Source organism: Amphritea atlantica (genome assembly GCF_018860855.1).
In the GTDB taxonomy this organism is placed as follows: Bacteria; Pseudomonadota; Gammaproteobacteria; order Pseudomonadales; family Balneatricaceae; genus Amphritea; species Amphritea atlantica_A.
The window spans coordinates 1-56,731 of the sequence record NZ_JAHKQE010000002.1 but is presented as its reverse complement, the minus strand read 5'-3'; the positions used below and the strand labels follow the sequence as shown (position 1 = coordinate 56,731).

Sequence of the window (56,731 nt, the reverse complement as noted above, 5' to 3'; positions counted from 1 at the left end):
AGGAGCCGCTACCATCGGTTGGATCCATCTGCCGCCAGAGCGATTGCAGGAGTCCCTGATAGGTAATAACGTCGGGGTTATAGTAAACCTGTACCGCTTCTGTATGACCTGTAGAGCCGGACGACACCTCTTGATAGCTTGGGTCTGCTTTTGAACCACCGGTATAGCCGGAGATCGCATCTTTGACGCCGGGGAGTTTTTCAAATCCGGCTTCGGTACACCAGAAACATCCACCGGCAAAGGTCGCTACTTTAAGCCCTTGTTGTTGAAGGTCTGCAGGTACAATCTTATCGGGTGCGGCGGTAACGCTGAGCACGGTAATACCCGCTAGGGCTGTGAGTAAAATGGCTATCTTTGTTTTCATCGGTTATCTCCGCATGAGTCACTGTATAGCAAACATAATACGCGTAGGGGGTGAAACCAACCTGAAAAGGGCAAAGATAGATAGCACCGCTGTTTTTCAGAAAAATATTCTCTAACGGTTTCTAGGAATAACGCGGATAAAGGGCGTTTTTATTAGGCGAGAGTCGTATGGATGAGGCTTGTGAAAGGGCGGGATGAAGGACTATAGTATTGATGTTAACGAGGCAAGTTTGTGGGCGATCCTCTAGGGATTTTCCGCCGAGAATAAATTGGATTTATTGCCTCTCCCTTATTGTCAGTCCGGATTTTAATGGTGCTTGGATGCCTTATACTAATGAGAATATCATTCTGAATGAATTCCCCCCACTTGAGCAGGACAGTATTATTCAGGTGAGTGATGCCGGGGGCTGTTTTAAGTACATTTCCCGTTTTTTTGGTATTGACGGTAAAGTCATCATCACTCGCCTGCCTTCGGTGACGCAGTTATCCAAAAGCGGTATGGGTTCTGACGAATTGACCTACAGAGATACCTTCACCAATCGGCGTAAGCTGGTGATGCGTATTATTTCTAATGGCCATATTTATGCTTTTGAATCTGAGGTGATTGATCTGTTTCTGCAAGGTGGGCGTCTGTTGATGACCAGCTATCCAGATAAGATCCAATCCCGTAGTTTACGTAAAGAACCGCGGTACCCTTGCGCGATTCCCGCCGAATTAGTGGTAGGGGAGGCGGCCGTTAACGGTATTGTTATTAACTTCAGTACAGGTGGTGGTTTATTAAAACTGGCCGATGGAGAGGATTTTCAGATTCTCCAAGAGGCACGCACTGAGCAGACCGAGTGTCAGCTTAAACTGCAACTGCCATTCGATGAAAAGCCATCGGTGGTGCACTCCAAAGTGAAGTCGCTATCTCCTTCGGAGCAGCAGGCGGGCTTGGCGTTTACCAGTGATAATGAGGTTATCAGTCGCTATATTCACGCCTTAAATCTTGAATCGATCGGCGATTATTTTTAATGCTGTTAGATCATCATCGTTAGCCGTTTTTACTCAGTACCACCTGTGTTTCACCCTCTTGTCTCACGCTGCCTATCGCACAGGCTTCGGTATAACCGGCCGCCTGTAGCTCATCGATCAGTTTGTCTGCTTGATCAGGGCTAACCGCCGCGAGTAAGCCGCCGGCGGTTTGTGGGTCAAATAACAGTTCGATTATCGTATCAGTATTAAAATCATCTAGGTTGGAAATTAAATCTTCAAATTTTCTGTTTTGTGGATGCAGTGAGCTGAATAGCCCCGCTCGTAGGCAAGCTAAGGCACCGTCCATCACCGGTAGATTATCTAACCATAGGCGTACACTCAGGTTTGATCCCTCTAGCATCTCAGAAAGGTGTCCGAGCAGGCCAAAGCCGGTAATGTCTGTGCAGGCGTGGGCCCCCGCTGCAGAGAGAATCTGGCTGGCGCGGTAGTTAGACTGCAACATATGTTGTAACGCCTGACTGATCCAGCGTCCTTTCGCTTGGCTGCGCATATCGCTAGCAAAGAGAGTGCCGGTGCCGAGAGGCTTCGTTACAATTAATCGGTCACCCGGTTGGATACCCTGTTTGGTGAGTAGTTGCTGCCGATCCGCTAGGCCATTGATGGTAAAGCCTAGGGTCAGTTCGGTGCCTTCAGAGGTATGTCCACCAATTAAGCCAATATTACAGTCAGTGAACACTTTGCTGGCACCGAGTAATAGGTGGCGTAAGCGCTGCTCGACAATCTCATCGCTGGCGTGGGGAATGCTGACAATCGCCTGAGCGCTATGGGGCGTCGCACCCATGGCGAAAATATCCCCCAATGCATGATTTGCGGCAATCTGGCCAAACAGAAAATCATCGTTCACCAGTTGGCGAAAGCTATCAACGGATTGCACCAAGAGTTTATCGGCGGGCACATCGATGACGGCTGCATCGTCGGGGCGGTTAAGACCAATCTCTATAGGGGCTGTTGGACGGGGAAGCTGTTTTAGTACCCGGTTAAGGATGCTATGTCCTACTTTAGCGCCACAGCCGCCACAACGCATATCGGGGTTTTCTATTTTCAGCGTCGCACCGGGTGTTTGATCTGGCAGTTCAGTTAAGTCGCTGAAACGGCGCATAAAGGTTTGATCTATATTGTCTTTCCAGCGCCAGACCCAAGCACCGGCGAAACTAAATGGGCCGCGAGAGGCAACGGCATAGCGATCACCGGTGCTGATGAGACTGAGAAACTGTTTTTGCGGTTTATAGCGGGTGAGCGGCTGCCCAGAGAGTGCTGACTGAATATTTCGCAGTAATGGGGCTCCCTGCCGAACGGCGAAAACCCCCGCTTTAGGGCGAGGATAGTTGATCATATCGGCGATATCACCGCAGGCAAAAATATCGGGATGGGAGACCGATTGTAGATAGTCATTGACCCGAATACAGCCATTGTCGTCGCATTCAAGTCCCGCTTTAGCGGGCCAATCTGCCCCGCGGGCCGTCGTTGCCCAAAGAATTTCATCCAGCGGGATGCTCTCTCCTGCAGCGTTGATCACTCGGCCTTGCTTGACTTTAGTTACTCTAAAGCCCGTATGCACCTTGATATTCCGAGCTTTTAATACGTCGATATAGCGACGTTGTACCCGCTTATTCTGGGCCGAGAGTATCTGTTGTGGGCCACAGATAATATGGAAATGTAGATGGCTGGTACGGCGTTGTTGCTTACCGAGCATTTTCTGTAGTTTATATTGCATGGCCAGCAGTACTTCCACTGCACTGGCGCCTCCACCGACAGTACCGATGTGAATCTCCTGGCGGTCATCCCCTTGCATGATGCGGTCTTGTAGATCATCCCAGTAGTCGAGTAGTTGTTTAACGGGTTTCACCCCAACAGTGAACTCACTGGCGCCGGGAATGGTGCTTAGGGCGGGGGTCGAACCGGTATCGATGCTCAGCAGATCATAACTAAAATCTGGATGGTTGAGGCATTGTACGGTGCGGTTGACGGGATCAATGCCGGTAACTGAGTCTTCAATAAAATCGATGCCGGCATAACGGCAAAAACGCCCAAGGTCTATATGCACCTGATCAAAGCTGTAATGTCCGGCAATTAATCCCGGCAGCATGCCCGAGTAGGGGGTCTGAACTAGGTTGGATATTAGGGTGATACGTACGCCCGTGGGTTTATCCATCGCCATCATCAGCAGAGCGATGGCGTGTGCATGTCCTCCTCCGATAAAGATTAGGTGTTTATTGGCGGGGGTAGGGTCCAGTTGCATGGGGTACTCGGTCTAATGTGAATGTTGGCTATATAGTAGCGAATAAATGACCGGAGATAAGAAAAAAATACCGGGCGTGTGTGCCCGGTGAATATTAACAAGAGCCTGACAATGCCAGCGGTAATTCGTGATGAGTGTGAAAGAGAAGCACTCATAGCAAAAATTGAATTACAGACGGATTATCAATACGCATAAGAAAGGCGGGAGGGCTGGCCAAATCAGCCTTCCCGCCGTAGACAGATTACCGGTGAGGTGAGAGCAACCTGTCTGTTCTTACGAGCGAGATTGATGTTAATGCAAATGAGAATGCTTATCAATAAGTTTTTGTTATTTTGTTGCATATAAACTAACCCGCCTCTGAAACACTAGCGTTAATGGGCTATTGAGCTGCTTTCTAAGTGGCTATGCAAAGGTTTTCCCATAGGATATCCACAGAATAAGGGGATAACATGATGGTGTGGATGGTTTGTCCCCGTTTAGGGGGTTAAGGCCTCGTGATTGGCGCAGAGGCATAGGGTTTCGGTGAATAAAAGCCATTTATAGCGGTAGCTATGAATCATAGGAGCAAGATAAGGGGCGACAGGAAGTATTTTTCCAAGATCTGTGGGTATGTTCGAGGGGGTTATACAACAGTACTCACAGGGATATAAACAGCTTTGAGTGGATATCATGGGAGGAATGAGGTTATTCACAGGCCAATAGGTTGAATTGACCCCGAATAATCATCTTAATTTGTATTCGGCCATCATAGTAGGTTGATAGTCGTGATAAATCGGCCTGTTTAAACTGCTAGCAGTTAAGCGAGCTTTTTCAGCAGGGCGACCCCCTGTTTATAACCCAACCCGCCGTTGCCATGTACGGCACCGAGTGAGTGGGTAGGACTCGCTAGTAGCTGTTGGTGCATCTCGATGAGTCCATTGAGTGCGGGATTGTTCCATGGGCCTTTGGCTAGGTTCATGCCGCCGGTAATGGTGATTAGGTGTTGCTCGAGAAATGCCGGTAGCTGCGTTAAGTTATCTACGAGTCCGCTGACCAGCAAGAAGGCGATCGGTACAACGGGGTAGCAGGTGTAGACCTCTAGTAAGGCGAGCCCGTCACGAAATTGCTGAGCAAAGTCTATATCAGCTTGCTGGCAGGCTGATTGATAGGCGCTTTTAAGATGCTCATAGCTGACGATCTGTTCGATATATTCTTGTCCATCCCCCCGCAGACAGCCTAGTCCGACGGCTGCGACCTCTATGGCGTGAGGGGTATTGAGTGCTTCGGCGGTCGCAGGGTTGCCGATCAGTAAGCGGCCACTAAAGTCGATTAGCGGGTTAGCGCAATCGACGCCACGAAACAGTGGTGTAATCAGTTTATACCAGCGCTCATCCGGTAGTTGGTCCGTTGCTGCTCCTGTTATCAGGCTTTGAAAACGGCGTTTATAGTTTTCAAATAGATCATCGGCAAGTTGTCGAAACTGCTCGGCGTCACTGTTGTGCCGCAGGATAAACTGTTCTGCCAGTTCGTTATAGGCTTGTGTCAGCGGATAGTCATTACCGTAGACGGCCATCAGATCGAGTCGTTCTTGGCGATCATAGCCACTGCGCAAGTTATCAGTGCCGCTGATCACGACGGCATCGGTCGCACCGCTGTTAATGAGCCGTTTAGCGTCCGCTAGCGCTTCAATGGGTCCGCAGCCGCTGCGGTAATGATTAGGGAGTAGTTCGCTGTGCCAAGGGGTGCTGAGAGGATCGATCACCAGCTCAGTTAAGCGGAGTCCCTGCTGTTTTAGGGTGGCTTCTTGGGCTAAACAGTGCTGTAACGAGCCGTGGTTATCGACAGTTTTAGCGGAGGCAATAATCAGGGCCTGAGTCATAGTGTTATGTCCTTGGAGAAAGGCACTAGTTTATCAGGGTTTTCCTGTATATGGTAAGGGGCTGCACCGAAAGCGCAGACCCTTATGGCATCGGGTTATGGCGGGGTTATTTCGTGAGGAGGCGGATGCCGTTCTCTTCGATAGCGATTTTCCGTTCTTTATATAGACGACCGATCGATAATTTAAAGGCTTTTTTACTACAGCTGAACAGTCGTTTGATCTCTTCCGGTGAGGTTTTATCATTCGCTGCAATAAAGCCGTCATGGTCTTCTAACAGGTGCAGAATACGCTTGCCGAGATCATCGGTTTTACCATAACCCAGTTGTTGTAGGCTTAGATTGATCTTGCCATCGGGGCGCACCAGCTTGATAAAGCCTTTCATCCGTTGGCCGTAGCGTACCGGTTTGAACACATCATCATCGTATATTACGCCCCAGTGCTGGCCATTAATGATCGCTTTATAGCCAATATGGGTGTGTTCTTCGATGATCAGGTCGACCTGTTGGCCTTTCTCGTAGTTATGGGGGTAGCTATCGAGAAATTTATTCAGCTTGGTTGAACCGGCGATGCGATCGGTTTCCTGATCCAGATAGAGGTACACGATCTGTTCCTGATCTTTTTCAACCGTTTTTTTCTGCTCGCTAAACGGTACCAGTAGATCTTTGGGAAGACCCCAATCAAAGAATGCGCCGGTACGGTTGAGATCGACAACCTTAAGGCAGGCGAACTCGCCGATCTGCGCTTTAGGCGTTTCAGTGGTGGCGATCAATAGATCATCGGAATCGCGATAGATAAAGACCTCTAACCGGTCACCTGGTTGCGTGTTTTCTGGTACATAGCGTTGAGGTAGCAGAATTTCACCAAGCTCTTCGGCATCAAGATAGACGCCGAACTTAACTTGTTTGACCACTTCCAGATTATTGAACCGGCCGATCATTGCCATGGGGGTTGTGCCTCTAGGTAAAATAAAAACGGAGCCTGATCACTCTGGCTCCGTTACTGAATCAGGTATCGATTTGATTAGGAATGGGTTTCTAGGAACTCAGGGTCCAGTTTCAATTCGTCGTTGCTGTTAACGCCGACGCCACGATGACGAATGTTATCAGCAATCGCTTTAGCTTCGTCCAGTGAGTGCATATGGTAGGTACCGCACTGGTATTCGTTCAGCTCAGGGATCTGATTTTGCTGTTCGACATGCAAGACATCGTCCATCGATTCCAACCAAGCGTTGGCGACTTTTTGCTCTTCAGGTGTGCCGATCAGGCTCATGTAGAAACCGGTGCGGCAGCCCATAGGTGAGATGTCGATAATCTCGACGCCATCACCGTTTAGGTGGTTACGCATAAAACCAGCAAACAGGTGCTCAAGAGTGTGAATGCCTTTTTCGCTGAGTATCTCTTCGTTGGGACGGCAGAAACGCAGATCAAAAACAGTGATGGTGTCGCCATGGGGGGTGGTCATATTCTTAGCAACACGAACCGCTGGCGCATTCATACGGGTGTGATCAACAGTAAAGCTATCTAGCAGAGGCATGTGTAAATCTCTCAGAAATAACAAATAGTATAGTCGAAGATTATCCCAGTATTATGCGGGGAAATTAACCCTTAGTGGTGGATTTCTTTTCAATCGCCCAGCGATCATGATTCCCGTATCCGGTTTAATAACTTTCGTGCTGGAAACCCGAGCCGTTTTTCCAGCTTTTTCGCGCCGTTGAGTAGGGCGCGAGGGTTCGATTCGGGCTTGCCACCTTTAAATGCAAAAGCGATCAGATTGCCGCTGTCGACAGTAGAGCAAAGCCAGTTATCACCGAATAGATCAGATAGTTGCTGATTGGCGCGGGGGTGGTAGCCGTGGCCTTCATCCCACAGATTTAAAACTAATACTCCTTGATCGCTCAACAAGCGGTAACACTGCTCAAGATACTCTTTTTGCAGTTGTTGCTGTTGCATTCCCGTATCACTGAATAGATCGGTAAAGATTAGATCCACTGAGGTGTGGCTTTGGCAGAGATAGTCCATCGCATCAGAGATCGTCACCGTTAACCTCGGGGTGTCCGGTAACTGAAAGTATTCAATCGCGGTGGTCAGCACTTGGGGTCTGAGTTCAGCTACATTGATGTGAAGGTCATCGGCGTAACTCAGCAGGGCATGCACTAATGAACCGCCACCTAGGCCTAACATCAATGCCTGTTGCGGTGCCGGTTGATATAGCAAACCTAACAGCATGACCTGTAAATACTGATATACCGGATATTCCGGACGAGTGCGATCGATACGGCTCTGTTCGCCTCCAGAGCCAAAGCTCATGTAGCGGTAAGGGCCGTCGTCATAGACATAAATCGGGCCATACTCATCAAAATTGCGGGTGATCTCTGTTCCCTGCAGGGTGCTCAAAAAATGATTCTCCAAAAAATCAGGCGTACAGCCACGGGGTTGAAACAATAAAAGGCTTAACTCATCTCTCTCATAGCACTTGTTTCATGCTAACCACTTAGTTGAACGGCACGGTGGCATAAAGTGATCTATTATTTATCGCCTGTCATTAAGGATAAAACCGATAACGAGGGAGATATTTATGGAGCAAAATGAGTTAGTGCTGGCGCATTGTATCGGCTGTGGCTGTGATGATCATCATAGTTGTGACACTGAAGATGGAAAATGCACCTGGGTTATTGTTGATCGGGAGTTAAAAGTCGGTGTGTGTAGTGGTTGTGAAGAGGCTTTAGTCGCTTGGCAGCAGGGAGCAAGAACAGCCGCCGCGGTTCAGGCTCGTATTGGCCATCACTGATCGTTGAACCCGTTTAGAATATCGTTAATCAACAGGTTAGTAGCGGTTTATTGGCGGTGTTTGAATGTTTTTTAGATAAAATAAAGGAGCCGGAGGCTCCTTTATGGTTTGATCAGCAAGATTGTTGCCGATGCTTAACGAATACCCATACGACGGATCGCCTGTGGGGTAAAGTCACTGTGCTTAAAGCGCGCGTTAAAGTCGAAACCGTCGCCCTCTTCATTGGTCAGACTACCCACTAGGTAACGTCCAGATTGCAGGTCATACAGGGCTTCAGCGGTTAGCCAAGGCACTTGTGCGTCCTGATACTGCATCTGATGTGCTTCACCGACACGCCACAGCTGGCCACGGCCATCGTAGTGATCAACAATCGCTGCTTGCCAAGTGTCTTCATCAATATAGAACACCCGTTTAGCGTAGATATGTCGAGCACCTTCTTTCAAGGTTGCTTCCACTTTCCAGACGCGGTGCAGCTCATAGCGGCCGTAATCTGGGTTCATATGGCCCTTTTGTAGAATATCGGTGTATTTCAGTCCACGGTCAGCCAGTTTGTAACTGTTGTAAGGGATGTAGATCTCTTCTTTACCCGCCAGTTTCCAGTCGTATAGATCCGGTGCGCCGTTAAACAGGTCGAGGTTATCGGAGGTCCGCTGTCCATCAGATGCCGTGCCCGGTGCATCATAGGCAATCTGTGGTGCCCGACGAACACGACGCTGCCCTGCGTTATAGATCCACGCCTGACGCGGTTTGGCTATCTGGTTTTGTGCCTCATGTACCAGTAGCACGTTGCCCGTTAAACGGGCAGGTGCCTTAATCTGTTGCACGAAGTAAAAGAGAATATTGTCATCCTGTTCGGTGCGACCCTCTTTGAGGTAGTTAGGCCATGACATCTTCTCGGTGATTTTGACCGGCACGAAGTTACCGTTTTCATGCACGGGTACCTGCACAAAGGTTCGCTCAAGTGCGCCGCCACGGTAGCGTGACATATGGTTCCAGATCGCTTCTAGGCCATTACCCGGAATCGGGAAGGGGATACCTTCCAGAGTATTACTACTCAAGCCGTTGCCGTTGTCGGTCAGTTCTGAATTGACCGCATTATTACGCGCATTCTCATACTGAACCGCCGGCAGTGAGGCACTGCGGTGGGTCGGATAGATGTTCATCCGGAAGGTGTCCGGATATTTGGCAAACATCGCCTGTTGGCCAGGCGTGAGGTGCTGCTGGTACTCGGCGGCATTGGCAGCGGTAATCGTCATGAGCGGTTGTTCGCCTGCATAGGGGTCTTTAAAACGCTCCCCTCCAGCCGGTAAACCACCTTTCCATGCGGGAATAGTGCCGTCCGCATTACCTGCCATCTCACCCCCTAGTGGGGTCAATGTCGTGCCGAGTTTGGCGGCTTCAGCGTCGGAAACTGCTGCGATTGTTTGCAAGCTAAAACTCAAGCCCATTACTGAGCCAAGGATCAGTGCCGTTGATTTAAACGTCATAATAAATTCTCCTATTTTCCTTAACTCTTAGAAAGAGATCGATGCACTGAGAGAAAGAAAATCGCGATCACTAATGGCGTTGTAGTCACCGCCAAAGAAGTTGGTATAGCCCATTTGTACCTGATATTTATTAAGGTAATCGGCAGTTAGGCTAAGTGTAGCTACTTTTTCGTCTTCCCTGAAGGCGGCGCCTGGTTCTGGTCCATTACCTCCAAGGCCATGTTTGAGGCTAAGTTGAGGGGTTAAATTGATACCGGCAAAGGCGTTAGGGTAGTTGAGACTGGCACGGACGACATAGCCATAAGAGTCCTGAGTAACAAAACCATCGGTTTCACCTGCGGCATATCCAAAGGTGCCGTGGCGACCATATTTGAGTGCATTAGCGCCTTCATCGAAGTCGTTAATGTGTGTCCAGCCGAGTTCGCCGATCAACGTTAAACGGCTAGCTCCCATGGTGTTATCAAAAAACTGTAACAGGCTAGTCTGCACCTGAGTGACATCGAACATGGTGTATCCGTGAACATCTCCTCCAACGGCTGAGCTGGCGATTAGGTTGTCTGCTGCTGCATTACCACTACTCATACCTAGCCCTTCAGTTAGGATGGCAGAGACAAGCAGTGGTCCATTAATTTGAACGGGGACATCGATTTTATGCGTTATTTCCCCAGACCAAGCGACCGTACCAACCGTGGTGTTAAAGCTGAGACCTAGCATTTGAGTGTCTTCAGGATACTCAATAAAATATTCAGAGGTAAAGACGCCAGGGACTCCGCCTGCTGTGTATTTTACACCGCTAGAAATGGGTAGTCGGCTATGATAGTTAGCGTAGTAAAGACCAAACTCGGTGCTGTTGAGTTCTTCGGCGTAATATCTAAATGCCAAACCAAACTGTCCATTGTCATCGGCTTCGCGGCGACCGTCGTCATTACGGTTTATAACAAAGAGCCCCCCCGCAGTATCAAAGTAAGCGGCATCTGCTTGTTGAGTCGGCGGAATTAAGGCTGAATTGATACGAATACCATCACAACCTTCAGCACCAAAGTCGTTGTTAGAAAAGTAGGTACCGCAACCATCAATAGCCGTTGCTTCCCATGTTAGTTGATAAAAACCTTCGACACTTAAATTATCGGTGAGCCCCAGCGAGGCAAATGCCATATTGGTTGGTAGCAGGGCTTCTTTAACCTCTACGCCTGCACGGCGTATTGCACTGACATCGATTGGGTTAATTGAGTTCAGACCGCCTTGAATAAAAGTGCTTTCGCCCCAGTTAACAACCTGTCGGCCCAGTCTTACATCTAATGGTTGCTCGTTGACTGAAAATGAGCCAAAGACATAGGCATCGAGAATTTCTGCGCCAGAAAATTTGGCATAGTCATTAAAGCCATCATCACTTAATGAGTCATCGGATGAATAGCCATTGACCGTATTACCATGGGAGCGATTGCCGTTCTCGAGCTCTGTGTCGAACCAGTACTTTCCTCGAACAAATAAGCCAATATTATCTTTGCGTAACTCTAAATCATGGACGCCCTTGAAGACGGTAGAGAATGAGTCGCCTTTTTTAAAGTTAAGGTTCGCGTCATCATAAGAACCAGAACCCGCGCTGGTACCGCCGTTCGCTGTGGATATCAAGCTCTCATCAGCGTCATTTAAGCGCCAACTGGAACCAAGGGATAGCTGGGAGTCAAAGCGTCCTTCTATCTCCCCAAGGTTGAATTCGACCGCCATCGCTGGGCTGGCGAGGGTTGTTGCTAATATTGAGAGGGTGATACTCTGTGCGAGTTTGTTACGCGCAGGTATGGTTTGCCATAAGGCAGGCGTTGATCTCTTTGCCATGTGTTACACCTTTTCGGTAGCTTGTTATTTTTGTTTGTTCAGCCAGACCCGTTTATGCGGGATATTAGCCAGCCTACTAATCAGGTTTATAGTCCTGCGGCTCGCATGATCTGAATAAGGCAGCTTAAATCATCCATCATTCGTGCTTATCTTCTCAATAACAATAGCTGTCATTATCACTGACAAAAAATGTCTCGACTTTTTTTTCGGCTTTTCATGATATAAGTTAAACCAATCGTTTCTATATTTTGTAACATTAAAGAAAGTAAGAGAAAAGAAGAGAAGAAAGATGGAAAAAACCATCACAGTTCCAACCGGTTATGTCCGGTATCTGCTTTCTCAGGTAGAGAAACAGGGCTACAACCTAGATGAGCTTTTGGCCGAAGTCGGCATAGATCCTACTGAAATTGAGCAAAGAACAGAGTTTTCTGCTGTCAAATTCGGTCAACTCTATCAGCGTATTATGTGGACGGCGCAAGACGAATCATTCGGGATGGTCTCGGGCGGACGGGTACCCAATGGTACGTTTCGCATGATGTGCCATGCGATTATTCATTGCTCGACTTTAGAGAAGGCGATCTATCGCAGTAGTGCTTTTTATGAAATCTGCCGAGGCACTAAAGTGAAGCCCTTATTGGTGCGCAAAGGGCGCTATGCAAAGCTTTCTTTTGCACCGGTCAGTTCGGTACCTGCTGAAGAAGTACGGGAGTTATTAGAGAATGAACCTGCTGGCGTCGTTCGGACAGGGTTATCCATGTGGCACCATTTTATCAGTTGGTTGATTGGTTCCCGACTGGATTTGAAAGCGGCGTATTTCACCTTTCCACGGCAGGAGGACAGTTATCATTATGAGACACTGTTTCAGTCGGAGGTTAAATTTGATCAGCATGATAATGCCATCGTGTTCCCCGCTCGTTATTTGGATTATCCCATTATTCAGAATGATGAAAGCCTGAGAGCTTTTCTGCAAACGGCGCCTTATCAGTTAATTGTGATGGTGGATAACGATCAAAGCCTACGTTCTCAAGTTAAGGTAATGCTGGGTAAAGATTTCAGCCGAGAGCTGCCTGGGGCAGAGGAGGTGGCCTTTAAACTGAATATGTCAGTGTCGACCCTGCGTCGTCGATTAGCCGATGAGAACAGTTCTTATCAGAAGATAAAGGATGATTGCCGCAAGAAAGCAGCGATCAATTATATGGACTCGCCCCAGCTATCGATCAATGATGTCGCCGCACTAATGGGCTTTGATGAGCCCTCGGCGTTTTTCCGTTCATTTAAAAAGTGGACCGGCATGACACCGGGTGAATACCGCCGCAGTGAAACCTACGGCGAGAAGTACCGTTTGGGGATGAATTAAGGGACGAGAATCTGAGTTGTGAAAGGGATATGAATATTTTTAGTCAAATATTAACTTTTTCACTTCCAAAGTGTTGACACAAACGCGGAATCCTTTAATATACGGCACCTCGCTGGAGGGGTGGCTGAGTGGTCGAAAGCACTGGTCTTGAAAACCAGCGAGGGTTAATAGCCCTCCCAGGGTTCGAATCCCTGCCCCTCCGCCATAGCGAGAAACGTTGTTCCTCGATAGCTCAGTTGGTAGAGCAGTAGACTGTTAATCTATTGGTCGCTGGTTCGAGTCCAGCTCGAGGAGCCACAACGGGTCGTTAGCTCAGTTGGTAGAGCAGTTGGCTTTTAACCAATTGGTCATAGGTTCGAATCCTATACGACCCACCACTTCTCTTAACAGAGTTGTGGTATGGGGAAAAAAAGAAGTTCGGTGTGGGTCGTTAGCTCAGTTGGTAGAGCAGTTGGCTTTTAACCAATTGGTCATAGGTTCGAATCCTATACGACCCACCACTTCTTAATAAATAGCCACCGCTGGGTGGTTTTTTTATGTTTGAGATTTAGGCGCTTTAATATAAGGCGTATCGCTGGAGGGGTGGCTGAGTGGTCGAAAGCACTGGTCTTGAAAACCAGCGAGGGTTAATAGCCCTCCCAGGGTTCGAATCCCTGCCCCTCCGCCATAGCGATAAATGTTGTTCCTCGATAGCTCAGTTGGTAGAGCAGTAGACTGTTAATCTATTGGTCGCTGGTTCGAGTCCAGCTCGAGGAGCCATAGTGGGTCGTTAGCTCAGTTGGTAGAGCAGTTGGCTTTTAACCAATTGGTCATAGGTTCGAATCCTATACGACCCACCACTCTTTTATAGATGGTATAAATGGCCACCGTTGGGTGGTTTTTTTATGCCCGAAATTTACCTTACCCACAGAGTGAGACTCGCTAGGTTCGAGTCGAGGGAAACAACGCTGGTGTGTGTGATCTCGGGCTGTAAGGCGAAGTTATCCTATACGATCTATTTCATCAGTGGCCACCGTTGGGTGGTTTTTATGTCTAATCTTTCTACTACCTCCAAAGTCATCACCGGTTGTTTGTCTGCCAATAAAGCGCATGATGAAGAGCTGGGTTTTTTTCTGTGTTCCCAACACGCTTCTGTGGTAAAAATGCGGTCTATTCCGGTCTGTTAGTATCGAGTGGTTCATCTCGTTAGCAGATCTTTATGTTGAAGGTATGGTTGGCTGATGAAAGCACGATTAATCACACAGAAAGGCTACGATAAGCTTAAAGCGGAGCTAGATTACTTATGGCGTACAGAGCGGCCAGAGGTTACCCAAAAAGTCACTTGGGCGGCGAGCCTTGGGGATCGTAGTGAAAATGCCGATTATCAATACAATAAGAAGCGCTTGCGGGAGATTGACCGCCGAGTGCGCTATCTGCGCAAATGTATTGATGAACTGGGCATTGTGCATTACGCGCCGGAACAAGAGGGTAAGGTGTTTTTTGGTGCTTGGGTTGAGATTGAGAACGACGACGGCGAGGTGAAGCGTTTTCGCATCGTCGGTTATGATGAGATATTTGAACGTAAGGATTACATCTCCATCGACTCACCGATGGCCAGAGGCCTATTGAAAAAAGAGGTCGGCGATGAGGTCGCCATCAGGACTCCGGCCGGTGAGGCCTATTGGTACATCAATCAGATTGAGTATGTGAAAACCTGATTTTTAAATGGTTGTTGAAAGGTTTACAGGCTAATCAACAATCGATTTAATCCATAACCCCCCACGATCAACGTCACAAACAGAATCGACGCTAGCAACATAGGTTTAGGCCCCGCCTGTTTGATCGTCTCCCAACGGGTTTGTAGGCCGAGTGCGGCCATTGCCAGCGCTAGGCTGAACTGGCTGGCGGTTTTTAATAGGCCCAGTAGTTGCTCGGGGAGCACGATGAAGCTGTTAACGCCGGTGGCAGCGATAAAACCAAATACAAACCATGGGATGATTACCTTGCCTTTACCTGCTTGCCCACTGCTGGCGTTGCTCAGGAATGAACTGAGTAGCAGGATAAAAGGGGCGAGCATCATCACTCGAATCAGCTTAACGACGACCGCTGTTTGTAGGGTCTCAGGGCTGATCGATTCACCCGCTGCAACGGCTTGTGCGACTTCATGCACGGTGCTACCGATATAGATACCAAAAGATTGCTCGGTCATACCCGCAAACTGATAGATCAGTGGATAACTAAACATCGCCAAGGTGCCAAACAGCACCACGGTTGCTACGGCGATGGTGACATGTTGCTGTTTGGGTTTTAATACGGATTCGGTCGCGAGCACCGCTGCTGCACCACAGATCGCACTACCGACAGAGGTTAGAATCGCAACATCTCGGTGAAGTTTAAAAAACTTTATACCGATCCAGGTGCCAAGGCTAAAAATAGTGCAGATCATCAGCGCATCTAATAACAGTGCCTGCCAGCCGACGGCAAAGATCTGCTCTAGACTCAGGCTAAAGCCAAACAGCACAATCCCTGTGCGTAGTAAGCGTTGCTGACAGAACTGACTGACCCGTTGATCATTTTTGCTTTGCCGGTGATCAAAGTGTCCCCATATCATGCCGATTAAAATCGCCAGCGGTAGGGCGCTTAGGCCCAGTTGTGCGATGGGGCCTAAGCTGGCAAGTCCGAGTGCTAATGCGGCAATAAGGGGTAGCAGAATAATACGTGGCATCGTTTTGTTCATCTTTGTGAGTGACGCAGCCATCTTCCAATGTTATTAATGTTTAGTAAAATGGATGTTTTTAACATTAGATATAAGAAAAACCGAACAATGGCGATTTCGTTAAGGCAGTTAAAAATATTTGAGGCCACTGCTCGGCTAGGGCGACTCACGGCGGCGGCAGATGAGCAGGCGCTGAGTCAGTCGGCGGCCAGTCAGGCGTTAAAGGAATTGGAGTCCACGTTGGCTTATCGATTGTTTAATCGCACTGGCCGTGAATTGGAAATCACCGATGTCGGTCAGGAGGTTTTACCTCGGGTGCGAGATATTTTGGCCTATATCGAAAGCCTTAAAACGCCCTATGGTCAGGGTGTCAGTGGGCCATTTAGAGTGGCGGCCAGTGTCACGATTGCCAGCTATCTTTTCCCCCAGATAATGTCAGATTTTTTAACCCTTCATCCTGATGTGGAACCGGACTTACAGATTGCGAATACCCAGCGGGTGCTTGAGCGGCTAGAAAAAGGCCAGGCGCATATCGGCTTGATCGAGGGGCCTGCTTCCCATCATCAACTGCAGACGCTTGCTTGGCGAGAAGATCATCTGCAGGTGTTTTGTAGTCGGACGCACCCATTGGCTCTGGAGGGAAGGTTAACGGTGGCGCAAATGGGACAACAGCGCTGGATTTTAAGGGAGCAGGGGTCTGGGACGCGGGCGGTGTTCGATCGGGCAATGCAGGAGGTGGGTGGTCAGCTGGGTTCGGTGATGGCGCTGAACCGTCAGGAGGCGATTAAGCGCTCGGTTAAGGCAGGGCTCGGCATTGGTTGTCTATCTCAGTTAGCGGTTGCTGATGAGCTTCTCAGGGGCGAGTTGGTGGTGTTACAGACGCCGCTGGCGTTGACCCGACAGATGTCACTGGTGGTGCCGCCTGAATCTCATATTAATCCGTTGGTGAGGGCGTTTATTGAATTTTTGGCTGTGCCGGTGACGCCGCTCTCTGAGGGAGATTCGTTCGCTGAAGGCTAATTGGCTGTTGAGCGCTAATGACGTGGATTAAGTCTACGATAATATTAAAGATTTTCCCGTTTAGGCCGATCTATAACTGACTCTATTTTAATCCTGATATGTGGTTGTTGTTGATGCAGATCGAACGGCTTGAACAGTTAGAACAGCGGATCGAGACTTACACCTCGTCGTTGACCCAAGCGGTCAATGAGGGACGGGGTGCGCAATTCTCTATGCTGTTGAGTCTGATCAATGCTACCGAAGATCAGACGCAGAAAACAAAAACCTCGACCAGCGGCTTTAGTTTACCGGCGGAGCAGCCCGCGACATATCCCGATCCTGACTCACTCTATACCGATGAGGTGGTGAGTCGTTTGAATAGTGCTGTGAGTGAGGATCATCCAGGTGATTTGGCTTATTTATTGAGTCATCTTTCGGTGCAGGCTAACACGCCTAATCGTGTCGCCTCTAGTGGTGATGACTTCGCTCGCATGGGGTTGGCATCGGCAGGGCGTTTGATGATCGATCAGATTGATCGTTCGGGGCAGCAGTTCAGTGCTCAGGCTTAATTTAGACAGAGCACTCGCCAAAAGGGTCTTTTAGGGGTAAATCAGCTCTGCCAGTTAATCTTTTCAACAGTGCCATTGTCTACTTTCCACCATTCATCTGGATCATCTCCCGACGTCCAGCCACTGGCGATACAGCGAATCTGTGTATCTAGTTCGCGGGCGGCTTGTTCGGCGCAGTCGAGATCTTTTATCCACGGGGTTTGATCTGAGTTGAACCAGACACTGGTCCAGGCTTTGCCGGATACTTTTTCGTGAATCATGATCGGCATCTCATGGCCATCAATAAAGCCGATGAAGTGGTGTACCTGGCCCTGCTCAAAGTCTCGTTTTAAGGGGCTGCAGAGGTTCTCCAGCCATTGTCTGATCCGATCCAATGAGCGGTCTTTAATATAGATCTCAATATCGGGGTGGCGTTGGGTATCAGTCATGGTGAGAGTCTGTGTTCTTGTTGGGTTGAATGTCGGTTAACAGAAAGCGAAAAATTCTTAAGATGCTCAGGCTAATATAGCCGAAGGCTGCGATGATTGCGCCGCCAATTGACAGAATAAGCCCAAGAAGAGCAACAATATCTCGCTGCAGACTGTCTGCTAAGAGAAATTGGGCTAGCACTAAGGCGATAAAACCGAGCATAAAGAGGCCGAGTCCGGCCATCAGAATGGCAAGGTTTTGCTTCACATTATCGGCCCGACGTATCAGGCGTAAACGTAGGCGTTGTCTTAGGCTGCGATGGCGCATGCTTTAGATCCGTCTAAAGCGTGCCAGACGAACATCTAGGGTGATTTCTAGCTGTTGCAACTTGGCCAGACGCTCTCGAGCGGTTTGGGTAATGCGCCAACCATGAGGCGTCATCGCTAACAACTGATCTATCTGAGTCGGATTCGGTAGCGTGAATTGATAGCTAATCGTTTCGGTTGTTAGATGCTCAAAGGTGTTGCCCAATACCGATTCGGGGGTAAAGCCCGAGTGGCGTACCTCGTCGTAGATCTGGGTGCGCAATTCGATTAGATGGTCATCACCGGGGTAGGCGATTAGTAGTTCTGCGCCGGGTTTTAGTGTGCGGCTGAACTCTTCTGGCATCAAACGACTGAACAGCACGGTCATCAGATCTAAAGAGGCATCCGCTACTGGCATTCGTGCCCCAGAAGCCACCATCCAGGTGACGGCTTTACTCTGGCTACAGGCCGCTTTTATGGCGTGTTTCGAGATATCCAGCCCCGCTAGCTGGGCGCCACTGGCGTGCAGTTCAAGTTGCTGCTCCATCCGCTGGGTGTAATAACCCTCACCGCAGCCCATATCGAGGATACGGGGTGAGGCGAGTCCTGCCGCACGTTCGGCAAGCCGTGTAGCGATGGTATCGGCCAGTTGTTGATAGTAGCCCAGCGCCAAAAATTGGCGTCTAGCCAACACCATCGCGGCATTATCACCGGGATCTTTAGAGCGTTTCTGATTAGCGAGCAGCAGGTTCCAGTAGCCCTGTTTGGCCGCATCATAGCTGTGTCGTTCGGGGCATTCGAGATGTTTCAAATCGCCCTGTAACGGTTGCAGGCAGACGGGACAGTTAAGATCGAAGCTCATACGGGTTACCGTGCCAACAGCTTAGCGAGAATGTTTTCATACAGCGAAGACAGGGTATCGAGATCCGCTGCCTTCACCCGTTCATTGACCTTGTGAATGGTGGCGTTGATCGGGCCTAACTCAACTACTTGTGCGCCGGTTGGGGCGATAAAGCGTCCATCGGAAGTGCCGCCCGATGTGGATAACTCGGTATCCAAACCAGTGATGGATTGGATAGCTTCAACACAGGCATCTACGAGATCACCGCGATCGGTAATAAATGGGTGGCCACTGAGAGTCCAGTTAATATCAAAATTCAAACCGTAACGGTTAAGAATGGCGTAGGTTCGCTCTTTAATCTGTTCGGCGGTGATTTCGGTAGAGAAGCGCAGATTAAATAGCACATTAATCTCGCCGGGGACTACGTTGGTCGCGCCGGTACCGGCATGAATATTGGAGATCTGGAAGCTCGTAGCCGGGAAAAAGTCATTGCCTTCATCCCATACTTCGCTGGCCAGCTCATGTAGCGCAGGGGCAGCCAGGTGGATCGGGTTTTCCACTAGGTGCGGGTAGGCAACATGGCCCTGCACGCCATGGATGGTTAACTCGCCGCTGATGGAACCTCGCCGGCCATTTTTAATGACATCACCAACGTTGGTGGTGCTGGAGGGTTCGCCAACAATACACCAGGTAATCTTTTCGTTACGGGCTTCTAAGTGATCAATCACTCGGGTGGTACCGTTAACAAAAGGGCCTTCCTCGTCGCTGGTAATCAGTAGGGCGATGGAACCGTCATGGTCAGGGTGGTGTTCAATAAAGCGTTCTAGCGCCGTGATAAAGGCTGCTAGACTGCCTTTCATATCGGCGGCCCCTCGGCCACAGAGAAAGCCATCTTCAATAATGGGATCGAAAGGTGGATGGCTCCAGTTGGCTTCAGGCCCGGTCGGCACGACATCGGTATGGCCAGCAAAACAGAACAGCGGTCCCTGTGTGCCTCGGCGCGCCCAGAAGTTAGTTACTTCTTCAAATTGTAGGCGTTCGATATGAAAACCCATTGCTTCGAGACGTTCTATCATCAGTTCCTGACAACCGTCATCTTCCGGTGTGACGGAGCGACGTGAGATGAGTTGTTTGGCTAATTCGATAGTGGGGGTTAGTTGGGGCATTGGGCTACCTTAACGTCGGGCAATGGGGGAGGAGAATAGATCGAGTGCGCCAATGGCAACACCCGTAGATGACACGCTTAGTTATGGGCGTGCAGTTCTTCGTTCAGCTCGATAGCCGACTTGTTGGTTTTAACTTCGATGCGACCGTTTTGTGAGTTACGACGGAACAGCAGGTCGGGCTTACCGGCCAGCTCAGCCGCCTTAACGGTAGCGACTTCGTTATTTTGATCATCCAGTAGGGTGACTTTAGAGCTAGAGGTTACGTACAGACCCGCTTCAATGGTGCAGCGATCACCCAGTGGGAGACCTAAACCAGCATTGGCGCCCAGTAGGCAGTTTTCGCCAACGGAGATGACCACATTGTTGCCGCCGGACAGGGTGCCCATCGTCGAGCAGCCACCACCCAAATCAGAACCGTTACCGACCACAACCCCTGCAGAGATACGCCCTTCAACCATGCTGACGCCCAGTGTGCCGGCATTGAAGTTGATAAAACCTTCATGCATAACCGTGGTGCCTTCACCTACGTGTGCGCCGAGGCGAATACGTGAGGTGGCTGCCAAACGTGTACCGGCTGGCACAACGTAGTTCGCCATTTTAGGGAACTTATCCACAGAGTGAACATCGATAATGCGACCCTGAGCGCGGGCAGCCAGTTGACGCTTAGGCAGGTCGTTTAAAGAGATCGCCCCTTCGTTAGTCCAAGCCACGTTTGGCAGTTTGCCGAACATACCATTTAGGTTAAGGCCATGGGGCTTAACCAGACGGTGTGACAATAGTGTCAGCTTGAGGTAAACCTCAGCAGTGGATTCAGGATCGGCATCGGTGGCCAGTACGGTCAGAATCATGGGCTGGTGAGTGCCTTTGCAGATCTCAATGATCTCAGCTTGGTCTTCGGCATCAACCGCTAAAAAGGCTGACTCGAGAGCGCCCAGTTGTTCCGCCGATAACTCAATCGCTTGATTGCCACCGGTGTAGCCTACCGCATCGGTGGCGGCTTTGATCAGCTCATCAGAAGGGTTAAGCAGTGGGCCGTTATAATAAACTTCCAGTAGCTCACCGTCAGACGATTTAGTGCCAATACCGAGGCCGAATGCAAATGTACTCATGTGTGTCACTCCATAGAACTTGTCGTAAGATCTTAGCGCAATACCTTAGCGTAAGATCATTAAAATAGTGGTTGTTAGCCGACCTGTTATGTCAGATCGGCTAGGCAAAAGATTAATTTTTTAAGCTAAGAGCGTGTTGTAATCGCTCTCTTTAAAGCCGACTAGTAGGCCGCCAGCGTGGCTCAGCACGGGACGCTTAATCAACGTCGGCGTCGCGAGCATTTCGCGTATGGCGGAGGCTTCATCGATATTGTTTTTAACCTCATCACTGAGGGCGCGCCAACTGGTGCTGCGTTTGTTGAGCAAGGTTTCCCAGCCCAGTGCGGCAACCCACTCGCGCAGTTGAGCTTCGGTGAGGCCATCTTTGCGAAAGTCGTGAAAGCTAAAGTCGACATGGTTAGCGGTTAACCAGCGCTGGGCTTTTTTCACGGTGTCGCAGTTGGGAATGCCATACATCGTTGTCATTATTAGCCTCTTAGTTTGTCAGCGATTCAACATAACGGCGGATGCGCCAAGCCGCTTCGACACACTCATCCAAGGTGGCGACTAGCGCCATACGCACACGGCCAGCCCCCGGCAGGTTACCCTGCTGATCGGCTCTGGAAACATAGCTTCCGGGCAGTACAGTGACGTTCTGCTGTGCAAACAAACCTTGAGTGAACAGGTCATCGGCAATCGGCGTGGCGGCCCATAGATAGAAACCCGCATCTGGAAAATCGACATCCATGACTGGCTTCAGAATCTCGACGACAGCGGCAAATTTTTCCCGGTACTTATCACGGTTTTCTAGCACATGTGCCTCATCATTCCAGGCAGCGATACTCGCCAATTGAGTTGGAATCGACATGGCGCAGCCGTGATAGGTGCGATAGCTAGTAAAAGGCTTAATCAGACGGGCGTCACCGGCGACAAAGCCTGAACGCAGTCCTGGCAGGTTTGAACGTTTAGACAGGCTGTGAAATACCATGCAGTTTTTATAGTCATCTCGGCCCAACTGAGCACAGACTTCCAGCAAACCGACCGGTGGCTGTGCTTCATCGAAATAGATTTCGGAATAGCACTCATCGGAGGCGATAATGAAGTCATACTGATCTGATAGCGCAATTAGCTTGCTCAGTGTCGCTGCATCGGTGACCGCGCCGGTCGGGTTGCTCGGCGAACAGAGAAATAGGAGCTGGCAACGCTGCCAGACGACTTCGGGCACAGCATCAAAATCGGGTACGAAATTATTCTCAGCAACGCAACTGAGATAGTAAGGTTCGGCGCCGGAGAGGTAGGCCGCACCTTCATAGATCTGATAAAACGGGTTGGGCGAGACTAGCAGCGGTGTTTCTTGGTTGGCCGGTGCTCTATCGATGGCGCACTGGGTGAAGGCGAAAATCGCTTCACGGGTGCCAAGCACGGGCAGCACATTTTGTTCGCCGGTTAGGCTACCTGATTTGAGTGAAAAACGGCGAGTGGCCCAGTCTGCGATCGTTTGGCGTAACTCAATGGTGCCTGCCGTGGTGGGATAGTTCGCCAGTTTATCCAGATTGCGACTCATTTCATCGATCACAAATGCCGGTGATGGATGCTTGGGTTCACCGATAGAAAGGGCGATATGGTCGAGCTCGGTTGGTGGGGTTACCCCGGCTTTCAGCTTAGCCAGTTTTTCAAATGGGTATGGCTGAAGCTTCTGCAGATCTGGATTCATTGAAATGCCTTGTAATTAGCCGCTGTCAAAAGAGCGAAAATTATACCGGATGGAAGTCGGCAGGCCAATGAAACCCCGTATCAATTAACGTTTATCTCTGGAAAAAGGTTTAAGGGCGGCATGGACTGATCTGCATACTGAGGTATGCAGATCGTTATCGATGCTGGGAAATCAGCTTGGTTTGCTTTGGTGTCCCCTAGTGAAAGATTTGAACATCGCTTTGCCATTCTCAAGGGTGATCAGTAAGGCCGGCACCACCAAGAGAATCAGCACAGTGCCAAAGGCCAGCCCGAACACCAGTGAAGTCGCCATCGGGATCAAGAACTGAGCTTGTAACGAGGTTTCAAAGAGAATCGGTGTAAGTCCCGCGATGGTGGTCAATGAGGTGAGTAATACGGCCCGCAGACGCTGACAAGCGGCTTCAACAATCGCTTTATGCACATCCATCCCGGTATTACGCAGTTTCTGATAGAAGGTGATCAGTACAATAGAATCGTTGATGACGATGCCGGATAAACCAAAGCAGCCAAATAACGAGAGAATGGTGAGGCTTTGACCGGTCAGCAGGTGTCCGGCGATGGCGCCGGTCAGACCCAAAGGAATCGCCAACATCACGGCGAATGGCCAGCTATAGGATGAAAATACCCAACTGAGGATAATAAAAATCAGCAGTAGGGCAATTAATAACCCCATCTGCATATCGGCGAGGGTTTCTCGCTGGTTTTTGTTACGCCCCTCGAAACTGGCTTCAACGCCAAATGCGGAGGTGATCTGTTGCAGTTTACCCGCTTGCAGGTCGGCGATAATCTCATTGGCATTGGCGATCGCTTCATCGAGGTCGGTGGTGATCTTAATCGCCAGTTGTCCGTCTATCCGCTGTAACCGATCAAGCCCTTGTTTGTCGGAGAATTTAACCACATTGGCCAGCGGAGCGCTGCCGCCATTGGGCAGAATAATGGGTAGGTTCTCGAGGGCACTGAAACGGTCTCGCTCGCTGTCGGGTAGCACCACGCGGACCTCAATTTCATCTTCACCGCGGTTGAAGATCTGCACTAGCTGACCATCAAAGGATGATCTGAGTTGACGGCCAACGGAGCTGAGGGTTAGCCCTGCTGTTTTACCGGCGGGGGTGAGTTCATAGATTAGCTGCGATTTGCCAAACGGCAGGTCATCATCGACATTACTGACGCCGTTATACTGACGTAAGCTATCCTGCACCGCCAACGAGGCGGCTTTAAGTTGTTCGACATCGTCCCCCACCAATTTAACTTCGAGTGATTTTCCTGGTGGGCCGGTACGGTTTAGATCGATGGTGAACTTCTCAATACCCGCGGGTAGGGTGATCTTGCTACGCCACTTGTTAATAATTTCACCATTAGCGATCTCACGGCTATCGACGGGGGTGAACTGCACATATAACGCGCCAAATTCATCGCCTTGATTGGCGCCCTCACTGGTGCGGCTGCTATTCGTTTTACGGTGAATTTGCAGTGCCATCTTGACCAGATCGCCGCCGAGTTCCTGTTCGGTTTGGCGTAAGGTTTTATCCAGATGTTGCAGAAATTGATCGACCTGTTCAGGGCTACTGCCCGAGGTGAACTGAATATTGGCATTCAGGGTTTCCATCTCAACAGCGGGGAAGAAGTTGAATTTAATCCGCCCGCTGCTAACGAGGCCGATGGCAATAATAAAGGCGGCGAAGGCGATAGTGATGGTCACCCAGCGAAATTCGATGGCATTTTCGACCCAGCCACGGAAGCGGCCATTTTTAAAATGATTGAATGCGGCATCAAGCTTGATGCGGGTAGTCGATGGATGTAGGTCGGCCGCTCGGTGAAGGCTGTGATGTAGGTGGCCGGGCAAGATGAGGAAACATTCCACCACCGAAGCGAGAATGACACAGATAACCACGGTGGGAATATCGATCAGAATATTACCGATCGTCCCGCCAATTAATAATAGCGGAAGAAAGGCGGCAATGGTGGTCAACGAGGAGGCCATGACTGGGGCTAGCATCCGGTGTGCGCCACCGATAGCGGCTTGTAGTCCGGGCTCGCCCATCTGTAAGTGGGTGAGGGTATCTTCCCCGACTACAATGGCATCATCGACAATAATCCCCAGCGCCATGATCATGCCAAATAGGCTGATCATATTGATGCTGCCGCCGATACCGTAAAGTACCGCGAGGGTGGCCATAAAGGAGACTGGAATACCGATGGTGACCCAGAACGCCACGCGAGCGTTGAGAAACAGAAAGAGGATAGCGATAACTAAAATTAGGCCGCTCACCCCGTTTTTGACGAGCAGATTAATACGATCCTGAATTGCTTCATAGCCTTCATCGAAGGCGATCAGCTGAATGCCCGGTGGCAAGGTTGGCGTCCGTTCTGTTAGCCACTCGCGCATAATGGCGGCGGCTTCTAAGGTGTCGTCGTTTTCAGTACGGCGCAGCAGCAATTGGATAGCGGGCTGGCCTTGGTAACTCAGGTAGGTTTGATTGTCCTGATTGCGCCAGTCAATGGTGGCAATGTCCCCTAACCGGAGTAGCTGGCCATTGTTATCGGTAATTAAGGGTAATTGATTGAAGCCGGTCACATCCCGTTGCTGGCTGAGACTACGAATCTGTCGTGAGCCATCCCCTTGGGCGGCGGTACCGGCGGGCAGATCAATGCTGCGCTGATTGATAATCTGGGCGACATCACTCAGGTTGAGGTTGAGTTCATGCAGGCGGCTGGATGACACTTGAATGGCGATCTCTTCTTCCGGCAGACCGACAAAGTCGATCTTGCGAATGCCCCGTTGTAGTAGTTCCCGCTCATATTCGCGGGCGAGGGTGCGCAGCTCCTGCTGGCTGGCGGTAGGGCTGGTGATGAGTATGCGGGCAATATTGTCATAGCGGATCACCTGCTGCACGATCGGCTTTTCCGCATCGGCCGGTAGATTGGTAATGCCGTCGACCTTCTGTTTTACCTCATCGAGGATGTAAGCGACATCGCTGTCCTCCTCTAGTTCGATACGAATCGATGCGGAACCCTGCGTGGCAGTTGAGTAGAGGGCATCAATACCGTTAACTGATTTTAATTCCCGCTCAATCGGCAAGATGATCGAGCTTTCGACATCTTCGGCGGCCGCGCCACTCCAGGGTACGGCGATGGTGATAATGTCTAGTTCAAAGGTGGGGAAGAACTGGGTGTTGAGTTTTTTTAGTCCCCAGATACCGGCCAGTATCATCAACATCATCAGTAAGTTGGCTGCGACGCGATGTTCGGCAAAGAGTGAGATCAGATTTTTGAAAGGCCCTTGATTTCCTTGATTGGTCGACATCGTTTACTCCGTCGCTGCCGCTTGAGGCTTTTTGCTGGCGACTTCGACCAGTAGACCGGTGATGGCATTGGGTAATTGTGTCGCCAATATCAGATCCCCGGCTTGCAGTTGATCACTCCTGACTAAAACCTTGGCTTTACCTTCGCTGTCGCGCATATCGCCCACTCGAATAACGGTGTTGGCCTGTAGTCGGTTATCTTCAACGGTATAGATTCGATCGGTGCCGAAAATCGCCTGAGGCGGCAGTGCCAGCAAATTCTCTTGGGTCGGCATCGTCAGATCAAGCGAGACCGAACGGCCCGGCTCGCCACGATAACTGTCGGCGTGGATTCGAAATAGCGCATCGACGCCGGCGCTGCCGCTATTAACGGCGGCGGCAAAGCGTTCAAGGATTAGATCGAGAGGTTGGCCGTCGAGCCAAGCCGTGGCGCTAATGATTTGGCCGTTATCGAGCTGTTGGTGCAGTTGTGGCAGATAACGGCTAGGGATCTGCGCGCGCACTTCCAGTGCACGGGTGTTGTAGAGGGCTAGCAAGGTATCGCCACTGCGAACCCGTTCACCGGCTGCGACACTGATTTCAGCGATACGTCCGGTAAAGGGGGCGCGGATTTGACTGCGCTCTAAATCGAGGGCGGCGCTATCTCGCAGGGCAATGGCCTGATCTAGCTGCGCTTGTAATTGAGCCATCTGGTTGGGGTGGTCATCAATCGCTTGTTGGCGGCTATTGAGTGACAGCGCCTGCTGTTGTTTGGTGCGGCGGGCGTCATCTAGCTGGGTCTGGCTGGCGAGATTACGCTTGCTAAGATCCTGATAGCGATTGAGAGTACGCTGGGTGAGGTTGACCAGTTCCTGTTCAATTTTTAACGCTTTGATATTGGCTTGATAGCTGACTTTTTCGGCGGCAATCAGGGCGGTGATGCGATCCACATCGGCTTGTTTTTGGGCTAGTAGTAGCGATGCATCACGGTTATCAAGCTGAACCAATAACTGCCCAGCGGTGACGTTTTCCCCCTCGGCGACCAGTCGTTTTTCGACAAAAGCATTAATCGATGAGGAAAGCGTACTGCTAGAGGGCGATTCGATACGACCGTAGAGGGATAATTGGGGGGCATAACGAGCGGGTGCGGCGGGAAGAACCATGACCGTCCAGACTTTCTCTTTAGCGGGCCGAGCAGGCGCTGTCGGCTTAGTCATTTTCAATATCACAAAGATCGCCACGGCCGCCGCTAAAATGAACAGCGGTAGTAACCAGCGCTTGTTATTCTGATACCAAGATAAAGATTGCTGTTCCGCCATGACCTGTCCATTGGTAAGCTTTGATTAGAGATTGATCATAATACATCTGTTTTCGACAGTAAGCAGAATTGTTCTCCTCTTTACAATTCTTTAGTAGATGTTAGTTTTACAGCTTAGCTGCGTTTCAAATAACAGGAGAGAGTGATGCGAACCCGATCGGTAATGGCGCTTGACCCCTTAGGTCTTCACCGAATGGTTTATCACGAGTGGGGTAGTGCGGATAACGAACGGGTGCTGGTCTGTGTGCACGGTTTGGCCCGCAATAGCCGCGATTTTGATGCCTTAGCACGGGCATTGTCACGGGATTATCGAGTTATTTGTCCAGATATGCCCGGCCGTGGGGAAAGTGATTGGCTGCCGGATGGCGTGGCTTATGATATTCCTCGCTATATGAGTGATATGGTCACATTACTGGCGCGGCTGGATGTCGAACAGGTGGATTGGGTCGGCACCTCAATGGGCGGCATTATCGGTATGTGTTTAGCGGCCCTACCCAATTCACCGATCCGCTCCTTAGTGTTAAATGATATCGGCTGCTTCATCGATAAAGCAGCCCTACAGCGTATCGCCCAGTATTTAGGTGATCATCGGTTTAGCTCGGTAGCCGAAGTCGAACAATACATGCGACGTACCTATAGCGCCTATCAAGGGTTGGATGACGAGCAATGGCAACATCTGGCTAAGTATGGCCACCGGCGTATCGCGGAAGATCAATATGGGTTGCATTACGACCCGCGGATTGCGGAGCAGAGCGCAGCAGTACAGGATGAGGATATCGATCTAGAACCATTCTGGCGACAGGTGAGTTGCCCGCAGATGTTGATTTGGGCGGATCAGTCGGATGTGCTCCGTGAGGCTACGGTGACGCGGATGCAGCAGTTACGTCCGGATATGGATCTCTACCGTATTCCCGGCATGACTCATGCCCCCTCGTTGATGGAAACCGAACAGATAAATGCAATACAGCAGTGGCTGCGAGATAATCGGGTCAATAATTAGGAGACCGTATTATGAGTGCACTGTGTAAATGGCCATCGGATCAGCTTTGTCTGACAAAGGATGCACGTGAGGAAGCGATCCGCCGAGTCGAGCGCGCGTTTGCCTCCACCCTCGAATCGCTGAAGGTTGATATTGGGCTGGTGGAATTGCTGGAATCGATCTATGTGCCTTTAGGTGCTTGGCTGGTGGCGCGAAAAGATCAGCAGCAGGGGCCATTGGTGGTGGGGATTAATGGTGCTCAGGGGGCGGGTAAATCAACCCTGTTTAACCTGTTGGAAGTGATTCTCGAAGAGGGTTTTAACCTTAAAGTGGTTGGGTTATCGATTGATGACCTTTATAAAACCCGTGAAGCTCGGGAAGGTTTAGCACATTCCATTCACCCCTTGCTTAGTACCCGCGGAGTACCAGGCACCCATGATGTTGAACTGGGTATTGAACTGATTCGCGGTTTGAAAGGCGAATTCGGCGAAGAGGGACGCAATGTCAAAATTCCGGTGTTTGATAAGTCGATCGATGACCGTTGTCCGCCGGTGCTGTGGCAGGAATGGCATGGCGAAGCAGATGTGATTGTGCTGGAGGGCTGGTGTGTTGGCGCGTCGGCTCAACCGGAGGCGATGTTAGCCGAATCAGTTAATGATCTTGAGCGTAGTGAAGACCCGCTGGGCTTCTGGCGAGGTTATGTTAACCAGCAACTTGATGGTCGCTATAAAGAGTTATTCGACATGATTGATGTGTTGATTATGCTTAAAGTGCCAAGCATGGAATCGGTGTTTGAGTGGCGTTCTCAACAGGAGAAGAAACTGGCCGAGCGGGTACGTTATTTTTATGACACCCAGCAGCCGACGGAACATCTGCGAATTATGAATGAGCGGGAAATTAGACGGTTTATTCAGCATTATGAGCGCCTGACTCGTAATATGCTCGAAGAGATGCCAAGCCGAGCGGATGTCTGCCTCGAGCTGAATCAAAATCATAAAATCGGTAATATCCGTATTAATAAACCGCTGTAAAGTGATGTAAGGGAAATAGATGAAACGTTTAATGCTTGCTGCTGTGTTATCGCTGCCATTGGTGTTGAGTGGTTGCCAAAGTGCTTACTACTCCGCGATGGAGCAAGTGGGTATCCATAAACGAGATATTCTGGTGGATCGGGTTGAAGATACTCGCAGTGCGCAGGATGAGGCCCAGCAGGAGTTTGTCTCGGCGTTAGAGCAGTTTCACCAAGTGGTGAACTTTGATGGCGGTGAGCTGGAGTCGGTGTATAACGATATGCAGTCCGCCTATGATGACAGTGAGGCAGCGGCTGAAGCGGTGAGTGATAATATTCGTCAGGTTGAAGAGGTTGCTGAAGCGCTATTTGATGAGTGGCAGGATGAGCTAGAGCAGTATAGTAATCAAAAATTACGTCGTCAGAGTGCACAATCCTTAAAAGATACTCAATCGCGTTATAACGCTTTGCATACTCGATTGAAAGGGGCTGAGTCGAAGATGCAGCCGGTACTCTCGGCATTAAAGGACAACACGCTGTTTCTTAAACATAATTTGAATGCGCGGGCGATAGGCTCCTTGAAAGGAGAGTTTGGCGGTATTAAACGGGATATCGACCGATTGTTGGCCGAGATGCAACGCTCTATCGAAGCTTCAGACCAGTTTATTAAAGAGATGAAGCCGTAGGCTGTGTTGCAGATTTAAGGGCCATGGTGGCGAGACTCGCTCGCCATATTGGCAATTAGATTGGTAGAAAAGTCATGGATGCGGCGCTCTGTACGACACGGGTGATATTGCGGTTGGTGGTATCGGCAATCAGTAGTGCCATCATATCCTGCAGACTGATCATCTTGCCAAAGATACGCTCATAGCTGAGGTTGCGGATGCCGTTGGTGGCGATACCGTTACTCAGAATATAGCGTTCGCCGTAGCTGTCTTTACGGTTGTTCAGTTGCCAAGAGACGGTCTCTAGATTGCGGGCGCTGTTATACAGTTTCTGCTGATCAATTTCATCGAGGATATAGAATTCATCTTGATGGTTGTAAGCCGCATATAACATACTGCTGATGCCCGCCATCAACGCAAATACTCTATCTCCTTGATAACCTTCATTGAAACTCAGTGAGATAGCCGCAGTGCTTTTAGCACCATTGAGTTCACTAAATCCCTTGATGCGTTCATCGCTGAACAGTTGAGCTAAACGTTTTTTTACGGTGGTGCCAGGTGCTTTGGCGAGCTCCCGTGGATTACGTTTATAGAGTTTAATGGTTAACTGTCGGCAGAGTTTGTGGAGCTCTTGAATATGCATATCCGTGACACTGTCGATATCACTTTTAGCCAGATTACTCAGTTTGAAATTGTTGGTTGAGTTGGTGGCGCAGCCCGTTTGCAACACAAGGGTTGCGATGATGCCAATCTGTAATAGTTTGAGGGGCTTCATTTATCGGGCTCCTGTTCATAAAGCTCAAACTGGAAGCCTGAACGAACCGGCTGAAGATCGTTTACTGGGGTGCTGAAGGCAATGCCACCCTGTACCAGACTTTCTAGATTGGTTGTTTCCACTTTTAATCCTTTAAAAATGCCAAATTCCGCATCAATACCACCAATATTCCAGAACTTGCTGGCTTTGGTTACCAAGGAACGGTAACGCTCTTTAATATTTACAAAGAGCTTAACGGTTTGATTATCTTCGCTGAGAGCATAGCCAGAAACATAACCGACCGGCATCCCACGGAAGTAAATATTACTATTAATATCGATGGAACCTAGCGCGGTGTTTCCAGTACGATATTTAGACCCGGTAAGTTTTGTGCGGCGGGAGCTTCCGCTAGCCCCGTAAAGTTGAGTTGCTGCGTACCGTCACCGGGCAGTGCTTCGATATGGTTACCAGCGATCAGTGTTTCTGGGTAATCCACACCGGAGAGGTTGATGCGAGGCGCGGCAATCCAGAAGCGAGAACCTTGCCGAGCCAGTAGGCGGCCTTCTTGTGTGAGGGCGATATGGGTTTCAGCGCGACCTTGGCTGTCGAGTAAACGTACCTGTTCTACCGTTCCTAGGGCGATACCTTTGAAGTAGACCTTGGCGCCTTCGGTAATGTTGGGTCCCGGTGGAAAGGTAACGGTGATATCAGGGCCGCCTTGCAACGCTTTATGTTGCTGGTTGTAGAGTTTAAAGAGTTGGCGGGGTTTGACGGCGTGGCCACCATCACTGATATTGGCGAAGGCGATACCGCCACGAAGCAGTGTCTGTACCGATTCGCTGTGAATTTTTACGCCGTTACGACTCAGGCTTGCATCGATACCGCTGGCGTTCCAGAAACGGCTCTGGTCGGTCACCAGATGGCGATAGGGTTTGTCGATCAGTAGATGAATAATGACACTGTCGTCATCGGCCAAGGCGTAATGACTGACGGTTCCCACGGTGAGTTGTTTGTACAACACCGGTGCGCCGCTAGTGATTGAGCCAAGGCTGTCCGCTTTGACTCTGAGGGCTAATTTATCTGCATTTTCGCGGTAGAGCAGTTGTCCCTGTTGGCTGGCGTTATCAAAGTTACGGAACAGGTGAAAGGGATGTTCCTGCTCGACGGCTTTCTGGTCTTCGGTATCGGGGGTGAAAAATGCAATGCCGCCGTTAATGATGCTACTGAGCGAGCCGCTATCGAGTTCGACGCCATCGACGCCGGCAGAGACTTTAATACCACTCTCTTCCCAGAAGCGGCTGTTGTGTTTGATGAGTGAAGCGTACTGCTCTTTGATGGTGGCATAGATCATAACGTGATGACCATCGTCGCTCAGCTCATAACCGCTCACTTCCCCCACCGGAATCTGGCGATACATCACTGGTGAGCCGTAATCTAACGAGCCTAAGCGATCGCTTTCTAGACGAATGTTCAATCCAGTAATGCCTGGCCGGTAAGCGGGTGGGCTGTTGAGGGCGGTGAAATCAAACTGTGTTTCACCGCTACCCGGTCGCAGAACGATCGCAGCGCCTCGAATGAGATCACCAATATTTTGTAAACGGTTTAGCGACAGCTTCGGCGTGGGCAACCAGAATTGGCTCCCGGCGCGCAACAGTGGCCGGGCTCGCGGATCGATGAGAAGGCGGGCATTAAGGGTTTGTAGGTCTTCACTCAGCTGCAGATGTTGTACGCGACCGATACGAATGCCTTCACTGATGACTTGAGTACCTTTGTGTATATTGGTGCGGGCGGGAAACTTCACATTGACGACGATGCCATCTTCCGCCGCTTCAAAATCGGGAAACAGATGAAACTGATGCTCTGGCGTGAGTTTGCTTTCATCTCCCGGTGGGGTATAAAAGCTGATGCCGCCGGCGATAATGGCGGCTAATGAGCCAAAACGTAGGTCGATACGGGATAGGTTAGCCTTCAGACTGATGCCACTGGCATTCCAAAAACGCGTGCTATCGGTGATCAGGTGGCGGTAGGCTGGCTCTATAAACAGCTCAATGCGAATCCCTTCGGAGTTGTTAGCTAGGCCGAAGTTAATCACTTCGCCGACCTCAACCTGACGGTAATAGACTTTTGCGCCGCGCTGAATCGATTGCGCCGAATCGGCCAACAGAGATAGGTAAAGCCCCTGTCGGTTCTTCAGCGGTGGCGGTGGCTCATTGTCAGCAATAAAACTGTAGCGCTCATTGCCTTTGCCGGGCTGTAGTTCAATGTAATAACCGGAGAGTAGGGTATCCAGCCCTTTTACGCCGCTGAGGGATATCTGTGGTTTGACCAACCAGAAACGGCTGCCTTCCACGAGAATCTCTTCTGCCTCTTTTTCCATTTCAATCATGGCGGTGACGCTTTTGAGGTCTTCATTGAGCTTCAGCGTTTTGATCATGCCCGCTGGAAGACCACGATACATAACCCGAGTGACGCCGGCTTCCAGCCCCTCTGCGGTTTCAAACTGAACCTCGATCATGATGCCTGCATCTTGGTAGCTTTTGACCACTAGCCAGCCGGCAATAATAGCGGCGAGAAAGGGTAACAGCCAGACCACAGAGGGCGCGCGATGACGCTTCACCAACGGTGTTGCAGGGGTGTTATCAGCTTGAGAGGTACTCATTGTGTGTCCTTTTGATCGTCGTTAGCGGGCGAATCCGTAACGCCGTTATCCCAAATCAATCGTGTGTCAAAGACGATAGCAGAAAACATCGTTAGCAACACGACCACTGCAAAAGCGGTAGCCCCATCGTTGCCTTCAATATGGGCAATATTACCCAGTTGTACGAGCGCCACCAAGATGCCGATGACAAAAACATCCAGCATTGACCAGCGTCCGATCCACTCAACGATGCGAAACATCAGAGTTTTTTGTCGTAAGTTGGTTTGCAACCGAAACTGCACCGTACAGAGCAAAATAGTCATGGCGATGATTTTTAATACCGGCACCACGATACTGGCGATCAATACAATCAGGCCAATCAAGAGCATATCTTGATCTAGCAGATGAATAATGCCACTCAGAATGGTGCTTGGCTCGCCCTGACCAAAGGATTTAAAGGTCATAATGGGCAACAGGTTAGCCGGCAAAAATAGCAAAACAGCGGCAATCAGACTGGCCCAGCTCAGATTCATCGAATTAGGTACTCTGCTGTGCAGCCGGGCACCGCAGCGATCGCAATGCTCGCCCTCTAAACTGAGAGGGTGAAGTTTTTCACAATCAATACAGAGCAGATAACCGCTCTCTCGGGCGCTTTTAAATCGCGGTAATTGATTACTCATTAGTCCGTGCCTTTTGCCGGTTTAGATCGATCTCATGCCAGATCTGATGAGGATTAAAAAACACGCTGCTCAGGGTGGTGACGACAATCAGGGCCGCGAGGCTGTAGAGCCCTAGACCTATATCGAGATCGGCAATGTCTTTCAGTTTGATGATCGAAATTAATACACCGAGCAGAAAGATCTCCAACATGCCCCAGCCGCGCAGATGTTGATAACCATGCATGGCCTGACGTAGCAGTCGGCCTGTGCGGTGGTAGTGCAGGGAAAAACTGATATAAAACAAGATTACTAGCTGAAACAGCGGCACGACAATGGCGAACAGCAGAATCAGCAGAGCCACCAATACCAGCCCACCATCGAAGAGGGATAAGGCGCTCTGAAAGATAATTTCACTCTGACTCTGGCCAAACACCTGCAAACTGAGAATCGGAAAAATATTGGCGGGAATAAATAAAATCAGGCCGGCGATTGATAATGCGAGTAGGCGCTCAATGCTGTTGACGGTGGTGTAATAGATACGGGCATGGCAGCGGGGACAGATAACATCCTCATTGGGGTGGTTTGAGACCCGTTCCATCAGCAGATCACATTCGTGACAAGCGATCAATTGTTCAGGTGTGCCATGCATTGCGATATAAACCGTTGCTGAAAAACAGAACTCAGAGTATGCCAGATTTGTGTCATTCAACCCATAGTCTAATGGTTAGAACAACCGATGTTGCCGTGGAGTGGTTAATCTTTATTAAGTGGATGGCTTGCTAGGTCTCAGTGTTAGCTCTGCCGCACGACATAATATTTATCGCGATGTTGGTCATTGGTTGAGGTTGGTTGGCATGTATCTCCGTGATGTTGAATCCATAGTGAAGTATTATAGCGGCTTAAAGAGTCTGCGGCTGAGTGACGGTATTCGTTCATCATGCAGATGAGCCCATCAGAATATGTAAATTTTCAGGTTATCTATGAGTCAATCCGATCAGGGTGATTTCAAAGCCCTGCGCCGTGAATATGTGGCGCAACCTCTTAACCGGTCAGATCTGGCCGCCGATCCGGTGCAGCAGTTTGCCGACTGGATGCAGACCGCCACCGAATATCGTCCCGATGATGCGACTTCCATGACGCTAGCGACCGCCGGTACGTCAGGGATGCCTTCGGCGCGTATTGTGTTGCTGAAGCATTTTGGTGCAGATGGTTTTGCTTGGTACACCGATTATCGTAGCCACAAAGGTCAGCATCTCGCGGAAAATCCACAAGCGGAGCTGATGTTCTACTGGTATGGCTTAGAGCGGCAGATCCGTATCCAAGGTCGGGTCGAGAAACTGTCGCCGGAACAGGGCCATAAATATTTCAATGAGCGCCCCGTCGGTAGTCGGCTGAGTGCGGCTATCTCCCATCAAAGTTCGGTGATTGATAGTCGTGAAAGCCTCGAACAGGCGGTTATCGATCTGCAGCAGCAACATCCTGAGGGCGATATTCCTTACCCCGAGTGTTGGGGCGGTTATCGTTTGATACCCAGCCGTTTTGAATTTTGGCAGGGGCGGGAAAGCCGCTTACATGATCGTTTCAGCTATACGCTGGTGGATGGTCAATGGCAGATCGATCGACTCTCCCCTTAAGCGTTAAAGGATCTTAATAACATGACTGAACAACTCTTATCCTGTGTTGAAGTTGAACCGGTCCAGCCGGCGATGGCCAGTGTTATCTGGCTGCATGGGCTGGGTGCCGATGGCCATGATTTTGAACCGGTCATTCCAGCACTCAAACTGCCCGCAAGCTTGCCGGTGCGCTTTGTCTTCCCTAATGCCCCCGTGCAGCCGGTTACTGTTAACGGTGGCTGGGAGATGCCTGCTTGGTACGATATTCTGGAAATGAAATTGGAGCGCAAGATCGATGTTGATGGCTTGCTCCATTCCGTTAGCCAGATTAATCGCTTAATCGAACGGGAGATCGCCAGAGGTATTCCGGCGAATAAGATCGTCCTCGCTGGTTTTTCTCAGGGCGGAGCCGTGGCCTATCATACCGCGCTCTGCTTTCCACAGCGGTTGGCGGGTTTGCTCACCCTCTCTACCTATGTTGCCACCGCCGAGCTGATTAAGCAGCACCGCAGCGAGGCAAATCAGGCTATACCGATTGCGATTCACCATGGTACCGCCGATGATGTTGTGCCTATCTCTCTCGGGCAACAGGCAAAAGAGCTGTTGCAGCAGTTGGAATATAAACCTCAGTGGCATAGCTGGCCGGTTGATCATGGTCTTTGTCTAGAAGAGATTGAAGCGATCGGTGTATGGCTGACAGCACTATTAACGATGGAAACTATTTAAATGAATATTAGTAACAACTGCTATGTCGAGATTCACTACGCCCTGTATAACGCTGCCAAAGAGGTGGTCGATAGCTCACGGGATGCAGGGCCTTTGCCTTATATTCAAGGTAAAGGAAATATTATCCCTGGTCTAGAAACTGCGCTGGAAGGACGGGCTGTTGGAGATAAATTTAGCGTGACTATCGCGCCTGAGCAGGGTTACGGCGAGCGGGATGAAGAGCGAGTGAGCATTATTGATGCCGAATCTTTTGCCGGTTTTGATGATATCCATGAAGGCATGCTGTGTCAGGTTGAGGGCGAAGATGGCGAGCCGCAACTGGTGACCATTATGCAGATCGATGAAGATGAGGGTGAAGTGACGATTGATGCCAATCATCCGTTCGCCGGCCAGACACTTGATTTTGAAGTCGAGGTGATCTCTGTCCGTGATGCGACCGACGCCGAATTGCAAAATGGCCTAAGCGAATAGCTTTATTGACACTGGTTAACACTTAAATTTCAATGTTTACTGCTCACTAAAAAGGAGTATTAAAGATGCGCTTACTATTAGCTTTGCTGCTTCCATGGTTACAGTTTTTTACCATAGGAAAGCCGATCGCAGGCATTATCTGCTTGTTACTACAATTAACCTTGGTCGGCTGGTTGCCGGCTGCCATCTGGTCAGTCTATGCCTTGAGCCAATATAAAACAGATCAGAAAATAGAAGCGGCTATCAGAGATAAATAACCCAACTGATCGGCTCTTCAATATCTAGAGGGGCCGGTACTTCTTTCGGTCACTGTGGTTAAAAATACCGTACAGTGAATCAAACGGCCTATCTGTAGGTCGTTTTCTACCTCGGCCTTCTCCCTCGTCTCACCATAACCAACACCAAAAGGCTAATAACGTCTGTTATTGGTGGAGGTTAAACCTTTTCCTGCCATTCCATATCGCCAATCTGCACATTTAGCCATTCAAAGCCGATACGTCGCGCCACAGCTGCCGCACCATCGAGGCTTTTGAACTCTCGCTCTTTTTTGGAGCGCTGTAGGTCTAGCGTCAGAACTTCTCCCTGTTTAGTAATGAATTTTAGGCGCCAGCCCCGCGCAATCGAGACGGGTGCCGCTTGGCAGGAATCAAATACTCCAGCTTTAAATAGAAGCTTAATTTCTCTCTCTTGCATCATCAATACCTTTTTTATCGATGTAAAAAACTAATTAAGATAATTATATAACAGTTTTTGAGTAATCAAAAATATAAAAAGATATTTGGCAGCTTGTAAGTTATTGTTTAATAAGGTGTTTTTAATGGCTTTGGTATAGTTTGATCGAAAGATTGTTTTTGTTTTTAAGTAACTGATTTATAAGGTTATTTTAACCATTTCGTGTGATTGTATTTTCCTATATAAAACGGAGTAGATGATGGTTTTAACTATCACTGTTAGATTTTGATACATCAAAGATGATTATTAATTTAATCTAAACAGGTTTAGTTGATTTAATAAGATTTTTTGATTAGTGCTGAGGTGAGATAACGCTTGATGAGGTAGGGCATTGCTGGTGATGTTTAACTATTTCAGATAACAAGCCAGGCAGTGACGGAATACTGGTGATCAATGTTTTATTGCTGCCGAGATTATTTGGGGGCTATGTCTGTTTGGTTGAGTACCAAGCGGATCTATTTGTTATTGAGGTGAGCTTGAGGTGAGCTTTAAATTTTGCGCATAGCGACTATCTTAGTTTATAGGAGTACTTATTGAGTTATATCAATATTCTCTTATGGCATCAGGGGTAGTATCACTAACAAGATAGAAACACACAAAAGGTAACTGTTATGGATCCGTATACGTTCGAAACACTTTGGCCTAGCTTATTAGGTGTTGCCGCTATGGCTGGCGCCATGATCTGGGCGTTTATCAAAATTCGTAAGCTTATGAACGACGACAGCAAAAAGTAAAAAGCTGTAGGTATCGCATGAGATATATAGCAAAAAGGCCGCATAATGCGGCCTTTTTCGGGTTTGTGATCTATCGGCGGCAGATTTTGTTAAATGGCCGAATCACATAAGCGATCAGACAAAGGCTGCGAAGCGTTCATCCAGAGGCGTGTCTGCAAGGTGGTTGATATAGTTGCTCATGATTTTCTGTGACAGACCTAGCACGATTTCCAATAGATGTTTTGGGCTATAGCCTGCCGCATAAAAAGCGGCGACATCAGCTTCACTAATCTGACCTCGATTACGTACGATCAATAACGTCGTATCATGCAGCGCTTGCAGTTTAGCATTTGGCATTGCCTGACGATTACGAAGTGCCGCTGTTAGTGCATCATCGACTTTCATCATTTTGGCAATGGCTGCATGGGCAGGAACACAGTAATGGCACTCATGCTCGACATTGATTGATTGCCATACGACCGTTAATTCATCGGCATCGAATGAGCTTTCTGTAAACCACTTATGCAGCATCTGATAGGCTTCTAATACGACAGGTGATTCAGCCATTACCCCATGCAGGCTGGGTAGTGAACCAAAGGCTTTGATGGAGTTTTGCAACAGAGGCTGACTTCCTTCAGGAGCGGATTCGAGAGTGTGCACTTTTAAATTATTCATTATAAGATCCTTTGGGTGTATAAGTTGGTGTTGATACGGCTATGCCTATCGACTTGATCAACTGTTCAGGGGATTAGATTATTTGATTTTGAACACATGTTCAAGTTAAAATTTGATCATCTGTTCAAATAGAGGTGCCAATGATGGCTAATGTTGCTAAATACAATCGTGATGACGTGATCCATAAGGCGATGTTGCTGTTCTGGGAGAAGGGCTATAACAGTACCTCCACTCGAGATCTACAACAGGCCATCGATATGCGACCAGGCAGCATCTATGCTGCGTTTGGTAGTAAAGAGCAGCTCTACCGTGAAGCGTTAGTCTGCTATTCCCAAGGGATGGCTGAGATGCTGGGGCAGCGAATTGTCAGTGCCGGTTCTCCTCTCGGAGGCTTAGAGGCATTCTTCCGAAATGTGGTTATTGATCAGTGTGATACAAACCCTAGTGAGGTCTGTATGTTGGTTAAGACATTAACCGAAGTGAGTGATGATCACCCCGAACTGATGGAGCTATCACGGGAGCTGCTGAAACGCACCGAAGATCGTTTTGCGGATATACTGCAGCAGGCAAAAGATGGCGGCGAAATTGCTAAGCACGCTAATCCACGAATTCTAGCAAGGCACTTACAGGTACAGATGATAGGTTTGCGAATCTATATGAAAACTAGCCGCAACCCTGATAGCCTTAGCGAACAGATCAGCACGATTTTCGCTAATATAAAACGTTAATAACTGTGCTTAAGTCATGTGTGTTTTTAGTGGTACTAAACGGTTAGATTAATGACGTATAGTATGCAGATAGAGGCCGATGCAAGGTAAAAATACTTAAATGAAATTTAAAAACAGACGATGGATTGTAGTTTTTTCCGCTTGGTTACTCAGCTTATCAGTATTATTGATGACCGGTTGTCAGGAAGAGCCTGAACCGGAGAGTAAGCGGGTCGCGTTAACGATTGATACGAGCGACCCTCAGGTATTTGTTCGGCATATCGTGGGTGAATATCTAACGATCAGTGATGAGTTGGTCTTTCAGTATCAGCAATTTAAAGCCGCGAAAGATTCACAAGGATTCATCCTTTTTCGCAACAATCACTGGACTCCCTCCTACATTGATAGCAAAAGGCTTTATGAGGAGACGCTGTTTAATCAGAAAGCCTATATTTACCGTCAGCAGCTCAATGGCGTATTTGATACCTTTTTTGATTTACAAAAGTTGTCCGTATTGCTGAAGCACAGCTTGTTAAAAGAAGATTGGGCGTTGGAGAAGCAAGCGATGTCACGTATTGCTAAGGACCGAATGCTAATGATGAAATACCTTAAGGCGGAGGATGTCGGTAAGGGAGTATTTCGTTCTCGCACTGATAGCTAAAGGTTTTGTTTAGCGATCAGTTTGGTTGCTGGCCAATAGTTGCAACGTCCTCTAAGACAAACATCGCTGTTAACATGTTAATGCCGTATATTACGGTTCAGTGCTATTTATTCGGCGGCCAGTCTCTGCTGCGAAGTTCAGTTTTGTTTTAACGTCTGATTCTGTTTTATAGCTAAGTCTAGTGTTGAGTTTAAGGAAGAAGAACTATGTATGGATTAGAAATCTCAATCGTTGTGATTGTTGTTTTTGCTCTGGCGTTGATTTTTGCCGGTGTGAAGATGGTGCCCCAGGGGCATTGCTGGACGGTTGAACGGTTCGGCCGCTTTACCCGATCACTGAATCCAGGTTTGCACTTATTGATTCCGATTGTTGATGCAATAGGCTCAAAACAAAACATGATGGAGCAGGTGTTAGATGTTCCACCACAGGAAGTCATCAGTTCTGATAACGCGATGGTGACCACCGATGCGGTGTGTTTCTTTCAGGTGTTAGATGCCGGTAAAGCCGCTTATGAAGTGAATGATCTGCCCCGTGCTATGCGTAATCTGGTGATGACCAATATACGTGCGGTGTTAGGTTCGATGGAACTGGATGAGATGTTGTCCAACCGAGATGCCATCAATATCAAGCTGTTGGGTAAAGTCGATGAAGCGACGGACCCTTGGGGTATTAAGGTGACACGTATCGAAATTCGCGATATTTCACCCCCTCAAGATCTGGTTGATTCAATGGGTAATCAGATGAAAGCCGAGCGGGATAAGCGGGCGACGATTCTGGTGGCCGAAGGTCAGCGGGAAGCGGCAATTAAAGTGGCTGAAGGTCAGAAACAGGCGGAAATTCTGCGGGCAGAAGGTGATCTTCAAGCGGCCATTTTGAATGCTGAAGCACGGGAACGTGAAGCTCAGGCCGAAGCTTTGGCGACCAAGGTGGTATCTGAAGCGATCAGTGAAGGTAACCAGCAGGCGATCAATTACTTTGTGGCGCAGAAATATACCCAAGCGTTACAAGCGATTGGCGAAGGCGAGAACAGCAAGGTGGTGATGATGCCGTTAGAAGCTAGCAGTTTGATCGGCTCTATCGGCGGTATTTCTGAGCTGCTCCAACCCTCTAAAGCGAAAGATTAACGATGGCTGATTGGTTTAATACCCTAACCCAATGGCACTGGTTGATTCTGGGTGTCCTGCTGTTGATTCTTGAAATGCTGGGAGCCTCTGGCTTTTTAATCGGGCTGGCTGTTGCTAGTTTGGCGGTAGCTGGTGCCGTTGCATTGGGTGTGGTTGAGAGCTGGTCTTATCAGTTACTACTGTTTGCGCTGTTGGGTATCGCTTTCACCATTCTCTATTGGCGGGTATTCCGAACCTTTAACAGTCAAACCGTTGAGCCTTTGTTGAACGATCGAGCGGCGCAGTTGATTGGGCGCAAGTTTGTGCTTGAACAAAACTTAGAGAACGGTCAGGGGCGGGTACAGGTAGGCGATACTCTGTGGAAAGCGGAAGCTGAAACGACGCTAACCGCCGGCACCAAGGTTGAGATCTATGCCAGCGAAGGTATGGTCATTAAAATCCGGCCCTTAGATAGCTAATGCTTGTTGTTAAATAGCCTTATTCATCGTGACTCTTTGCTGGAGTCTCGATGATCTCATATTAAACGATATCGAATACCGACGGGTTTTGCTCGTCACTCAGTTGTTGTATCCAACCGAGCTCCAGCCAACGAAACAGCAGTGTTAGCAGAATTTCTGCTGCGTTAACTTCATTCGTTTGGGCGGTAATTTCTGCTGCCATCTCAATATCACCTCCTTGAAGAAAACAGTTCAATAGCGTTTGTTCCAGTGTATCGACGGAACGAAATTCCGTTAGCCTTTCACGATTGCGCCAGATAACCCAAGATTCAACTAGTTGGATTGCATCAGGAGGAACTCGTTCTCCTTTGATCGCTTGCCATATTTCCACCGCATTTGTCTCAGTATTAAACAGTTGCAAGCTAGGGTGAAATCGAAGTTGCAGTGCAGGCCAATGATCCGGCGGAATCTGCTGTAGATCGGCTACCGATACGGTTGTGCGGTCGGCCGCATCAAATGAGCTGAGCAAGCAGCGTTCAAAACGGGCTAACTCGGCGATGTGAGGGTGTTGGCTGAAGAATGTATCACTGCCAAGATAGCTGGGTAATTGATCACAATAATGACGCAGTGAGCGGAACGTGCTGGGATGGGCATCAATATAGCCCTCGGTCATCTGCTCGAACAGTTGGTCACCCAGGTAGCTGCCCAGCACGGGGTGATCATTGTCGATCACCTCCCGCAGACGGATGCGATAACCGGACTGATAGATCGATAAGCGTTGTCGCGCATCAAGATGCTGGTCGCCGATAATGTGATTGGCAATCTCGTCGCTGCCGACGAGTAGTGCTTGCATCATCTGCTGTTGGCGTTGTTTAAGTGAGGGTTTCATGGGCGACTGGCCTCGCGGATGAGAGGTTCGCCCGCTTCTACTTCAGCGGCGATATGGCGGGCAATAGTTAACTCGTCAATCAGTTGGTTTAGAGGGGGGATATTATCATCCCGTTCGATCATGGTGCTGATGGGGCCAAAGCGTTTCACGGCTTGGCGGTAAAGCTGCCAAACGGGATCACAGACATCATGATCATGGGTGTCGATGACATGAGTGCCGTAATCACTGTGCCCCGCCAGGTGAAATTGCCGGACCCGCGCTGGGTTAACTGAATTTAAGTAGTCTTGTGCGTCAAAGTGATGGTTGCGGCTGCTGACATAGATGTTGTTGATATCTAACAACATCAGGCAATCGGCGCGCTCTACGATCTCGTTATAGAATGCCCACTCACTCATGGCGGAGTCGGTATAGCTAATATAACTGGAAACATTTTCGAGCAGTAATGGCCGGCCGAGCGTGTCCTGAACTTGCTTGATGCGTGCAACGATATGGTTGATCGCCTCTTCTGTATAGGGCATGGGGAGCAGATCGTGACTATTGATGCCATCCAGTCCAGTCCAGCATAGGTGGTCAGATATCCATTCAGGTTGTACTTCATTCGCTAATTTTTTCAGCCGTTGCAGGTAATCTTTATCCAAGGGGTCGGTGGATCCGATGGACATGGATACGCCGTGCATCACCATCGGATACCGTTCACGGATGGCATGTAGGTAGTATTTGGGTTTGCCGCCGGCCACCATAAAGTTTTCTGAGATAATCTCAAACCAATCGACATCGGGCTGAGTATTAAGCACATCTTGAAAATGTGGGGTTCGTAAACCCAGTCCAAAGCCTAGATAGTGGTCGGTCATGGGATCTCCTGCAGAGTATGGTAAACGCCCCGAAGGGCGTCCATGCTTATGTGCTAAGGTGTTGCTTTCTGTGACTCGGTTTAGCTTAACGGATTACTCGGTAGTGCTTAATTACTTAGTAGTACCGCCGATATCGTCACAGGATTTTTCGGTAGTCATAACAAAACCAGTGCCTTTACAAGAACCTTGTCCAGCACAAGCGTTATTCGCTGTTTTACAGTCATTATGGCCTTTGCACACATTAATACCAAAGCACTGGGTCAGATCCGCTTTAGCGATTTGGTCGCGCCAGTCATCTCGTACTTTACCGCCGGCATCGGTACAGGCTTTCAGCGGCATAGAAACAAAACCTTGGCCTTTACAGGCGGATTGCCCTTTACAGTCATTATTGGCTGTTTTGCAGTCATTATGTCCCTGGCAGGAGTTAACGCCATAACAATGTCCCAGTTCAACGGTATCACCGCTAGCCATGGGCGCGGTATTGGTGCTGGCTGAGGTTGATCCCATACAGCCGGCTAGGCCTGCGGCTGCCACGGCGATTGCTGCGCCGGAAAAACTACTTTTCAGATTGCTGTTCATTCTTGTTATTCCTCTGGTGGGTGACCGCGCTATTGGCTCAATGCTGGTAGCGTGATCGGGTAATATGTTGCTCATCAGTCTTGTTAAAAGGTCATTTCAACCGTCCCGTTAATGTTTTGAGAGATCAATCCTTAACGGAAGCTGTACCAGTATTGATGATTAACTTGAAATCAACCTGAAAGGCGGTCTGTTTTTGTCATATTAAATCGTTAAACTACTCAGGCCAGTCAATCGTGCTGAAACCTTTGGTGTGTTTGCCGGTCTCAAGCGAGTGATACCGTTCCGTTTAACTATGTCAGACTGATAAATATTAGGGTTTTATGCAATTTCCAGATAGCCAAGCTGAGGGCGATGCTCAATTACAGCAGGATATTCAGCAGGCAGTATTGAAAGGTATTCGCAGCTATTTTCGTCGGTGTCAGCAGCGGGTGCCCGATTTTGTCACGGCGCATTTTAGCTATCCGGCGGCGTTAAAAACCAATCGAGTGGCCTTTGGTCTGGATATTTTGCGGGCGCCGGTTAATCTCTTTTGGGCGCCTCTTTATGCGCTGGTGAGCCTGATTCGATTTTTCGTTGGGCGTTCACCTCGGTTGAGCTGGCTGCATCGCTTGTTGGGGCGTTTTCCGGCAGGATTTACGACTCAGGTGCAAACCCATATCAGTGATTTGGTACTGCGTGACTTACTGCGGCATCATCAGACCAGTGAGTCGCTGAGTTGGTATATTGCTGAGGCGTTGCGTGAACTTTATCAGCAGCAAGGGGTAGGTGATCCTGATATCGCCCAGTTTCATCGACAAGCTGAACCTATTATTGAAGATGCCTTGGCGCAGTACCGGGTAACCAGAACGGCCTCGGCGGATATTACCAATACCCTGTCATGTACTGTACTGGGGGCTTTTGCATTTCAGAAATTCACGCCGGGAGGCATCGGTATCGGGTTGATGCTGGCGAGTATGGTCAGTACGCAATTAGCGAGCCGTGATTTTTTCTTAGGTGAAACCTTGGGCAGTGCCTATTACGGCGTTTTTCCACCTTCTCCCTCTATCGGTATTACGCTGGCGACTATCGCCGGTGTATTAGCGCTTTTGTCAGCGGGGGCGGCACTGAGTGGTGTGATATCCGACCCCGTACAGGCTGCAACGGGGTTGCATCGCTATCGTCTGACGAAGATGCTTAAGCATATGGAGCAGGATATGCTTAAGCAGAGCAGCAGTAGTTTTCGCCCTAAAGATCAGTATATCGCTCGGATTATGGAGTGCTTTGATCTGCTTCGGGCTGGGTTGCTGTAACGGGCTTTATTGGCCTGACTTTTTCAGCACGATATTAGGCCGGCGCGGTAAACTGCTGCCAACCTTCTAATATCTCGATGAAATCATCGAGTCCACAGCTGGCGGTCGATTCTTGATCGTAGTATACCAAGTTATCTTCAGGCTCTACGGTATCGTCGTAGGCATCCAGTGCATGGGCGCGGACAACCGCTTCATCTTGATTCAGAATCAGATTGTATTCTGAGCCTTCCATCATATAGTCGTGGCGTTGATGCTGTTGCAGCTCTTCGGTAATACGTAGCAGTTCGGCAATAACGGATTGACGACTTCTGAGTTCATAAGTCAGCCAGTAGCCTAGGGCTTCATGGCCCATAGAAAATTCAGCACAGAATGCGCCGTAAATATCGTGGGTAAAATCGTAGTCCACAATTGTGCTCCGTTGTTAGTGTTAACACAAAAAGAATAAGTTAACCGGAGCGGGAGAATAGCACAGGCTGTCTAAATAAAGCAGCGGTCAACGCTTTACCCGTGACTTCTAGTGAGACGTTAAAAGTAAGACAGTAAAGTAAGCCGCGAGAATTAATTGAGGATGGGGTTATCGGTACTAATATAAGCATTGCGGAGATGCTTTGTTGATTGGCTGTAATAGCCGGAGGCAAAGATAAAAAGCCCAGTCTAGAGACCGGGCTTTGATGCGCAAGCCATCCACACACATAGATTCTAGCTTGCTAATACTACTCACCGGACATCACCCCGATGAGTAGCCCCTTCAAGTCGAACCTTCGGTTTTACTTAGTTGAGGTATTCTTTATTTCTCGTGATTAGTTAGTCACGAGGCTGAGTCGGCTCAAGTATCTCGACCGGAAAAAAGCACATCAACAACTTCTTGGAAGTTAGCCGCGCGTTTGGATATTTCGACCGGTACTTTTAGTCGGCGGGCGATATCACTGGAGGAGATAACGCCGCGTATTTCATGTTTTAGAGTATCGACTACCAACATATGAGGGGTGCCGGTGTGTTGCAGTGTACGTAAGAGATCGCCGATGCTGGCATGGCTGACCTCGCTTAATGGAATAGCATGCAAGCGATCCCGTGGTGTCATCACCTCTTTAATGGATATGTCATGTCGTTTTAAACCTGCTGAGGTGGCGATACTCATGGCTGAGCGACTTTCGAGATCGGCGATAGTGAGCAGTCCGCGAAAGTTTTCATCTTTATCGATCACCAGCACTGAACGCACATGCACTTTACGCATCATCTGCCGAGCTTCATCGATAGAAACATCCTGTTCCATCATGAGCGGTTGGACTTTCTCAAAGTCGGTCATGACTTCAATGGCACTGGTTTCGAACGTGTATTCATGTAGTTCTTCAGGGCTGGCAATATGTGCGGAAGCATCGAGAAGAATCGTTTTCAATTCATTGTAATTATTCATAGCGTAATCCTGCCTTAAAGGCTGTCATCAATAATATAAAAATAGCGATGTAAGAATTAGCTAAGAACGGGCGGTGCTCTAGGGGAGGGTGCTATCCAGCGAGGACGGGCAGGATGAGAAGGGTTGATCTCCGTCTGGGCGATAACGGAGCCTAATCGGCGGAGATCATTGTTGGTTGTTAAAACGAGATTGCAGGGTTGATCGTCATCGATGGCGGCTGGTAGCAATACTTGTAAGGCATTGCTTTCATTAACGGACAACAGTTGTGAAGCGAGTGGCTCTCGTATCAGCCCTCTGCTCTGCATCTCGATCAGAACCAACAACAACATACACGCAAGCCCAAAATGAATTTGGCGATGTTTTTCTTGGGATGATGTGATGCAGGTCATGTGCTTCATGAATTCTAGTGTAGAGTAAAATTAACAGTGGGGGAATCCTGCAACGAAAAGATTATCAGTTGCGTTTAATTTTGAATCGTTTTTTGATGCTCAAAGATAAGCTGCTCATAAAAGGTTTTAAAACGATGTAGCAGACGGCAATCATTTGCCGCGTTAATTACTTTGGCTGGTTTTAATATTCCGCTTTCATCATGATAAATAACCGTTTTTATCACCGAATGTAAAGTTAGGTTAAGTTATGTTAAGGGTTGGTTAATAAACGCAAAATGGTGAGAAAAGACTTAAAAAAAGTCGTAAAAATTGTCAGTCGGTATATTCTTTGCAATTAACGAATAGCTTTAAATATATTAATTTAAGTTAAGGAGAGAGCCATGAGTATTACAGGTATTCAGGCGGGTAGCTCTTCGATGATGGGGATGCAAAAACCTCCTTCACCGGATGAGTTAGCTTCGCAAATGGTGAGTGCCGTTGAAGAGGGCAGTATCGATGCCGAAACGCTCGTTGCAAATCTGACGAGCCGTTTTGGTGATGATGCCTCAGCGGTGTTAGCTGAAGACGGCTCAATCGATGTTGATGAGTTAACGACATTATTAGCCAATAATGCGCCTGGTAGTGGTGGTGAAACTCAAGGGATGGCACCGCCACCCCCGCCGCCACCTCAGGGAATGGTTTCTAGTGAAGAGTTGCAGTTAGCACTGACGGAAGAGTTTGGCGAAGAGGCTGTTGCTTCGATTTTTGAAGATGATGGCACGGTCAACTTTGATGAACTGATCTCTCTGTTTCAGAGTCAAGACAGCTCTAGTTCTAGCTCTACCACCGGTATTCTGCTGAATACCACTGCTTGAGTATCAGTTTCAGGGTTAGCCGCGCTATGGGCCCCTGAAAAGGTAACCTCACGTCGTTAATTGATGTCGTATTCTATAACATCCCCAACCCGGCCTTCGTGCCGGGTTTTTACTGTGCACGCCATTCTAGTCCGTTGATTGCGATATGTTTTTATCTCTTGTAGAGATGTCAGCAGGCCTAGGGGCGGCGATTGCTGCTATTCTTTAGAATCAAAGTGGGTAATTCATTGATTGTAGTGACAGAGAAACATTATATGATGTGATGATATCTACCATAGAGGTAATAGATACAGAATATTGCAGTTATTGAATTTAGGGTTTGTTGGAATCCGAGCCCGTCTTATGTCAGGCCTAGTGGTGTTTGTTAGGGCTGCGGAGCTGTTTATGCTTTTAAAGGGTCTATCTATCCGAAGTAAGTTAATACTAACTTCTATTCTTCCGGTGATTGGTATGATCATCATCATCGTCACCGCGCTCAGTGAACTGCAGCGCGCCAATGATGGTGTTGATCGTATCTATGAAGATCGTGTTATCCCGCTAAAGGATCTAAAGGTGATCGCAGATGAGTATGCGGTACTGGTGATTGATGCGGTCAATAAGGCAAATGCCGGTATCCTGACCGGTGATGAAGCGTTAAAAGGTATCCAGGCTGCGCGTCAAAAAATTGCTCAAAAATGGCAAGATTACACCGCGCGTGCACTCAACGATGAAGAAGCGCAGCTGGCAAAAGAGGCGCAAGCGCTGTTTGTTGTCGCTAACCGTTCGTTAGATCAACTTGAATCTGGCATAAAAGCGGCTGGGCTGGGCAATATACGTGGCCAGTTAGGCGCATTTGATGGCCCGCTGTATCAGAATATTGATCCGATCAGCGACAAGATAGCCAGCCTGATCAACCTGCAATTACGAGTAGCCGCGGAAGAGCGGAGCCATGTCGCGATGGCCTATGAGACCTCGGTAATTATTATGCTGTTACTGGGCGGCTGCATAATTGTGCTGCTGGCGCTATTGAGCACATTGGTATATCGCTCTATTCGTAAACCGTTGGACGCTCTTAGCCTTGCGATGGATCAAGTGGCAAGAACATCAGACCTGACCGCCACGGTTGAAGTGAATAGTACTGATGAGCTAGGCAAAATGTCGGAAAACTTTAATCAAATGCTAACTCACCAATGCGTGCTTATTAGCGGTATTAGTCGTGCCACCATTCAACTCGCCTCAGCAGCTGAAGAGATGTCAGCGATTAGCGAGCAGACCAACCACAGCATCGATAGCCAGCGTATGGAAATCGAGCAGGTGGCCCAAGCGATGAATGAGATGGTGGCTACCTCTCAGGATGTGGCCAAAAATGCTGAACATGCCGATAGCCAGACGAAAATAATGCAAGAGCAAGCGGACCAAGGTAACAGTATTGTATCGGCGGCGGTTGCTTCGACGAATACTCTTGTGGGCAATGTTGCCCAGGTGTCTGATCGTATTCGCGCAGTGGAAAAGAATAGCGAAAATATTGGTTCAATTATCGATGTCATCAACGATATTGCTGATCAGACAAACTTGTTGGCCCTGAATGCAGCAATCGAAGCGGCCCGAGCAGGTGATCAAGGGAGAGGTTTTGCCGTGGTTGCCGATGAAGTACGGACGCTGGCACAGCGAACTCAGCAATCTACGACAGAGATTCAACAGGCGATTGAGCATCTACAGGCTGGCACTCGTTCTGCGGTGAGTGCGATGGAACAGAGTCAGCAAGAAGCCGAACAGACCGGCGCTAAAGCTACGGAAGCGGGGAATGCGCTGCAGGGTATCTCTTCAGCGGTGGGCATGATTACCAATATGAATACCCATATCGCCTCGGCTAGCGAAGAACAAACCGGTGTTGCCAAAGAGATCAATCGTTCGTTGGAGGCGATTCATGATGCTTCTCAGGCCTCTTCCGATGGTGCGTTGCAGATATCCACCGCGAGCGATGAACTTTCAAAATTAGCGGCTGAACTGAATACCAAGGTTGGCCAATTTAAAATCTAATATCGGTCGGTTTGTGGGCAGGTCGCACCGACCGTTGTTAAAAAAATGAGTAAGGCTCTCTCTTAGGGTTGTTAAAAAGGAGCCTCTTGCTAGTTATTCCGCTTAATTTTGTTCTGGGGTTGAGTGAACAGTGTTGGCGGGGTACATTCAGGTATGACTATAAAAAATTAACTCGTCACCCGATTGTTAGAGCAATCACGTAGTTGGTCAGGACGACCCAGAGGCGCAGAGCGGCTCTCTGAAATGGATATAACATGGATGCTTTTTTTAAGAGTCATTACTTGTGGCTCATCGTTAGTTGTTTGACCCCTATTGTTACTTATACCAAACGCCACAGTATTTCCCTATTGCTGGCCGGCGGTCTACTCGTGCCTAGCGTCACCTACGCGGATGTGTTGACCGATACCTATGTGAACTTTAGCCAGAAACTGGCCCGCGCCATTATGAAACCCATGCATGATAGTATTGGGGTAGAACTCAAATCGATCGTTGTCGAATACCATAATCAACCGGTGAGTTTTCAGTATCAAATGTGGCGGCTACGCCCGAATAGCGTCTGCCAACCACTGAAAGCTGATCTGTTAAATTATTCCGCGTGTTCTGAAGCCGCCAGCCAGTTCTTTCGGGAAACCTGTCAAACATTACAGCAGCGATCCAGCAACTCACTGAACTATCCAAACTACAAACGGCTTTATTGCAATGCGGCTGCTAGCTATCAGCCTGTTATCGCAAAAGTCCGCCGTTCAGCACCGGTAGGTGAAAACGCCGAGCAGCGCCAAAAGTGCTCCATGCTAACGCTCAAAGCCGCCCGCACCCGTAAAAATATCGATATTTACAATCGTGATAAAGCCTGTGGAGAGGATAGTTAATAATGAAATTTTTTATTTTATTGTTTCTTGTTGTCGGTGCTGTTTTGTATATAGCGGTAAACAAAAAACAGCCGCGTATGGCGCGCAAAGACACAGTTAAAGAACTGCCCGAAGAGACGGATTTAGTACCCTCAGCGACGTTGGGTATACCTGAGGAGTTAGGCTATCGTCAATGCGGCCCACTTTTTACCCCCGCGGAGCGTTCCTTCTATGGTGTGTTACTAAAAGCCATCGACAGTGATCAGCATCAGGTGTTCGGCAAAGTTCGGGTTGCCGACGTGTTAGAGCCTCAGCCGAGCCGTAACCGTAGTCAGTGGCAGAAAGCTTTTAACGCCATCAGTGCCAAACATTTCGATTTCATCATTTGCAAAACAGACGACCTAACCCCTGTCGCTGCCATCGAACTCGACGACAAAAGCCACAACCAGAAACATCGGCAGAAACGCGACGAACTGCTGATGAAAATCTGCAAACAATCAAAACTCCCGCTCCTGCGAATCCCCGCACAATATGCTTATAAAACGGACGTGCTGAAAATGATGTTAGCGAAGGAGTTGGGTAATGGTGTTGAGTAGAAGAAAAGAGTAGAGAATTAAAATCAAGAAGGCGTTGGGTGAATTATTAGAGAAGATGCAAATAAGTTCGATATTTCAACCTCCACTTATGCGATTTATCAGGTGGTGATACCGTTGGTATTTGAGTATTTGATGCCGCCTTTAGTAAACAAGTCTTTAGCCGTTATAAAATTCACTATTTATTAATAACTATTATCGCCTCACGTAGCGTTTAGGTGTCATCTGATTCCTAGACCGGGGCGCAATGAACATGGAGAACGTTCAATGAAGAAAACGTATATAGCAGTCGCTATCGCAGCCGCTGCTGTTGTCGGTTATGCTGGTGTTAAACAAGTTAGCTACCAAGATCATGTTAAGGCGGGCGTCGAAAATCTTGTCGAGCAGCTTAATGATACGACTATTTTGGGTGAGCAATTTGATGTGACCATCAAGTCCCAGCAAGGTGGTCTTATGTCTTCCTCTGGCGTTATTCTCCTGAACGATAGTAATACGCGCCGGCCTACTGAGTTTCAAGTCGAATATACCGTCAATCACGGCCTTACTTCTCTGCTGACGGGCCCTTCTTACACTGCGAAGATCACTAACCCTGTCATGAAAGGGAACGATGAAAAGACCATCACCCGCCTTGTTTTAGATGGTCAGCCAATTGTTGTCGAAGGTAACATGAAAAGCGATAGCATCGATGGTGAGATGATTATTCCTAATATCGATTTTGCCGAAAGAAGCAGTGCTATGACCGTTAAACCGATAACGGTTGAGTTCTCTGCCGATAACTTTAATGACGAAGGCCGGCCCGAAAATTTTGAAATGACCGCTGATATGCCTGAATTCATGCTCAAAGAGCGTCATAGTGTCATCGGTTTTTCTGGCGGGAAATTGTTCGTTAACAACAGTTTTGATGGCGAAGAAGGTGAAGGCCAGGCGACTATTGAGATTGCAGAAGCCTCGATTGAAGGCATTACTATTAAGTCGTTTGGAGTCGATATTGCGAGTAAAGTCGATGATGAATTCACTACTAGCTTGGCGGTTAACTTAGGTAGCTTCGAAGGAGAAGGGCAGCACCTTTCTGATGGCGAGTTGAAATACAAAATTTCCGGCCTAGATGGCAAAGCTGTTGTGAAAATATTAGAAGTTGCTCAGGAAGGTGCCAAATATGGCTGGAGCGATCGTGAAATGAAGCAAGCAGTTGAAGGTGTTATGAATGAGCGCGCAGATCAGTTGCTTGCTCAGAATCCACAATTTGAGCTGCAGAGCTTTCAGTTCAAACAAAATGGTGCCCACATTATCAACGCTAGCGGTGTTGCTAAGCTGGATGCCGAGAAACTACCTGAACATTATCTCCAGGACGGGTTTAAGTCTCGTAGCGGAGCCAATCCACAGGCCCTAATGAATGCAGCTTTTGTCGATTTCAGCGCTAATATTGGTAAGGAAGCCAAAGATTTGGTTGGCAGGTTCAATCCGATGGCGGCCGCTATGCTTGAGAAAAACGGTGACAAGTTCACATTCAAGCTTGAAAAGGGGCAGATGACCATGAATGGTGACAAGATCTAGGCAGCCTAGGTTAAAACTATTGCTACAATCATCGTGATGTATGGGAGCAGTTAGAAAGGGTATTTTATTGAGATATCTTTCCAGATTACTTTTGAGTGTAATAACTAGAGTGACACAGGGGAATTCAATTCGCAGGATGAGGCTCCGCCTACTCAGCTCCGCTGTTATGTACTGTTTATAACCAAAAAAAAGCCCAGCATCTCTGCTGGGCTTTTTTCTTTTTCGGACTACGAACGACGAGCAAGTCGCGAAGCGACGTTCGAACGACGGCCCTTTGGCCCTTACAGCGCCTCGATCTTGCCGTATTGCTCGCTCAATTGACCAAGAGAGGCTTTGTATTCCGCCAGCTTCTCCCGCTCTTTAGCCACAACGGCTTCCGGTGCATTCGCAACGAATTTGTCGTTGTTTAGTTTGCCTTCCAGACGACCGGCTTCTTTCTGTAGCTTATCCATCTCTTTCTTCAGACGGGCCAGTTCGGCATCTTTGTCGATCAGGCCAGCCATCGGCACGAGCACCTGCATATCGCCGACCAATTGAACGGCAGACATCGGCGCTTCTTCACCGGCTTCCAGCCAAGTGATCGAGCTGAGAGAGGCGAGTTTCGCAAGGAAAGAACGGTTGGCATCGAGACGGGTTTTATCGTCGGCGGTGCCTTTTTGGATCAGGATATCCAGCCCTTTCGCGGGGGAGATACCCATCTCACCACGGATATTACGCACCCCTGTGATAACCCCTTTCAGCCAGTTGATATCGGCTTCAGCGGCGGCATCATGTTGCGCTTCATTGGCAACGGGGAAAGGTTGCAGCATGATTGTTTCACCTTCAACACCGGCAATCTCTTTAATCGACTGCCAGATCTCTTCGGTGATGTACGGCATGATCGGGTGAGTCAGACGTAGAATTACTTCCAGTGCGCGTACCAGTGTGCGGCGAGTACCGCGCTTGGCTTCAGCTGAGGCGTTGTCGTCCCAGAGTACGGGTTTGGAAAGCTCTAGATACCAGCCACAGTATTCGTTCCAGATGAAGTCGTACAGCGTCTGAGAGGCCAGATCAAAGCGGTATTCATCCAGATGTTTGGTTACATCGGCTTCGACTTTCTGTAGTTCGCTGGCGATCCAGCGGTCGGCCAATGACAACTCAACGTCGCCACCGTTCTGACCATAGTCTTCACCGTCGGTGTTCATCTGCACATAACGGGCGGCGTTCCAGATTTTATTACAGAAGTTACGGTAACCTTCTAGTCGTTTCACATCCCAGTTGATATCCCGACCGGTAGAGGCCAAAGCGGCGAGGGTGAAGCGCATCGCATCGGTGCCGTGGGCGGAGATCCCTTCTGGGAACTGTTTTTCGGTACGTTTACCAATTTTCTCAGCCAGTTGCGGCTGCATCATGTTGCCGGTACGTTTTTCCAGCAGATCCGGCAGGCTGATGCCGTCGATCATATCCAGTGGGTCAAGTACGTTGCCCTTGGATTTGGACATTTTGTCGCCGTTTTCATCGCGGATCAGACCGGTGACATAAACGGTTTTGAACGGTACCTGCGGCTTGTCGTTCTCATCTTTGATGAGGTGCATGGTCATCATCATCATCCGAGCAACCCAGAAGAAGATGATATCGAAGCCAGTCACCAGCACATCGGTTGGATGGAAGGTTTGCAGACGTTCGGTGTTTTCGGGCCAACCTAAGGTACCAAAGGTCCATAGGCCGGAGCTGAACCAAGTGTCGAGTACATCATCGTCTTGACGCAGTTCGGTTTCGAGATCCAGACCATATTTCTCACGGGCCGCCGCCGCATCTTTCGCTACGTAGACATTACCTTCGTTATCGTAGAAGGCCGGAATACGGTGACCCCACCACAGCTGACGGGAGATACACCAGTCTTGGATATCCCGCATCCAGGCGAAGAACATGTTTTCATACTGTTTAGGTACGAATTTGATATCGCCATCTTCAACGGCTTTGATCGCCGGGCCTGATAGGGTTTTGGCATCGGCAAACCACTGATCGGTCAGCATTGGCTCGATGACCACGCCACCGCGGTCGCCGTAGGGGATGGTCATATCGTTTTCTTCGATCTTGACCAATAAACCGGCAGCTTCCATATCGGCAACGATCGCCTTACGGGCAGCAAAACGTTCCATGCCGTGGTATTTTTCCGGCAGGGTTTTGTCTAACGTGTGGTTTTCACTGCCATCGGTGTTGAAAGTCTCGGCTTCATCACGAATATCACCGTTGAGGGTGAGAATATTGATCATTGGCAGCTGGCAGCGCTTGCCGACTTCGTTATCGTTGAAGTCGTGGGCGGGGGTGATTTTCACACAACCGGTGCCTTTTTCCATATCGGCGTGTTCATCGCCAACGATGGGGATGCGACGGCCAACCAGCGGCAGAATAATCTCTTTGCCGATCAGGTCTTTATAACGCTCATCATCGGGATTAACCGCAACACCGGTATCCCCGAGCAGGGTTTCTGGACGGGTTGTACCAACCACCAGATAGTCTTCGCCAGCGGCGGTTTTAACACCGTCAGCCAGTGGGTAGCGCAGATACCACATCTTGCCTTTGACATCGCGGTTTTCCACTTCAAGATCAGAAATCGCGGTGTGTAGTTTTGGATCCCAGTTAACCAGACGCTTACCACGGTAGATCAGGCCTTCATCATAGAGACGGATAAACACTTCTTGCACGGCGGTATAAAAACCGGAATCCATGGTGAAGCGTTCGCTTGGCCAGTCAACGGAATCACCTAAACGGCGCATTTGGTTGGTGATCATGCCACCGGATTCGGCTTTCCATTCCCAGATTTTTTCGATAAAAGCATCACGGCCTAGATCGTGACGGGTTTTCTGTTCTTCAGCCGCCAGTTTACGCTCAACCACCATTTGGGTGGCGATGCCGGCATGGTCGGTACCGACCTGCCAAAGGGTGTTTTTACCCTTCATGCGCTGATAGCGAACCAGCGCATCCATGATGGTGTGCTGGAAAGCATGACCCATATGCAGGCTGCCGGTGACATTCGGCGGCGGGATCATAATGCTGTAGGCCTCGCCTTCACCGGAAGGGGTGAAGTAACCTTTTTCTTCCCAGGTTTTGTACCAGGATTTCTCGATCTCGTGCGGCTGGTAGGTGGTATCCATTAATAGACCGTGCTCTCAAAGCTAGAATTAGTGCAAAAAAATAGTCGGATATTATACCTCCGAGACACCTAAGTAGCTAGCCGTAGCCATGGTGCGGTTCGCGAGGCTCACCGTCACCTTAGGTGGTTTGGCGTAGGGGGTGGTGAAGGATGAACCGCACCATGATTTTTTGTCTCTGGCGTGTGTGAGATGGCGCGATTCGCGAGGCTCTCCATCGCCTTAGGTGGTTTGGCGTAGGGGGTGGTGAAGGATGAACCGCACCATGGTTTTTTGTCTCTGGCGTGTGTTGAGTTGGTGCGATTCGCGAGGCTCATCGTCACCCTACGTGGGTTTGTTTTATTGAGGTGGTGCGATTCGCGAGGCTCATCGTCACCCTACGTGGGTTT

General features: G+C 49.0%; 56 protein-coding genes and 7 tRNA genes (1 of these 63 cut by a window edge). 31 read left to right on the top strand and 32 right to left on the bottom strand.

The features are described 5' to 3' along the window. Window positions 1–364, bottom strand: partial view of a peptide-methionine (R)-S-oxide reductase MsrB gene (msrB, locus tag KO512_RS00500; RefSeq protein ID WP_215950380.1) — the beginning only. Its footprint begins 785 nt before the window's first position; 364 of the gene's 1,149 nt are visible here — the first part of the coding sequence; the start codon lies at window positions 362–364; its stop codon lies beyond the left edge, outside the window. Between the two features lie 320 nt (window positions 365–684). Here msrB and KO512_RS00495 point away from each other — a divergent pair, with 320 nt between their 5' ends. Beyond that, complete coding sequence (locus tag KO512_RS00495) at window positions 685–1,377, top strand: PilZ domain-containing protein (RefSeq protein WP_215950379.1); 693 nt, start codon at window positions 685–687, stop codon at window positions 1,375–1,377. Between the two features lie 19 nt (window positions 1,378–1,396). On the opposite strand, the gene selD is transcribed toward KO512_RS00495, so the two are convergent. From selD to KO512_RS00470, 5 genes are all read right to left on the bottom strand, one after another. Then, the gene (selD, locus tag KO512_RS00490; RefSeq protein WP_215950378.1) at window positions 1,397–3,637 is read right to left on the bottom strand and encodes a selenide, water dikinase SelD; all 2,241 of its coding nucleotides are present in this window, start codon (window positions 3,635–3,637) and stop codon (window positions 1,397–1,399) included. Window positions 3,638–4,433: 796 nt separating this feature from the next. After that, entirely contained in the window at window positions 4,434–5,495 is a 1,062-nt protein-coding gene (locus tag KO512_RS00485) for a hypothetical protein (protein ID WP_215950377.1), read from the bottom strand. A gap of 106 nt (window positions 5,496–5,601) precedes the next feature. Then, on the bottom strand, window positions 5,602–6,438 hold the full coding sequence (locus tag KO512_RS00480) for a CvfB family protein (RefSeq protein WP_215950376.1): 837 nt from the start codon (window positions 6,436–6,438) through the stop codon (window positions 5,602–5,604). 77 nt (window positions 6,439–6,515) lie between these two features. Beyond that, window positions 6,516–7,028: an S-ribosylhomocysteine lyase gene (gene luxS / locus KO512_RS00475; RefSeq protein WP_215950375.1), complete on the bottom strand. Its 513-nt coding sequence runs from the start codon at window positions 7,026–7,028 to the stop codon at window positions 6,516–6,518. A gap of 104 nt (window positions 7,029–7,132) precedes the next feature. Next, window positions 7,133–7,888, bottom strand: coding sequence for a spermidine synthase (locus KO512_RS00470; protein ID WP_215950374.1), 756 nt, complete (start codon window positions 7,886–7,888; stop codon window positions 7,133–7,135). 181 nt (window positions 7,889–8,069) lie between these two features. Here KO512_RS00470 and KO512_RS00465 point away from each other — a divergent pair, with 181 nt between their 5' ends. Beyond that, a complete protein-coding gene (locus KO512_RS00465) occupies window positions 8,070–8,282 on the top strand; it encodes a hypothetical protein (RefSeq protein WP_215950373.1) in 213 nt (70 codons plus the stop codon). A gap of 134 nt (window positions 8,283–8,416) precedes the next feature. Here KO512_RS00465 and KO512_RS00460 read toward each other — a convergent pair whose 3' ends face one another. Together KO512_RS00460 and KO512_RS00455 are read right to left on the bottom strand one after the other, a co-directional pair. Next, window positions 8,417–9,769, bottom strand: a complete 1,353-nt coding sequence (locus KO512_RS00460; protein WP_215950372.1) for a DUF1329 domain-containing protein — start codon at window positions 9,767–9,769, stop codon at window positions 8,417–8,419. Window positions 9,770–9,796: 27 nt separating this feature from the next. Beyond that, window positions 9,797–11,605, bottom strand: a complete 1,809-nt coding sequence (locus KO512_RS00455) for a DUF1302 domain-containing protein (protein ID WP_215950371.1) — start codon at window positions 11,603–11,605, stop codon at window positions 9,797–9,799. A 289-nt stretch (window positions 11,606–11,894) separates the two neighbouring features. Between KO512_RS00455 and KO512_RS00450 the strand changes: the two genes are divergently transcribed. From KO512_RS00450 to greB, 9 genes are all read left to right on the top strand, one after another. Then, window positions 11,895–12,962 carry an AraC family transcriptional regulator gene (locus KO512_RS00450; protein ID WP_215950370.1) on the top strand — a complete coding sequence of 356 codons (1,068 nt, stop codon included), beginning with the start codon at window positions 11,895–11,897 and terminating at the stop codon, window positions 12,960–12,962. Window positions 12,963–13,076: 114 nt separating this feature from the next. Next, a tRNA-Ser gene (locus KO512_RS00445) sits at window positions 13,077–13,167 on the top strand. Window positions 13,168–13,183: 16 nt separating this feature from the next. After that, window positions 13,184–13,259 (top strand) — tRNA-Asn (locus KO512_RS00440). 4 nt (window positions 13,260–13,263) lie between these two features. Further along, window positions 13,264–13,339: transfer RNA gene (locus KO512_RS00435), tRNA-Lys, on the top strand. 47 nt (window positions 13,340–13,386) lie between these two features. Continuing rightward, window positions 13,387–13,462, top strand: a tRNA-Lys gene (locus KO512_RS00430). A gap of 76 nt (window positions 13,463–13,538) precedes the next feature. Further along, window positions 13,539–13,629: transfer RNA gene (locus KO512_RS00425), tRNA-Ser, on the top strand. 16 nt (window positions 13,630–13,645) lie between these two features. Then, window positions 13,646–13,721 (top strand) — tRNA-Asn (locus KO512_RS00420). A 4-nt stretch (window positions 13,722–13,725) separates the two neighbouring features. After that, window positions 13,726–13,801: transfer RNA gene (locus KO512_RS00415), tRNA-Lys, on the top strand. A gap of 381 nt (window positions 13,802–14,182) precedes the next feature. Beyond that, window positions 14,183–14,659 carry a transcription elongation factor GreB gene (greB, locus tag KO512_RS00410; RefSeq protein WP_215950369.1) on the top strand — a complete coding sequence of 159 codons (477 nt, stop codon included), beginning with the start codon at window positions 14,183–14,185 and terminating at the stop codon, window positions 14,657–14,659. A 23-nt stretch (window positions 14,660–14,682) separates the two neighbouring features. Here greB and KO512_RS00405 read toward each other — a convergent pair whose 3' ends face one another. Further along, complete coding sequence (locus KO512_RS00405; protein WP_215950368.1) at window positions 14,683–15,666, bottom strand: YeiH family protein; 984 nt, start codon at window positions 15,664–15,666, stop codon at window positions 14,683–14,685. A gap of 99 nt (window positions 15,667–15,765) precedes the next feature. On the opposite strand from KO512_RS00405, the gene KO512_RS00400 reads away from it, so the two are divergent. Next, window positions 15,766–16,677 (top strand): LysR family transcriptional regulator, encoded by a 912-nt coding sequence (locus KO512_RS00400; RefSeq protein WP_215950367.1) that lies wholly within the window; start codon window positions 15,766–15,768, stop codon window positions 16,675–16,677. 113 nt (window positions 16,678–16,790) lie between these two features. Beyond that, entirely contained in the window at window positions 16,791–17,225 is a 435-nt protein-coding gene (locus tag KO512_RS00395) for a hypothetical protein (protein WP_215950366.1), read from the top strand. A 41-nt stretch (window positions 17,226–17,266) separates the two neighbouring features. On the opposite strand, the gene KO512_RS00390 is transcribed toward KO512_RS00395, so the two are convergent. The 9 genes from KO512_RS00390 to KO512_RS00350 form a co-directional block, all read right to left on the bottom strand. Continuing rightward, window positions 17,267–17,653, bottom strand: a complete 387-nt coding sequence (locus KO512_RS00390; RefSeq protein ID WP_215950365.1) for a hypothetical protein — start codon at window positions 17,651–17,653, stop codon at window positions 17,267–17,269. Further along, entirely contained in the window at window positions 17,646–17,960 is a 315-nt protein-coding gene (locus KO512_RS00385; RefSeq protein WP_215950364.1) for a hypothetical protein, read from the bottom strand. Before KO512_RS00385 ends, KO512_RS00390 begins: the two co-directional genes overlap by 8 nt. 3 nt (window positions 17,961–17,963) lie before the next feature. Beyond that, window positions 17,964–18,800: a putative RNA methyltransferase gene (locus tag KO512_RS00380; RefSeq protein WP_215950363.1), complete on the bottom strand. Its 837-nt coding sequence runs from the start codon at window positions 18,798–18,800 to the stop codon at window positions 17,964–17,966. A gap of 5 nt (window positions 18,801–18,805) precedes the next feature. Then, window positions 18,806–19,945 (bottom strand): succinyl-diaminopimelate desuccinylase, encoded by a 1,140-nt coding sequence (dapE, locus tag KO512_RS00375; RefSeq protein WP_215950362.1) that lies wholly within the window; start codon window positions 19,943–19,945, stop codon window positions 18,806–18,808. Between the two features lie 77 nt (window positions 19,946–20,022). Continuing rightward, window positions 20,023–21,054 carry a 2,3,4,5-tetrahydropyridine-2,6-dicarboxylate N-succinyltransferase gene (gene dapD, locus KO512_RS00370; protein ID WP_215950361.1) on the bottom strand — a complete coding sequence of 344 codons (1,032 nt, stop codon included), beginning with the start codon at window positions 21,052–21,054 and terminating at the stop codon, window positions 20,023–20,025. A 120-nt stretch (window positions 21,055–21,174) separates the two neighbouring features. Then, window positions 21,175–21,519 (bottom strand): ArsC family reductase, encoded by a 345-nt coding sequence (locus tag KO512_RS00365; protein ID WP_215950360.1) that lies wholly within the window; start codon window positions 21,517–21,519, stop codon window positions 21,175–21,177. Window positions 21,520–21,529: 10 nt separating this feature from the next. Beyond that, window positions 21,530–22,747: a succinyldiaminopimelate transaminase gene (dapC, locus tag KO512_RS00360; protein WP_215950359.1), complete on the bottom strand. Its 1,218-nt coding sequence runs from the start codon at window positions 22,745–22,747 to the stop codon at window positions 21,530–21,532. A gap of 171 nt (window positions 22,748–22,918) precedes the next feature. Then, complete coding sequence (locus KO512_RS00355) at window positions 22,919–26,071, bottom strand: efflux RND transporter permease subunit (RefSeq protein WP_215950358.1); 3,153 nt, start codon at window positions 26,069–26,071, stop codon at window positions 22,919–22,921. Between the two features lie 3 nt (window positions 26,072–26,074). Next, a complete protein-coding gene (locus KO512_RS00350; protein ID WP_215950357.1) occupies window positions 26,075–27,367 on the bottom strand; it encodes an efflux RND transporter periplasmic adaptor subunit in 1,293 nt (430 codons plus the stop codon). Between the two features lie 144 nt (window positions 27,368–27,511). Here KO512_RS00350 and KO512_RS00345 point away from each other — a divergent pair, with 144 nt between their 5' ends. Genes KO512_RS00345 through KO512_RS00335 form a run of 3 tightly spaced genes read left to right on the top strand, consistent with a single transcriptional unit; the run spans window position 27,512 to window position 30,040 of the window. Then, window positions 27,512–28,366 (top strand): alpha/beta fold hydrolase, encoded by an 855-nt coding sequence (locus KO512_RS00345; protein WP_215950356.1) that lies wholly within the window; start codon window positions 27,512–27,514, stop codon window positions 28,364–28,366. Window positions 28,367–28,377: 11 nt separating this feature from the next. Beyond that, a complete protein-coding gene (locus KO512_RS00340; RefSeq protein WP_215950355.1) occupies window positions 28,378–29,376 on the top strand; it encodes a hypothetical protein in 999 nt (332 codons plus the stop codon). Between the two features lie 19 nt (window positions 29,377–29,395). Beyond that, entirely contained in the window at window positions 29,396–30,040 is a 645-nt protein-coding gene (locus KO512_RS00335; protein ID WP_215950354.1) for a DUF2959 domain-containing protein, read from the top strand. 55 nt (window positions 30,041–30,095) lie between these two features. Here the strand turns inward: KO512_RS00335 and KO512_RS00330 are convergent, their stop codons facing one another. The 5 genes from KO512_RS00330 to KO512_RS00310 are packed head-to-tail and all read right to left on the bottom strand — an operon-like array spanning window position 30,096 to window position 34,779. After that, window positions 30,096–30,794 carry a hypothetical protein gene (locus tag KO512_RS00330; protein WP_252734698.1) on the bottom strand — a complete coding sequence of 233 codons (699 nt, stop codon included), beginning with the start codon at window positions 30,792–30,794 and terminating at the stop codon, window positions 30,096–30,098. Then, window positions 30,791–31,081 carry a hypothetical protein gene (locus KO512_RS00325; protein ID WP_215950353.1) on the bottom strand — a complete coding sequence of 97 codons (291 nt, stop codon included), beginning with the start codon at window positions 31,079–31,081 and terminating at the stop codon, window positions 30,791–30,793. Before KO512_RS00325 ends, KO512_RS00330 begins: the two co-directional genes overlap by 4 nt. 38 nt (window positions 31,082–31,119) lie before the next feature. Next, window positions 31,120–33,432 (bottom strand): MlaD family protein, encoded by a 2,313-nt coding sequence (locus KO512_RS00320; protein ID WP_215950352.1) that lies wholly within the window; start codon window positions 33,430–33,432, stop codon window positions 31,120–31,122. Then, on the bottom strand, window positions 33,429–34,091 hold the full coding sequence (locus KO512_RS00315; RefSeq protein ID WP_215950351.1) for a paraquat-inducible protein A: 663 nt from the start codon (window positions 34,089–34,091) through the stop codon (window positions 33,429–33,431). The genes KO512_RS00320 and KO512_RS00315 overlap by 4 nt, the downstream gene beginning before the upstream one ends. Then, window positions 34,084–34,779, bottom strand: coding sequence for a paraquat-inducible protein A (locus tag KO512_RS00310; RefSeq protein ID WP_215950350.1), 696 nt, complete (start codon window positions 34,777–34,779; stop codon window positions 34,084–34,086). The genes KO512_RS00315 and KO512_RS00310 overlap by 8 nt, the downstream gene beginning before the upstream one ends. Before the next feature lie 271 nt (window positions 34,780–35,050). Between KO512_RS00310 and pdxH the strand changes: the two genes are divergently transcribed. The 4 genes from pdxH (at window position 35,051) to KO512_RS00290 (ending at window position 37,137) form a co-directional block, all read left to right on the top strand. Beyond that, entirely contained in the window at window positions 35,051–35,704 is a 654-nt protein-coding gene (gene pdxH, locus KO512_RS00305) for a pyridoxamine 5'-phosphate oxidase (RefSeq protein WP_215950349.1), read from the top strand. 21 nt (window positions 35,705–35,725) lie between these two features. Then, entirely contained in the window at window positions 35,726–36,409 is a 684-nt protein-coding gene (locus KO512_RS00300) for an alpha/beta hydrolase (RefSeq protein WP_215950348.1), read from the top strand. Then, window positions 36,410–36,880 carry an FKBP-type peptidyl-prolyl cis-trans isomerase gene (locus KO512_RS00295; protein ID WP_215950347.1) on the top strand — a complete coding sequence of 157 codons (471 nt, stop codon included), beginning with the start codon at window positions 36,410–36,412 and terminating at the stop codon, window positions 36,878–36,880. Window positions 36,881–36,945: 65 nt separating this feature from the next. Continuing rightward, window positions 36,946–37,137: a YqaE/Pmp3 family membrane protein gene (locus tag KO512_RS00290; RefSeq protein WP_126157695.1), complete on the top strand. Its 192-nt coding sequence runs from the start codon at window positions 36,946–36,948 to the stop codon at window positions 37,135–37,137. Between the two features lie 178 nt (window positions 37,138–37,315). On the opposite strand, the gene KO512_RS00285 is transcribed toward KO512_RS00290, so the two are convergent. Next, on the bottom strand, window positions 37,316–37,576 hold the full coding sequence (locus KO512_RS00285; RefSeq protein WP_252734696.1) for a hypothetical protein: 261 nt from the start codon (window positions 37,574–37,576) through the stop codon (window positions 37,316–37,318). A 647-nt stretch (window positions 37,577–38,223) separates the two neighbouring features. On the opposite strand from KO512_RS00285, the gene KO512_RS20260 reads away from it, so the two are divergent. After that, on the top strand, window positions 38,224–38,346 hold the full coding sequence (locus KO512_RS20260) for a hypothetical protein (protein ID WP_289847198.1): 123 nt from the start codon (window positions 38,224–38,226) through the stop codon (window positions 38,344–38,346). 114 nt (window positions 38,347–38,460) lie between these two features. Here KO512_RS20260 and KO512_RS00280 read toward each other — a convergent pair whose 3' ends face one another. Then, a complete protein-coding gene (locus KO512_RS00280) occupies window positions 38,461–39,000 on the bottom strand; it encodes a carboxymuconolactone decarboxylase family protein (RefSeq protein WP_215950346.1) in 540 nt (179 codons plus the stop codon). 140 nt (window positions 39,001–39,140) lie between these two features. On the opposite strand from KO512_RS00280, the gene KO512_RS00275 reads away from it, so the two are divergent. The 4 genes from KO512_RS00275 to KO512_RS00260 all read left to right on the top strand — a co-directional run bounded on the left by KO512_RS00275 (window position 39,141) and on the right by KO512_RS00260 (window position 41,950). Continuing rightward, complete coding sequence (locus KO512_RS00275; RefSeq protein WP_215950345.1) at window positions 39,141–39,728, top strand: TetR/AcrR family transcriptional regulator; 588 nt, start codon at window positions 39,141–39,143, stop codon at window positions 39,726–39,728. Between the two features lie 100 nt (window positions 39,729–39,828). Beyond that, complete coding sequence (locus tag KO512_RS00270; protein ID WP_215950344.1) at window positions 39,829–40,368, top strand: hypothetical protein; 540 nt, start codon at window positions 39,829–39,831, stop codon at window positions 40,366–40,368. 206 nt (window positions 40,369–40,574) lie between these two features. Continuing rightward, on the top strand, window positions 40,575–41,492 hold the full coding sequence (locus tag KO512_RS00265; RefSeq protein WP_215950343.1) for an SPFH domain-containing protein: 918 nt from the start codon (window positions 40,575–40,577) through the stop codon (window positions 41,490–41,492). Between the two features lie 2 nt (window positions 41,493–41,494). After that, the gene (locus KO512_RS00260; protein WP_215950342.1) at window positions 41,495–41,950 is read left to right on the top strand and encodes an NfeD family protein; all 456 of its coding nucleotides are present in this window, start codon (window positions 41,495–41,497) and stop codon (window positions 41,948–41,950) included. A gap of 61 nt (window positions 41,951–42,011) precedes the next feature. Here KO512_RS00260 and KO512_RS00255 read toward each other — a convergent pair whose 3' ends face one another. From KO512_RS00255 to bufA2, 3 genes are all read right to left on the bottom strand, one after another. Beyond that, window positions 42,012–42,818, bottom strand: a complete 807-nt coding sequence (locus KO512_RS00255; protein ID WP_215950341.1) for an HvfC/BufC N-terminal domain-containing protein — start codon at window positions 42,816–42,818, stop codon at window positions 42,012–42,014. Then, entirely contained in the window at window positions 42,815–43,669 is an 855-nt protein-coding gene (gene bufB / locus KO512_RS00250; protein ID WP_215950340.1) for an MNIO family bufferin maturase, read from the bottom strand. The genes KO512_RS00255 and bufB overlap by 4 nt, the downstream gene beginning before the upstream one ends. A 111-nt stretch (window positions 43,670–43,780) precedes the next feature. After that, window positions 43,781–44,248 (bottom strand): BufA2 family periplasmic bufferin-type metallophore, encoded by a 468-nt coding sequence (gene bufA2 / locus KO512_RS00245; protein ID WP_215950339.1) that lies wholly within the window; start codon window positions 44,246–44,248, stop codon window positions 43,781–43,783. Window positions 44,249–44,568: 320 nt separating this feature from the next. On the opposite strand from bufA2, the gene KO512_RS00240 reads away from it, so the two are divergent. Continuing rightward, window positions 44,569–45,537 (top strand): DUF6635 family protein, encoded by a 969-nt coding sequence (locus KO512_RS00240; protein WP_215950338.1) that lies wholly within the window; start codon window positions 44,569–44,571, stop codon window positions 45,535–45,537. A gap of 34 nt (window positions 45,538–45,571) precedes the next feature. On the opposite strand, the gene KO512_RS00235 is transcribed toward KO512_RS00240, so the two are convergent. The 3 genes from KO512_RS00235 to KO512_RS00225 form a co-directional block, all read right to left on the bottom strand. After that, window positions 45,572–45,943 carry a YacL family protein gene (locus KO512_RS00235; protein ID WP_215950337.1) on the bottom strand — a complete coding sequence of 124 codons (372 nt, stop codon included), beginning with the start codon at window positions 45,941–45,943 and terminating at the stop codon, window positions 45,572–45,574. Between the two features lie 420 nt (window positions 45,944–46,363). Beyond that, window positions 46,364–46,951, bottom strand: a complete 588-nt coding sequence (locus KO512_RS00230) for a CBS domain-containing protein (RefSeq protein ID WP_215950336.1) — start codon at window positions 46,949–46,951, stop codon at window positions 46,364–46,366. 56 nt (window positions 46,952–47,007) lie between these two features. Then, window positions 47,008–47,280, bottom strand: coding sequence for a hypothetical protein (locus KO512_RS00225; protein WP_215950335.1), 273 nt, complete (start codon window positions 47,278–47,280; stop codon window positions 47,008–47,010). A 440-nt stretch (window positions 47,281–47,720) separates the two neighbouring features. Between KO512_RS00225 and KO512_RS00220 the strand changes: the two genes are divergently transcribed. From KO512_RS00220 to KO512_RS00200, 5 genes are all read left to right on the top strand, one after another. Beyond that, entirely contained in the window at window positions 47,721–48,194 is a 474-nt protein-coding gene (locus KO512_RS00220) for a hypothetical protein (RefSeq protein WP_215950334.1), read from the top strand. 342 nt (window positions 48,195–48,536) lie between these two features. Continuing rightward, window positions 48,537–50,213: a methyl-accepting chemotaxis protein gene (locus KO512_RS00215; RefSeq protein ID WP_354667722.1), complete on the top strand. Its 1,677-nt coding sequence runs from the start codon at window positions 48,537–48,539 to the stop codon at window positions 50,211–50,213. Window positions 50,214–50,467: 254 nt separating this feature from the next. Next, window positions 50,468–51,082, top strand: coding sequence for a hypothetical protein (locus tag KO512_RS00210; RefSeq protein ID WP_215950332.1), 615 nt, complete (start codon window positions 50,468–50,470; stop codon window positions 51,080–51,082). Between the two features lie 2 nt (window positions 51,083–51,084). Beyond that, complete coding sequence (locus KO512_RS00205; protein WP_215950331.1) at window positions 51,085–51,657, top strand: DUF2726 domain-containing protein; 573 nt, start codon at window positions 51,085–51,087, stop codon at window positions 51,655–51,657. A gap of 264 nt (window positions 51,658–51,921) precedes the next feature. After that, on the top strand, window positions 51,922–53,208 hold the full coding sequence (locus tag KO512_RS00200; protein WP_215950330.1) for a DUF945 family protein: 1,287 nt from the start codon (window positions 51,922–51,924) through the stop codon (window positions 53,206–53,208). Between the two features lie 281 nt (window positions 53,209–53,489). On the opposite strand, the gene KO512_RS00195 is transcribed toward KO512_RS00200, so the two are convergent. Next, entirely contained in the window at window positions 53,490–56,345 is a 2,856-nt protein-coding gene (locus KO512_RS00195; protein WP_215950329.1) for a valine--tRNA ligase, read from the bottom strand. Between the last annotated feature and the right edge of the window lie 386 nt (window positions 56,346–56,731).

Bases quoted from the DNA above. Each gene is read 5' to 3' on its own strand.
- bufA2 (WP_215950339.1), bottom strand. From the start codon at position 44,248: ATGAACAGCAATCTGAAAAGTAGTTTTTCCGGCGCAGCAATCGCCGTG.
- pdxH (WP_215950349.1), top strand. From the start codon at position 35,051: ATGAGTCAATCCGATCAGGGTGATTTCAAAGCCCTGCGCCGTGAATAT.
- KO512_RS00400 (WP_215950367.1), top strand. From the start codon at position 15,766: ATGGCGATTTCGTTAAGGCAGTTAAAAATATTTGAGGCCACTGCTCGG.
- KO512_RS00285 (WP_252734696.1), bottom strand. From the start codon at position 37,576: ATGATGCAAGAGAGAGAAATTAAGCTTCTATTTAAAGCTGGAGTATTT.
- KO512_RS00405 (WP_215950368.1), bottom strand. From the start codon at position 15,666: ATGCCACGTATTATTCTGCTACCCCTTATTGCCGCATTAGCACTCGGA.
- KO512_RS00240 (WP_215950338.1), top strand. From the start codon at position 44,569: ATGCAATTTCCAGATAGCCAAGCTGAGGGCGATGCTCAATTACAGCAG.
- KO512_RS00385 (WP_215950364.1), bottom strand. From the start codon at position 17,960: ATGCGCCATCGCAGCCTAAGACAACGCCTACGTTTACGCCTGATACGT.
- KO512_RS00275 (WP_215950345.1), top strand. From the start codon at position 39,141: ATGATGGCTAATGTTGCTAAATACAATCGTGATGACGTGATCCATAAG.
- dapD (WP_215950361.1), bottom strand. From the start codon at position 21,054: ATGAGTACATTTGCATTCGGCCTCGGTATTGGCACTAAATCGTCTGAC.
- KO512_RS00265 (WP_215950343.1), top strand. From the start codon at position 40,575: ATGTATGGATTAGAAATCTCAATCGTTGTGATTGTTGTTTTTGCTCTG.
- KO512_RS00350 (WP_215950357.1), bottom strand. From the start codon at position 27,367: ATGGCGGAACAGCAATCTTTATCTTGGTATCAGAATAACAAGCGCTGG.
- KO512_RS00200 (WP_215950330.1), top strand. From the start codon at position 51,922: ATGAAGAAAACGTATATAGCAGTCGCTATCGCAGCCGCTGCTGTTGTC.
- KO512_RS00270 (WP_215950344.1), top strand. From the start codon at position 39,829: ATGAAATTTAAAAACAGACGATGGATTGTAGTTTTTTCCGCTTGGTTA.
- KO512_RS00225 (WP_215950335.1), bottom strand. From the start codon at position 47,280: ATGTTGTTGTTGGTTCTGATCGAGATGCAGAGCAGAGGGCTGATACGA.
- KO512_RS00300 (WP_215950348.1), top strand. From the start codon at position 35,726: ATGACTGAACAACTCTTATCCTGTGTTGAAGTTGAACCGGTCCAGCCG.
- KO512_RS00255 (WP_215950341.1), bottom strand. From the start codon at position 42,818: ATGAAACCCTCACTTAAACAACGCCAACAGCAGATGATGCAAGCACTA.
- KO512_RS00330 (WP_252734698.1), bottom strand. From the start codon at position 30,794: ATGAAGCCCCTCAAACTATTACAGATTGGCATCATCGCAACCCTTGTG.
- KO512_RS00380 (WP_215950363.1), bottom strand. From the start codon at position 18,800: ATGAGCTTCGATCTTAACTGTCCCGTCTGCCTGCAACCGTTACAGGGC.
- KO512_RS00460 (WP_215950372.1), bottom strand. From the start codon at position 9,769: ATGACGTTTAAATCAACGGCACTGATCCTTGGCTCAGTAATGGGCTTG.
- KO512_RS00315 (WP_215950351.1), bottom strand. From the start codon at position 34,091: ATGAGTAATCAATTACCGCGATTTAAAAGCGCCCGAGAGAGCGGTTAT.
- KO512_RS00495 (WP_215950379.1), top strand. From the start codon at position 685: ATGCCTTATACTAATGAGAATATCATTCTGAATGAATTCCCCCCACTT.
- KO512_RS00195 (WP_215950329.1), bottom strand. From the start codon at position 56,345: ATGGATACCACCTACCAGCCGCACGAGATCGAGAAATCCTGGTACAAA.
- KO512_RS00230 (WP_215950336.1), bottom strand. From the start codon at position 46,951: ATGAATAATTACAATGAATTGAAAACGATTCTTCTCGATGCTTCCGCA.
- KO512_RS00455 (WP_215950371.1), bottom strand. From the start codon at position 11,605: ATGGCAAAGAGATCAACGCCTGCCTTATGGCAAACCATACCTGCGCGT.
- KO512_RS00205 (WP_215950331.1), top strand. From the start codon at position 51,085: ATGAAATTTTTTATTTTATTGTTTCTTGTTGTCGGTGCTGTTTTGTAT.
- KO512_RS00295 (WP_215950347.1), top strand. From the start codon at position 36,410: ATGAATATTAGTAACAACTGCTATGTCGAGATTCACTACGCCCTGTAT.
- KO512_RS00280 (WP_215950346.1), bottom strand. From the start codon at position 39,000: ATGAATAATTTAAAAGTGCACACTCTCGAATCCGCTCCTGAAGGAAGT.
- KO512_RS00210 (WP_215950332.1), top strand. From the start codon at position 50,468: ATGGATGCTTTTTTTAAGAGTCATTACTTGTGGCTCATCGTTAGTTGT.
- greB (WP_215950369.1), top strand. From the start codon at position 14,183: ATGAAAGCACGATTAATCACACAGAAAGGCTACGATAAGCTTAAAGCG.
- KO512_RS00395 (WP_215950366.1), top strand. From the start codon at position 16,791: ATGCAGATCGAACGGCTTGAACAGTTAGAACAGCGGATCGAGACTTAC.
- KO512_RS00485 (WP_215950377.1), bottom strand. From the start codon at position 5,495: ATGACTCAGGCCCTGATTATTGCCTCCGCTAAAACTGTCGATAACCAC.
- KO512_RS00355 (WP_215950358.1), bottom strand. From the start codon at position 26,071: ATGTCGACCAATCAAGGAAATCAAGGGCCTTTCAAAAATCTGATCTCA.
- KO512_RS00390 (WP_215950365.1), bottom strand. From the start codon at position 17,653: ATGACTGATACCCAACGCCACCCCGATATTGAGATCTATATTAAAGAC.
- luxS (WP_215950375.1), bottom strand. From the start codon at position 7,028: ATGCCTCTGCTAGATAGCTTTACTGTTGATCACACCCGTATGAATGCG.
- KO512_RS00260 (WP_215950342.1), top strand. From the start codon at position 41,495: ATGGCTGATTGGTTTAATACCCTAACCCAATGGCACTGGTTGATTCTG.
- selD (WP_215950378.1), bottom strand. From the start codon at position 3,637: ATGCAACTGGACCCTACCCCCGCCAATAAACACCTAATCTTTATCGGA.
- bufB (WP_215950340.1), bottom strand. From the start codon at position 43,669: ATGACCGACCACTATCTAGGCTTTGGACTGGGTTTACGAACCCCACAT.
- KO512_RS20260 (WP_289847198.1), top strand. From the start codon at position 38,224: ATGGATCCGTATACGTTCGAAACACTTTGGCCTAGCTTATTAGGTGTT.
- KO512_RS00465 (WP_215950373.1), top strand. From the start codon at position 8,070: ATGGAGCAAAATGAGTTAGTGCTGGCGCATTGTATCGGCTGTGGCTGT.
- KO512_RS00365 (WP_215950360.1), bottom strand. From the start codon at position 21,519: ATGACAACGATGTATGGCATTCCCAACTGCGACACCGTGAAAAAAGCC.
- KO512_RS00290 (WP_126157695.1), top strand. From the start codon at position 36,946: ATGCGCTTACTATTAGCTTTGCTGCTTCCATGGTTACAGTTTTTTACC.
- dapE (WP_215950362.1), bottom strand. From the start codon at position 19,945: ATGCCCCAACTAACCCCCACTATCGAATTAGCCAAACAACTCATCTCA.
- dapC (WP_215950359.1), bottom strand. From the start codon at position 22,747: ATGAATCCAGATCTGCAGAAGCTTCAGCCATACCCATTTGAAAAACTG.
- KO512_RS00220 (WP_215950334.1), top strand. From the start codon at position 47,721: ATGAGTATTACAGGTATTCAGGCGGGTAGCTCTTCGATGATGGGGATG.
- KO512_RS00325 (WP_215950353.1), bottom strand. From the start codon at position 31,081: ATGCCGGTCGGTTATGTTTCTGGCTATGCTCTCAGCGAAGATAATCAA.
- KO512_RS00340 (WP_215950355.1), top strand. From the start codon at position 28,378: ATGAGTGCACTGTGTAAATGGCCATCGGATCAGCTTTGTCTGACAAAG.
- KO512_RS00450 (WP_215950370.1), top strand. From the start codon at position 11,895: ATGGAAAAAACCATCACAGTTCCAACCGGTTATGTCCGGTATCTGCTT.
- KO512_RS00335 (WP_215950354.1), top strand. From the start codon at position 29,396: ATGAAACGTTTAATGCTTGCTGCTGTGTTATCGCTGCCATTGGTGTTG.
- KO512_RS00345 (WP_215950356.1), top strand. From the start codon at position 27,512: ATGCGAACCCGATCGGTAATGGCGCTTGACCCCTTAGGTCTTCACCGA.
- KO512_RS00480 (WP_215950376.1), bottom strand. From the start codon at position 6,438: ATGGCAATGATCGGCCGGTTCAATAATCTGGAAGTGGTCAAACAAGTT.
- KO512_RS00215 (WP_354667722.1), top strand. From the start codon at position 48,537: ATGTCAGGCCTAGTGGTGTTTGTTAGGGCTGCGGAGCTGTTTATGCTT.
- KO512_RS00320 (WP_215950352.1), bottom strand. From the start codon at position 33,432: ATGAGTACCTCTCAAGCTGATAACACCCCTGCAACACCGTTGGTGAAG.